General features: G+C 65.0%; 58 protein-coding genes and 1 pseudogene (1 of these 59 running past the window's edge). 31 read left to right on the forward strand and 28 right to left on the reverse strand.

All coding sequences use genetic code 11. From position 1 onward, the window contains the following. Window positions 1-261: pseudogene (locus BMX17_RS15235) on the reverse strand (IS6 family transposase); the annotation flags it as partial. Between the two features lie 88 nt (window positions 262-349). Continuing rightward, window positions 350-946, reverse strand: a complete 597-nt coding sequence (locus BMX17_RS15240; RefSeq protein WP_092661606.1) for an AsnC family transcriptional regulator — start codon at window positions 944-946, stop codon at window positions 350-352. Window positions 947-1085: 139 nt separating this feature from the next. Between BMX17_RS15240 and BMX17_RS15245 the strand changes: the two genes are divergently transcribed. Next, a complete protein-coding gene (locus tag BMX17_RS15245) occupies window positions 1086-1481 on the forward strand; it encodes a DUF7522 family protein (protein ID WP_092661608.1) in 396 nt (131 codons plus the stop codon). Between the two features lie 22 nt (window positions 1482-1503). Here the strand turns inward: BMX17_RS15245 and BMX17_RS15250 are convergent, their stop codons facing one another. Together BMX17_RS15250 and BMX17_RS26190 are read right to left on the reverse strand one after the other, a co-directional pair. Further along, entirely contained in the window at window positions 1504-2076 is a 573-nt protein-coding gene (locus BMX17_RS15250) for a peroxidase-related enzyme (RefSeq protein WP_244515021.1), read from the reverse strand. 43 nt (window positions 2077-2119) lie between these two features. Next, window positions 2120-2281, reverse strand: coding sequence for a hypothetical protein (locus tag BMX17_RS26190; protein ID WP_170845428.1), 162 nt, complete (start codon window positions 2279-2281; stop codon window positions 2120-2122). A gap of 53 nt (window positions 2282-2334) precedes the next feature. Between BMX17_RS26190 and BMX17_RS15255 the strand changes: the two genes are divergently transcribed. After that, window positions 2335-2850, forward strand: coding sequence for a metal-dependent hydrolase (locus BMX17_RS15255; protein ID WP_092661610.1), 516 nt, complete (start codon window positions 2335-2337; stop codon window positions 2848-2850). 24 nt (window positions 2851-2874) lie between these two features. Here BMX17_RS15255 and BMX17_RS15260 read toward each other — a convergent pair whose 3' ends face one another. Further along, window positions 2875-3126, reverse strand: coding sequence for an MTH865 family protein (locus tag BMX17_RS15260; RefSeq protein ID WP_092661612.1), 252 nt, complete (start codon window positions 3124-3126; stop codon window positions 2875-2877). Window positions 3127-3356: 230 nt separating this feature from the next. Between BMX17_RS15260 and BMX17_RS15265 the strand changes: the two genes are divergently transcribed. Then, window positions 3357-5057, forward strand: coding sequence for an acyl-CoA carboxylase subunit beta (locus BMX17_RS15265; RefSeq protein WP_092661614.1), 1701 nt, complete (start codon window positions 3357-3359; stop codon window positions 5055-5057). Here the strand turns inward: BMX17_RS15265 and BMX17_RS15270 are convergent. Both BMX17_RS15270 and BMX17_RS15275 read right to left on the reverse strand, forming a co-directional pair. Then, window positions 5054-5815 (reverse strand): universal stress protein, encoded by a 762-nt coding sequence (locus tag BMX17_RS15270; protein ID WP_092661616.1) that lies wholly within the window; start codon window positions 5813-5815, stop codon window positions 5054-5056. The two genes, BMX17_RS15265 and BMX17_RS15270, sit on opposite strands and share 4 nt — an antisense overlap. Continuing rightward, window positions 5815-7236, reverse strand: a complete 1422-nt coding sequence (locus tag BMX17_RS15275; protein ID WP_092661618.1) for an APC family permease — start codon at window positions 7234-7236, stop codon at window positions 5815-5817. Before BMX17_RS15275 ends, BMX17_RS15270 begins: the two co-directional genes overlap by 1 nt. A 131-nt stretch (window positions 7237-7367) precedes the next feature. Between BMX17_RS15275 and BMX17_RS15280 the strand changes: the two genes are divergently transcribed. After that, window positions 7368-7601, forward strand: a complete 234-nt coding sequence (locus BMX17_RS15280; protein ID WP_092661620.1) for a hypothetical protein — start codon at window positions 7368-7370, stop codon at window positions 7599-7601. Between the two features lie 32 nt (window positions 7602-7633). On the opposite strand, the gene BMX17_RS15285 is transcribed toward BMX17_RS15280, so the two are convergent. From BMX17_RS15285 to BMX17_RS15305, 5 genes are all read right to left on the reverse strand, one after another. Further along, window positions 7634-8377, reverse strand: a complete 744-nt coding sequence (locus tag BMX17_RS15285) for a universal stress protein (RefSeq protein ID WP_092661622.1) — start codon at window positions 8375-8377, stop codon at window positions 7634-7636. 160 nt (window positions 8378-8537) lie between these two features. Next, the gene (locus tag BMX17_RS15290) at window positions 8538-8735 is read right to left on the reverse strand and encodes a hypothetical protein (protein WP_092661624.1); all 198 of its coding nucleotides are present in this window, start codon (window positions 8733-8735) and stop codon (window positions 8538-8540) included. Further along, on the reverse strand, window positions 8732-10447 hold the full coding sequence (locus tag BMX17_RS15295; protein ID WP_092661787.1) for a b(o/a)3-type cytochrome-c oxidase subunit 1: 1716 nt from the start codon (window positions 10445-10447) through the stop codon (window positions 8732-8734). Before BMX17_RS15295 ends, BMX17_RS15290 begins: the two co-directional genes overlap by 4 nt. 47 nt (window positions 10448-10494) lie before the next feature. Beyond that, a complete protein-coding gene (locus BMX17_RS15300) occupies window positions 10495-11064 on the reverse strand; it encodes a cytochrome c oxidase subunit II (RefSeq protein ID WP_092661626.1) in 570 nt (189 codons plus the stop codon). Window positions 11065-11070: 6 nt separating this feature from the next. Then, a complete protein-coding gene (locus tag BMX17_RS15305; protein WP_244515022.1) occupies window positions 11071-11304 on the reverse strand; it encodes a hypothetical protein in 234 nt (77 codons plus the stop codon). A 99-nt stretch (window positions 11305-11403) separates the two neighbouring features. Here BMX17_RS15305 and BMX17_RS15310 point away from each other — a divergent pair, with 99 nt between their 5' ends. The 4 genes from BMX17_RS15310 (at window position 11404) to BMX17_RS15325 (ending at window position 15038) form a co-directional block, all read left to right on the forward strand. After that, window positions 11404-11616 (forward strand): DUF8131 family protein, encoded by a 213-nt coding sequence (locus BMX17_RS15310; RefSeq protein ID WP_170845429.1) that lies wholly within the window; start codon window positions 11404-11406, stop codon window positions 11614-11616. A gap of 23 nt (window positions 11617-11639) precedes the next feature. Further along, window positions 11640-12452: a sulfite exporter TauE/SafE family protein gene (locus BMX17_RS15315; protein WP_092661630.1), complete on the forward strand. Its 813-nt coding sequence runs from the start codon at window positions 11640-11642 to the stop codon at window positions 12450-12452. Then, a complete protein-coding gene (locus BMX17_RS15320; protein ID WP_092661632.1) occupies window positions 12449-14773 on the forward strand; it encodes a heavy metal translocating P-type ATPase in 2325 nt (774 codons plus the stop codon). The genes BMX17_RS15315 and BMX17_RS15320 overlap by 4 nt, the downstream gene beginning before the upstream one ends. A 73-nt stretch (window positions 14774-14846) precedes the next feature. Then, on the forward strand, window positions 14847-15038 hold the full coding sequence (locus tag BMX17_RS15325) for a DUF7501 family protein (protein WP_092661634.1): 192 nt from the start codon (window positions 14847-14849) through the stop codon (window positions 15036-15038). Between the two features lie 72 nt (window positions 15039-15110). On the opposite strand, the gene BMX17_RS15330 is transcribed toward BMX17_RS15325, so the two are convergent. Continuing rightward, a complete protein-coding gene (locus BMX17_RS15330) occupies window positions 15111-15995 on the reverse strand; it encodes a beta-keto acid cleavage family enzyme (RefSeq protein ID WP_092661636.1) in 885 nt (294 codons plus the stop codon). Further along, window positions 15992-16798: an enoyl-CoA hydratase/isomerase family protein gene (locus BMX17_RS15335; protein WP_092661638.1), complete on the reverse strand. Its 807-nt coding sequence runs from the start codon at window positions 16796-16798 to the stop codon at window positions 15992-15994. The genes BMX17_RS15330 and BMX17_RS15335 overlap by 4 nt, the downstream gene beginning before the upstream one ends. A 160-nt stretch (window positions 16799-16958) precedes the next feature. Between BMX17_RS15335 and BMX17_RS15340 the strand changes: the two genes are divergently transcribed. After that, window positions 16959-18782, forward strand: coding sequence for an acyl-CoA dehydrogenase family protein (locus BMX17_RS15340; RefSeq protein WP_092661640.1), 1824 nt, complete (start codon window positions 16959-16961; stop codon window positions 18780-18782). Window positions 18783-18835: 53 nt separating this feature from the next. On the opposite strand, the gene gyrA is transcribed toward BMX17_RS15340, so the two are convergent. Beyond that, window positions 18836-21319 (reverse strand): DNA gyrase subunit A, encoded by a 2484-nt coding sequence (gyrA, locus tag BMX17_RS15345; RefSeq protein WP_092661643.1) that lies wholly within the window; start codon window positions 21317-21319, stop codon window positions 18836-18838. Window position 21320: 1 nt separating this feature from the next. Next, window positions 21321-23246 carry a DNA topoisomerase (ATP-hydrolyzing) subunit B gene (gene gyrB, locus BMX17_RS15350; protein ID WP_092661645.1) on the reverse strand — a complete coding sequence of 642 codons (1926 nt, stop codon included), beginning with the start codon at window positions 23244-23246 and terminating at the stop codon, window positions 21321-21323. Window positions 23247-23504: 258 nt separating this feature from the next. Here gyrB and BMX17_RS15355 point away from each other — a divergent pair, with 258 nt between their 5' ends. The 3 genes from BMX17_RS15355 (at window position 23505) to BMX17_RS15365 (ending at window position 27684) form a co-directional block, all read left to right on the forward strand. Beyond that, window positions 23505-25892, forward strand: coding sequence for a DNA topoisomerase VI subunit B (locus BMX17_RS15355; protein WP_092661648.1), 2388 nt, complete (start codon window positions 23505-23507; stop codon window positions 25890-25892). A 1-nt stretch (window position 25893) separates the two neighbouring features. Continuing rightward, entirely contained in the window at window positions 25894-26997 is a 1104-nt protein-coding gene (locus tag BMX17_RS15360; RefSeq protein ID WP_092661650.1) for a DNA topoisomerase IV subunit A, read from the forward strand. 87 nt (window positions 26998-27084) lie between these two features. Beyond that, on the forward strand, window positions 27085-27684 hold the full coding sequence (locus BMX17_RS15365; RefSeq protein ID WP_092661652.1) for a DUF5789 family protein: 600 nt from the start codon (window positions 27085-27087) through the stop codon (window positions 27682-27684). Window positions 27685-27690: 6 nt separating this feature from the next. Here BMX17_RS15365 and BMX17_RS15370 read toward each other — a convergent pair whose 3' ends face one another. From BMX17_RS15370 to BMX17_RS26195, 3 genes are all read right to left on the reverse strand, one after another. Further along, the gene (locus tag BMX17_RS15370; RefSeq protein WP_092661654.1) at window positions 27691-28443 is read right to left on the reverse strand and encodes an MBL fold metallo-hydrolase; all 753 of its coding nucleotides are present in this window, start codon (window positions 28441-28443) and stop codon (window positions 27691-27693) included. 39 nt (window positions 28444-28482) lie between these two features. After that, window positions 28483-30138: an ATP-dependent DNA ligase LigA gene (gene ligA, locus BMX17_RS15375; protein ID WP_092661656.1), complete on the reverse strand. Its 1656-nt coding sequence runs from the start codon at window positions 30136-30138 to the stop codon at window positions 28483-28485. 122 nt (window positions 30139-30260) lie between these two features. Continuing rightward, window positions 30261-30437 (reverse strand): hypothetical protein, encoded by a 177-nt coding sequence (locus tag BMX17_RS26195; protein ID WP_170845430.1) that lies wholly within the window; start codon window positions 30435-30437, stop codon window positions 30261-30263. Between the two features lie 285 nt (window positions 30438-30722). Between BMX17_RS26195 and BMX17_RS15380 the strand changes: the two genes are divergently transcribed. Further along, window positions 30723-31091, forward strand: coding sequence for a DUF555 domain-containing protein (locus BMX17_RS15380; protein ID WP_092661658.1), 369 nt, complete (start codon window positions 30723-30725; stop codon window positions 31089-31091). A 43-nt stretch (window positions 31092-31134) separates the two neighbouring features. Beyond that, window positions 31135-31677, forward strand: coding sequence for a CBS domain-containing protein (locus tag BMX17_RS15385; protein ID WP_092661660.1), 543 nt, complete (start codon window positions 31135-31137; stop codon window positions 31675-31677). A gap of 22 nt (window positions 31678-31699) precedes the next feature. On the opposite strand, the gene BMX17_RS15390 is transcribed toward BMX17_RS15385, so the two are convergent. The 4 genes from BMX17_RS15390 to BMX17_RS15405 all read right to left on the reverse strand — a co-directional run bounded on the left by BMX17_RS15390 (window position 31700) and on the right by BMX17_RS15405 (window position 35255). Continuing rightward, window positions 31700-31960 carry a hypothetical protein gene (locus BMX17_RS15390; protein WP_092661662.1) on the reverse strand — a complete coding sequence of 87 codons (261 nt, stop codon included), beginning with the start codon at window positions 31958-31960 and terminating at the stop codon, window positions 31700-31702. A gap of 134 nt (window positions 31961-32094) precedes the next feature. Beyond that, window positions 32095-33072 (reverse strand): phosphoribosylformylglycinamidine cyclo-ligase, encoded by a 978-nt coding sequence (purM, locus tag BMX17_RS15395; RefSeq protein ID WP_092661664.1) that lies wholly within the window; start codon window positions 33070-33072, stop codon window positions 32095-32097. 51 nt (window positions 33073-33123) lie between these two features. Continuing rightward, complete coding sequence (locus tag BMX17_RS15400) at window positions 33124-33720, reverse strand: zinc metalloprotease (protein ID WP_170845435.1); 597 nt, start codon at window positions 33718-33720, stop codon at window positions 33124-33126. 2 nt (window positions 33721-33722) lie between these two features. Next, window positions 33723-35255 carry a TraB/GumN family protein gene (locus BMX17_RS15405; RefSeq protein WP_092661668.1) on the reverse strand — a complete coding sequence of 511 codons (1533 nt, stop codon included), beginning with the start codon at window positions 35253-35255 and terminating at the stop codon, window positions 33723-33725. Window positions 35256-35363: 108 nt separating this feature from the next. On the opposite strand from BMX17_RS15405, the gene BMX17_RS15410 reads away from it, so the two are divergent. The 5 genes from BMX17_RS15410 (at window position 35364) to cutA (ending at window position 37168) form a co-directional block, all read left to right on the forward strand. After that, window positions 35364-35819, forward strand: a complete 456-nt coding sequence (locus BMX17_RS15410; RefSeq protein WP_092661670.1) for an acyl-CoA thioesterase — start codon at window positions 35364-35366, stop codon at window positions 35817-35819. Window positions 35820-35882: 63 nt separating this feature from the next. Beyond that, on the forward strand, window positions 35883-36338 hold the full coding sequence (locus BMX17_RS15415) for a DUF7992 family protein (protein WP_092661672.1): 456 nt from the start codon (window positions 35883-35885) through the stop codon (window positions 36336-36338). A 51-nt stretch (window positions 36339-36389) separates the two neighbouring features. Next, window positions 36390-36569 carry an HEWD family protein gene (locus BMX17_RS15420; RefSeq protein WP_092661675.1) on the forward strand — a complete coding sequence of 60 codons (180 nt, stop codon included), beginning with the start codon at window positions 36390-36392 and terminating at the stop codon, window positions 36567-36569. A gap of 84 nt (window positions 36570-36653) precedes the next feature. After that, window positions 36654-36815, forward strand: a complete 162-nt coding sequence (locus BMX17_RS26200) for a hypothetical protein (protein ID WP_170845431.1) — start codon at window positions 36654-36656, stop codon at window positions 36813-36815. 41 nt (window positions 36816-36856) lie between these two features. Continuing rightward, the gene (gene cutA, locus BMX17_RS15425; protein WP_092661677.1) at window positions 36857-37168 is read left to right on the forward strand and encodes a divalent-cation tolerance protein CutA; all 312 of its coding nucleotides are present in this window, start codon (window positions 36857-36859) and stop codon (window positions 37166-37168) included. Between the two features lie 6 nt (window positions 37169-37174). Here the strand turns inward: cutA and BMX17_RS15430 are convergent, their stop codons facing one another. Beyond that, window positions 37175-37699 (reverse strand): gamma carbonic anhydrase family protein, encoded by a 525-nt coding sequence (locus BMX17_RS15430; RefSeq protein ID WP_092661679.1) that lies wholly within the window; start codon window positions 37697-37699, stop codon window positions 37175-37177. A gap of 163 nt (window positions 37700-37862) precedes the next feature. Here BMX17_RS15430 and BMX17_RS15435 point away from each other — a divergent pair, with 163 nt between their 5' ends. Further along, window positions 37863-38102, forward strand: a complete 240-nt coding sequence (locus BMX17_RS15435) for a hypothetical protein (protein WP_092661682.1) — start codon at window positions 37863-37865, stop codon at window positions 38100-38102. A 36-nt stretch (window positions 38103-38138) separates the two neighbouring features. Here the strand turns inward: BMX17_RS15435 and BMX17_RS15440 are convergent, their stop codons facing one another. Further along, window positions 38139-41210 carry an oligosaccharyl transferase, archaeosortase A system-associated gene (locus BMX17_RS15440; RefSeq protein WP_092661684.1) on the reverse strand — a complete coding sequence of 1024 codons (3072 nt, stop codon included), beginning with the start codon at window positions 41208-41210 and terminating at the stop codon, window positions 38139-38141. Window positions 41211-41433: 223 nt separating this feature from the next. Between BMX17_RS15440 and BMX17_RS15445 the strand changes: the two genes are divergently transcribed. The 9 genes from BMX17_RS15445 to BMX17_RS15485 all read left to right on the forward strand — a co-directional run bounded on the left by BMX17_RS15445 (window position 41434) and on the right by BMX17_RS15485 (window position 51152). Continuing rightward, the gene (locus tag BMX17_RS15445) at window positions 41434-41901 is read left to right on the forward strand and encodes a hypothetical protein (protein WP_092661687.1); all 468 of its coding nucleotides are present in this window, start codon (window positions 41434-41436) and stop codon (window positions 41899-41901) included. 35 nt (window positions 41902-41936) lie between these two features. Further along, entirely contained in the window at window positions 41937-42857 is a 921-nt protein-coding gene (gene aglG, locus BMX17_RS15450; protein ID WP_092661689.1) for a glucosyl-dolichyl phosphate glucuronosyltransferase, read from the forward strand. A 72-nt stretch (window positions 42858-42929) separates the two neighbouring features. Then, entirely contained in the window at window positions 42930-44117 is a 1188-nt protein-coding gene (locus BMX17_RS15455; RefSeq protein WP_092661691.1) for a glycosyltransferase, read from the forward strand. Between the two features lie 53 nt (window positions 44118-44170). Further along, complete coding sequence (locus BMX17_RS15460; protein ID WP_092661693.1) at window positions 44171-44713, forward strand: glycosyltransferase family 2 protein; 543 nt, start codon at window positions 44171-44173, stop codon at window positions 44711-44713. Beyond that, entirely contained in the window at window positions 44713-46149 is a 1437-nt protein-coding gene (locus tag BMX17_RS15465; RefSeq protein WP_092661695.1) for a sulfatase, read from the forward strand. The genes BMX17_RS15460 and BMX17_RS15465 overlap by 1 nt, the downstream gene beginning before the upstream one ends. A gap of 46 nt (window positions 46150-46195) precedes the next feature. Then, window positions 46196-47239, forward strand: a complete 1044-nt coding sequence (locus tag BMX17_RS15470; RefSeq protein ID WP_092661697.1) for a glycosyltransferase family 4 protein — start codon at window positions 46196-46198, stop codon at window positions 47237-47239. 102 nt (window positions 47240-47341) lie between these two features. Then, window positions 47342-48241: an alkaline phosphatase family protein gene (locus BMX17_RS15475; RefSeq protein WP_092661699.1), complete on the forward strand. Its 900-nt coding sequence runs from the start codon at window positions 47342-47344 to the stop codon at window positions 48239-48241. Window positions 48242-48263: 22 nt separating this feature from the next. Further along, window positions 48264-49715: a lipopolysaccharide biosynthesis protein gene (locus BMX17_RS15480; RefSeq protein WP_092661701.1), complete on the forward strand. Its 1452-nt coding sequence runs from the start codon at window positions 48264-48266 to the stop codon at window positions 49713-49715. Window positions 49716-49781: 66 nt separating this feature from the next. Continuing rightward, window positions 49782-51152, forward strand: coding sequence for a sulfatase family protein (locus BMX17_RS15485; protein WP_092661703.1), 1371 nt, complete (start codon window positions 49782-49784; stop codon window positions 51150-51152). On the opposite strand, the gene BMX17_RS15490 is transcribed toward BMX17_RS15485, so the two are convergent. Next, window positions 51143-52003, reverse strand: coding sequence for a TrmB family transcriptional regulator (locus tag BMX17_RS15490; protein ID WP_092661705.1), 861 nt, complete (start codon window positions 52001-52003; stop codon window positions 51143-51145). The two genes, BMX17_RS15485 and BMX17_RS15490, sit on opposite strands and share 10 nt — an antisense overlap. Before the next feature lie 278 nt (window positions 52004-52281). On the opposite strand from BMX17_RS15490, the gene aglJ reads away from it, so the two are divergent. Further along, entirely contained in the window at window positions 52282-53325 is a 1044-nt protein-coding gene (gene aglJ, locus BMX17_RS15495) for an S-layer glycoprotein N-glycosyltransferase AglJ (protein WP_092661707.1), read from the forward strand. Here aglJ and BMX17_RS15500 read toward each other — a convergent pair. Next, window positions 53322-53648, reverse strand: a complete 327-nt coding sequence (locus tag BMX17_RS15500) for a DUF5789 family protein (protein WP_092661709.1) — start codon at window positions 53646-53648, stop codon at window positions 53322-53324. The genes aglJ and BMX17_RS15500 overlap by 4 nt on opposite strands. Before the next feature lie 122 nt (window positions 53649-53770). Here BMX17_RS15500 and BMX17_RS15505 point away from each other — a divergent pair, with 122 nt between their 5' ends. Then, the gene (locus tag BMX17_RS15505) at window positions 53771-53980 is read left to right on the forward strand and encodes a ribbon-helix-helix domain-containing protein (RefSeq protein ID WP_092661711.1); all 210 of its coding nucleotides are present in this window, start codon (window positions 53771-53773) and stop codon (window positions 53978-53980) included. Here BMX17_RS15505 and BMX17_RS15510 read toward each other — a convergent pair. Beyond that, window positions 53977-54377 carry the 3' portion of a JAB/MPN domain protein-containing protein gene (locus BMX17_RS15510; RefSeq protein WP_092661713.1) on the reverse strand. Its footprint extends 10 nt past the window's final position, so only the last 401 of its 411 coding nucleotides appear in the window; its start codon lies beyond the right edge, outside the window; it ends in the stop codon at window positions 53977-53979. The genes BMX17_RS15505 and BMX17_RS15510 overlap by 4 nt on opposite strands.

Here is a 54377-nt window from a genome sequence, read left to right on the forward strand (position 1 = left end):
CACGGTCTCGTCAACCGCAACGTGATCCGGACTGCATCCAGCTTCGGGCTGTAGATCTGCCTTGTGAACCCAATTATGCACGGTGGATCGCGCTCGCTCGACACCGAATATATCAAGAACCGAAACGGTATTCGAAAGAGAGAGTCCAGCAAGATGCAACTGAATACCGAGCTTCATCAGCAGTCGCGGTGTCGCCTCGCGTTCAACAAACTCTAAGTCGATCTGGTCGATACTTCCGCCGAGGCGTGTGTTTTCGGGCATAGGCACTCAGAAAACACATCGCCTCACTCTTCATCCTTATCTGAACACCGCCAGCCGAACGGGGCGAATATTTACGATCTCTGGACAGTCAGGAGGGCGTCCCCGCTCGAAGCTCCTCGTACTGCTCGACGAACTGTGACTCACAGGAGGAACAGCAGAAGTGATACACTGTGCCGTCGAGTTCCGTCGTCTCTCCCTCGGTATCGACCGTGTTGCCACACTCGGCACACTCGGGGGCGAACTCCGCGTCGGCCGTCGAGGGTGACCAGGCGGTGTCGGCGAGCAGATCCACGTCGTACCCGTCGATCGTCTCCATCTCGATTGCCTCGGCGAGCAGTCCGCGTACGTCGCCGTCGGGGACCGTCGCGGTGACCACGACGCGCTCGTCGGCGGTGGTGAAGACGTGTTCGACCGGGTCCGACTCCGACAGCGCGCCGGCGACCGTTTCGGCGTGCTCCGGCCGCACGCGCAGGTCGACCAGTACCGGAACACCCTCACGGAGGACAGATCGGTCGAGATCGACCGTGAACCGGCGGACGACGCCTATCTCCTGAAGCCGTTCGATCCGGTCGGATACCGCAGGCGGGGAGAGATCGACCGCCTCGGCGATGTCGCTGTACGGCCGGCGACCGTCCGAGAGGAGGATATCGAGGATTTCTCGGTCCGTGTCGTCGAGTCCGCGCATGGAGGCATTGCGACCGGCCCCGGCAAGTCAGTTTCGCCGCTGCATACCCACTCCGTGCTCGTCGGTATCGCAAACGTCACGCTCCGTTTACAGGACCAAGCGAAGGACTGAAACCCGAGAAACCGAACTAACACGGAATATGGAACGTGATCTCGTCGACGTGGTCTGGGACGCCCTCCACGAGCGGGTCGGTGACGACCTCCGCACCGTCGTCCAGTACGACGCCAGTTCCTCGGCGGTCAAGTTTCGGCCCGACGTGCGAGAGCGGTACGATCTGGACGAGCGACAGCAGATCCTCGACGATGCCATCGTCCAGCAACTGAGTTTCTCCGATCAGGGATCGGTGTTCAAGACCGGCGACCTGAAATCGTTCGTCCGGGTGTTCGACGAGGCCTGGGTGCTCACGTGGCGCGAACCGTCGAACGTGAAAGCGGGCTTTCTCGTCTCGATCCAGCGTGACGGCGAGATCGCCACGATGGAAGACGTGGAGTACTGTATCCAGTACCTCGACGAGGAAATCGAACCGCGACTCTGAGCGCGGTCGCCTGTCGCCCGCGTCACCGACCGAGCGTATAGAACTCCTCGTTGGGTCGCATATCCGCGAGGTGGGCCATCCGGTTCGAGAGGTTGTAGAAGGACACGACGTTGCCGATGTCCCAGATCGCTTCCTGGCTGAACCCGTACTCGCGGAGTCGCTGGAGGTCGTCGTCCTCGATTCGTGCTGGTTCCTCGGTGAGCTTGACCGCGAAATCGAGCATCGCCCGGTGGGTCTCGCTGATGTCCGCGGTGCGGTGGTTCGCCGTCAGTTGTTCCGCCAGCATGGGCGCGTCGGCGTAGATCCGACAGAGCGCCCCGTGGGCCACGATACAGTACAGGCAGTCGTTGACGCCCGAGACCGTGACGATCAGCATCTCGATCTCTTCGCGTTCCAGGGCCGTCTCCTCCAGCAAGGCGTCGTGGTACTGGATGAACGCCCGCGCCTGCTTCGGGCGATACCCCAGTGCCAGAAAGACGTTCGGCGTGAAGCCAGCCTGTTCTGTCTCCTCCTCGATGCGCTCCTGCAGGTCTTCGGGCAGGTCTTCCACGTCCGGCACTTCGAACCGCGTCATCGCTTCCTGTTCGGTTCCCATGCCACCCCTCTCGGCTGGCGGGGGCTTCAGTGTTGGCCGCGACTCACTCCTCGGGAGTGGCGTCGTCGCCGGTCACTGCGCCATCCCGCCAGCGGTAGAACAGCCACAGCAGGGCGTAGACCGTCACGCCACCAGCGAACAGGACGACCGGGATGACGAACGGCCCGACTCGACCCAATACGTCTCCGGCGACCGACGCGAGCATACCCCGACTCCGGGCGGAAGCCGGTTAAGCCTCGCCATCGCGGCCGAAGGTTCATGTCCGATCACGAGCAACCCGCGAGCGTGTACCGGGCAGGCCACCTCGGCGTCTCGCTGCTGGTCGTGCTCCCCGTCACCGTCGCGCTGGTGCTGGTGGGACGCACCGATCTGGCCGTCCTCGGGGAGCTGTGTGTGCTGTCGGTCGCCTCCCTGCCCGACGTGGACCACGAGTTGCCGCTGGTCGCTCACCGCGGCGTGACCCACACGGCCTGGTTCGCACTGCTGGTCGGCATCGGGTTCGGCGCGGTCGGGTGGGTCCTCGGCGGTCGCCCGGCCACACCGGCCGCGCCCGAACTCGCCGCCGCAGGTGTCGTGTTCGGGGCGCTGGGAATCTGTGCGCACCTGCTTGGGGACGTGCTCACCCCCATGGGTATCACGCCGCTGTGGCCGCTCTCGGGTCGGACCGTGACGTTCGATCTCGTTCGTGCGAAGAACCCGATCGCGAACTACGGACTGCTCGGTCTCGGCGTGTTCGCCACAGTTTCGGCATTGCTGGTCGTCACACCTGTATGAGACGCCACGGCAGAGGTGCCCCGCTCAGATCAGGTCCTGCTTCTCCAGTTCGTTCACGATGTCGTCGACGAAGGCCTCGGCGCTGTCGTATGGGAAGTCTCCCCCGGAGAGCTTCGTGTTCAGTTCCATAGCCGTCATCGAGAAGTTCCCGGACTCGAACGTCGTCGACGGCCCGTTTGGCAGGGCTGGCACGAGATCCATCGGACTCGAGATCGGATAATCGGCCCCCCCGAACGCGTCGATCATCTGCTGGCGCAAATCCTCTTTGTCTGCCATGATCCACTCGAACGGTTCTCGAAGCGACTGTAAAAAAGATTGTGTCCAACGATACAGTCCGCTCAGCGTCGCTTCCGCCACGATTCGTGACTGCCCCGTCGACGACACGGCTGTGCGTGAGAGACCCATACATATTTTACCGTCCGGCGAGAGTTTGCTGTCACTATGCGTGTCAATTGTAAACACTGCGTGAGTTTTCGACCCGGCGCGACGACGGGTGATGTCTGAGTATGGAGATCACAGTCGACGGCGAGACCGACGAGGACACCGCTCGCGTGATAGCCACCGCGGTCGCCGAACACCTCGGCCAGCCCGTCGAAATCGTCGATCCCGGCGGCGACCGGGTCGCGGCCGACGAGGAGGAGTGGACGGGCGGCGGCGACATCGTCACCGAGCGCGAACAGAAGCTCCGCGAGCAGATCGAGGACATCGTGTCCGGCGGGCCCGAACGGGGCCACGAGAAACTCGAAGACCTCGGGAAGGCGTTCGTCCGCGACCGGCTCGACCTGCTGTTCGACGAGATTACCTACGAGGACGGCACCTTCGCCCGCTTCACCGACGACGACGAACTCCCGGCCGACGGCCTGCTGACCGGCGTCGGCGAGATCGAGGGCCGCGAAGTATTCTTCACTGCCAACGATTACAGTGTGAAGGCCGGTTCGCTCGGCCAGATGGGCGTCGAGAAGGAGATCCGGCTCTCGGAACGGGCCGCCGAAGCCGGCGCACCGATCGTCCGGCTGATCGACTCGACGGGCGCGCGGCTCAACGCCGAGGAACGCGAGAAAGGCGACACGCACATGGATCGCTACCGCGGCGGGAAGATGTTCTACAACCAGTGTCTCCACTCCGGACAGGTCCCCCAGATCGGCGTCCTCTACGGGCCGAACATCGCCGGGTCGGCCTACACGCCCGTCTTCTGTGACTTCCTGATCATGGTCGAGGACATCTCCGGCATGGCCATCGCCTCGCCCCGGATCGTCGAGGCGATGACCGGCGAGTCAGTCGACATGGCGGATCTTGGGGGCCCGCAGGTCCACGCCACCCAGTCCGGCAGCGCCGATCTCGTGGTCCCCGACGAGGAGGCCGCCGCCGAGGCCGTCAAGGCCCTGCTCTCGTATCTCCCCCAGCAGTACGACGCACCGAACCCGACGCGAGAGCCGAAACCACCGGTCAAGAATCCGAAAGGGTTGGACGCGGTGATCCCCGACGAACCCAACGCGGCCTACGACGTACACGAGGTGATCGACCGCGTGGTCGACCGGGACTCCTGGTTCGAGACCAAACCCCAGTTCGCCCCGGAGATAGTCACCGGCTTCGCCCGCATGGGTGGGCGACCGGTCGGCATCGTCGCCAACCAGCCCAACCACGTCAGCGGAGCCATCTTCCCCGATTCGGCGGAGAAGGCGGCCGAATTCGTCTGGATCTGTGACGCCTACGAGATCCCGCTCGTGTACCTGTGTGACACGCCCGGGTTCATGGTCGGGTCGAAGGTCGAACGCGAGGGGATCCTCCAGCGCGGCCGGAAGTTCATCTACGCTACGTCGAACGCCCAGGTGCCCAAGTTCTGTGTCATCACGCGAAAAGCCTACGGCGCGGGCATCTACGCCATGTGTGGCCCCGCGTTCGGTGCCGACGCGACGCTCGCGCTCCCGAGCGCCGAAATCTCCGTGATGGGACCGGATGCCGCCGTCCACGCCCTCTTTGGCGGCCAACTGGAGGAGATGGAGGGCGAGACCCGCGAGGCGTTCATCGACAGCGCCAAAGAGCAGTTCGACGACTTCGTCGATCTGCGCGCTCAGGCCGCGAAGATGCAGGTCGACGAACTCCTGCCGGCGGGCGACCTCCGCGAGCAGTTGCTGGCTCGTCTGTCGGCCTTCAGGAACAAGCGCCGGGACGACCCCGACCGCCACCACGGGACGATCCTGTTCTAACCGTCCGTCTCGCCGTCTTCGCTCCTGTCGCGCCGAACGACCAGCACCGGCGCGACGGCACCCTCAGCGATCCGTTCGCTCGTGTCACCCAGCACCGTCGTCAGGAGTGTCTGTTTCCCTTCGCCCATGACGACGATGTCGAACTCGTCGGTCCGGTCCACGATGGCCCGCGTGGGAAACTCCACGTCGTCGGATTCGGTACGGATCTGTTCGTCGGTTAGACCGCGGTCGCGCAAGGTCCGCTCGGACTGATCGAGGAGCGCGGTGGACTCGTCGACCGTGAGATCCCAGAGCGTGACCCGTTTGTCGTCGCCGTCGACGAGCGTCGCCACGAGGTCCGCCAGCCGGCCCACGTCGACGATGCCCCGAAGTGGGACCAGAATCTCCGAAATATCGCCCGCCGGGTTCGGCAGGAGGACGGCGGTCGCGTCGACTTCGTCGGCGACGCGGTCGATCGTCCGGTCCTCGTCGTGTGTGAACGCCACGCGCGTCTCGACGTCGGTGTGGGCATCACCGACCGCCGCCGCGATGTCGTCGACGGCCGCGCGCGCTCGCTCCTCGAACTGCATACTCGCCTGCTCGGTCGGCGTCTGCTCGGGGATGACGTGGTACCCCAGCAACACCAGTTCGGCCGGGGCGAGAAACTCCACGAGCGTCTGCGGAATCGTCTGTCCTTCCAGTACTTCGACGGGCACGAGAACACGTGGTGGGTCACGGATCGCGAGGTCACCCGACGTGTCCGGTCGGTCGTCGCTCATCAGAGGGCCCCCTTGAGAGATACGTCACTGGCGTAGTACTTGTACCACACGCCGGACGCGATCATTATCGCGGCACCGACGCGACGCGAAATCGGCTGCATGAACGCGATCATCACGAAACTCGCGAGCGCGCCGACGACCGCCACGAACGTCGCCGCCGGGACGCGGAACTCCGGATCGTACCACCCCGGCTCGTCGCGACGGATCGCGAGCAACGCGACACAGATCAGGCCGTACATCACCAGGTGGAGAAAGGAGGCCACCTCCGCGAGTATCGCGACCTCGCCGGATGCGGTCAAGACGAGGATGGGACCGCCGGCCATCGCCAGCGCGACGTGTGGCGTCCCGTATTTCAGGTTCATCCGGCTCGCGAACTTCGGGATGATGGCGTCTTTACTGACCGCGAAGACCGCCCGCGAGGTCGAGAGAATCGACGCGTTCGCGCTCGATATCGTCGCGAGCAGACCGGCGAGGAGGATCAGCACTGCACCGGGGACGCCGAAAAAGGAGCGTGCCACCTCGACCATCGCGGTCTCTCCGAAGGTTGCCAACTGCGCGCTCCCGAAGGCGCTGGTCGCGACGAAGATCGTCACGATGTACAGCAAGCCGACGGTGAGGACCGACCCGACCATCGCCAGCGGGAGGTTCCGCCCGGGATCTTTGATGTCACCGGCGATGGTCGCCACCTGGGCGAATCCGAGATAGGACGTGAACACGAGCGCGGCCGTCGTGAACATCGGCAGCGGACCGAACGGCAGGAACGACTCGGGCGTACTCGGCTGGCCGACGACGCCGAGCGCGTCGAGCCCGCCGTAGGTCAGAAAGAGCACGAGAATCGTCAACAGCAGGCCGACGACGTAGTTCTGGAGCGTCGCGGCGTTTTCCGTCCCGAACAGGTTGAGGCCGGTCAGCAACACGCCGAAGACCAGTGCCAGCGGGACGACGACGCTCGCGCCACCCAGTCCGACACCGGCCTCCAGCAGGACCGCCGCTGCGTAGTTACCGAACCCGACCAGGTAGAACGCGGTCGCGAACACCAGTCCGAGCCAGACGCTGAGGCCGACGACGGCACCCGGAAGCGCACCGAGGGCACGTGAGACGAAGTAGTACCCACCGCCGGACTTGGGCATCGCGGTCGCCAGTTCCGAGGCGGGCAGCGCGACCAGCAGGGCGACCACTGCACCGATGGCGAACGAGCCAGCCGCGGCGGGCCCCGCTTCCCCCGCCGCGATACCGGGGAACACGAAGATACCCGCACCGATCATCGTCCCGATACCGACCGAGAGGCCGCCGACCAGCCCGATCGACCGCTCCAGTTCCGAGCCTTCCTCGGTCGTCGTCGTCTCGTCGTCCGTGTTCGTCGGCGTGGCGACCGTCTCCGGTGACTCGCCGGCCCTGTTCGTGTGGTTGCTCCCGCTCATAGTTCCCTGGTCATATCTCGAACTAGTGAGTGACAAGAACGTCCGCTGTAATCAGTTCAGGGGTCGCGTTCCCACGACGTGGGAACGCGCTGAACGAACTTGGTGACTGGCTCGCGTACTTCACAGTAGCTATGACACGACAGACGATTGCGGACCGCGCGGCGGTGTGGATCGGCCGTGTCGTCGGCTTCCTGGCAGTGGCGTACACGGCGCTCGGCGTGTGGGTCCTGCTCGGACGGCCGACCACACTTGGGACGAACGGCTACCTCGTGGGATCGCTCGTCTCGATCCTGCTCTTGCTCACAGGCGGGTACGTGCTGAGTAAACAAGACCCGCGGCTGGGCGACGGCAGACGCTCGGCCTGATTCCGCCGGCCGAATCACCGCTTCTCGTTTTCTCACTCGCTGTCAGTTTCCTCAGTGTCGTCCGGGTCCCCGTGTTGGATCACGAGCACCGGACCCAGGAACTCGTTGGCGACCTGGTCTGCAGTCATCCCGAACAGGAACGTCGACACCGACGGATCGGATTCCCCCATGACGATCGTGTCGTAGTTGTCGGACGCATCGACGATCGATTCCTGCGGAGAGCCGTCCCGCGAGACCTGCATATCGATCGTGTCGGGCGGGACACCCTCCTCGGAGAGTCGAGTCGCAACCCCCTCGAGTAGGGTCTCTACGTCCGCATCGATCTCGTCCGCTCCGGCGACGTGGTACAGCGTCACGTCGACGTCGACCGTCGCGAACAGCCCCGAAACCAGGCGGACGAATCGATCGATGCCGACGATCCCACGGATCGCGACGAGGACATTCTCCAGCGGTCTCGTCGCGTTCGGAATCAGTACCGCCAGACAATCGTGCTCCTCGGTCATCCGGTCGATCGTCGTCTGCCCATCGTGTGTGAACACGAGCTGGGACTCGACCGACGCCCCCGCGTGTTCCAATATCGCGGTAAAGTCCTCGAGACGGCGGGTGGCCTGGTCTTCGAACTGGTCACGCGCCTGATCGGTCGCGGTCTGGTCCGGCACGACGTGGTAGCCGAGCAGGACGACGTGTGCGTTCGTGAGGAGTTCGGGTACACCTTCTGGAATCGATTCCCCTTCGAGGACACGTACCGGGACCAGGATGCTAGGTCTGTCGGACATTGTGTGAATTTCCCGTCGGGTCTGACGGGTCGATATACAGATTTTGGGGTGCACTGACAATAAAGCCAGTGTACCACCGCGTGATACAGCTATCCAGACGAGCACGAAGCCGACAATTCGCGGGCGATCCGACCGAGGGCAGACGAACGATACCGGCGTGTCAGGCGTCGGCTGCGTCCGGGCTCTGGCTGACTTCCGACCAGACCAGCACGAGCACGAACGTGACAACGCCCATGCCGAGCGAGACCGGCATCGGCAGGTCGACGCCGACGAAGGACAGCACGACCGGTAGCTCGATGAACAGTGGCACCATGAACGCGCCGACGACCAGCAGGGCGGCCGGTGAGAGGCGACTCATGCGATCACCTCCAGCAGCGGCGCGATGACGGCCGGCGACGCTTCCTGACCGGCCGGGTAGAGGCCGGCACCCTGCACGATGCTGTACAGCGGGAGCGAGTAGGCGAGAATCACCAGCACGACGGCGATCAGCGCCCAGAGCTTGAGGTTGTCCAGGACCGTCGGCGACTGATCCGGCCCGGACAGCGCCGGCGGCAGTGCCGAGTCGAGATTGCGGGCGGGTTTGTTGTTCATCGCGGTGAGGCCGACGTTCATCAGGAACAACAGCGCAGAGACGAACAGCAGGACGCCGCCGAACGCCAGTTGCAGGCGGAGACTGCTGACCGAGCCGGCGACGGTCTCGAAGGTGACCTGCGGGTACTGGGGTTCGGCGGTCCGGCGCGGGATGCCCGCGAGGCCGCCACGGTGCATCGCCGCGGACATGAACACCATGCCGATGAACCAGAGGACGACCTGGAACAGCCCGATGGGGCGACTGTAGAGTTTCCGACCGGTGATCCGGGGCACGAGCCAGTAGGAGGCGGCCATGAAGGTGAGCGCGACGGCCGTCCCGACGGTGAGGTGGAAGTGGCCCGGCACCCAGATGGTGTTGTGGACGAGGTAGTTGATGTTCATCCCAGCGTTGATCATACCGCTGAACCCGCCGGCGGCGAACATCAGACCGGCCAGCGCCATGCCGGTGAAGGCCGGATCACGCCACGGGAGCGCCTTGAGCCACCCGAAGTAGCCGGTGCCACCGCGCTGGCGCGCGCCGTGTTCGATGCTGGCCACGACGGTGAACGCGGTCAGCAGGCTCGGCAACAGCAGGAACATCGTGTTCGTCATCGCGATGAACTTGAACCCTTCCGCGATGCCGGGATCGACGTACTGGTGGTGGATCCCGACTGGCGTCGAGAGGAGCAAGAAGAGCACGAACACGACCCGTGCGAGCGGATCGCTGAACAGGCGTCCACCGGCGATCTTCGGCAAGACCGTGTACCACAGCAGGTACGCGGGCATCAACCAGAAGTAGACGACGGGGTGGCCGAAGAACCAGAACAGCGTCCGCGTCAGCAGCGGGTTCGGCGCGGGCATGATCCCGAGCGACCACGGGATCAGGAAGACGACGACCTCGACGGCGACGCCCATGGTGGCGATAAACCACATGAGCATCGTCGTCAGGACCATGAACGACTGGAGCGGGATGCGTTCGCCGGCGTTTTCACGCCGCCAGGCGAGGTACTGCCGGAACCAGTCGATGCCGGCGAGCCAGGTCCCGATGATGAACACCGCGAGCCCGATGTAGAAGATCGGGTGTGCCTGCAGGGGCGCGTAGAACGTGAAGAGGACGTCCGCGCTGATGTCGGTACTCGGGATCAGTCCGGCCAGGATCGCGATTCCGGCCATCGCGGTCCCGACGGACATCGTCGCGACCCAGAACCAGGTGAATCGCTTGCTCACCGGCGGTCTGTCGAGACTCCGCGTGTTCGCCCAGGCGAACACGCCGGCGAGGAAGAAGATGGTGAACACGATCACCAGCAAGACGCCGTGGAGCGTCAACAGCGTGTAGTAGTCGGCTGAGTCGACGAGCCGGGCGACGCCCGTCCGGTGGAGCGCCTGCAGGACGCCCATGAACGCGCCGATCCCGAAGGCGACGAACGCCGTCAGGAACAGGGAGCGCACGACCCGCGAGACGTGTGGGTACTGGATCAAAAAGGAGTTGTCCGGGAGCATCTCCCGGGCCGAATCCACGGTCTCGCCGGCCGTCTCACCGGGCGTGCTCACGCGGATTCACCTCCGCTCGGCGTCGCCGTGGCGTTCGTCGTCTCGTTGCCACCGGTCTGTGTCTGCGTGTCGTCTTGCATCGTGAAGTTGGACGGTTCCGTGACGGTCAACTCCGCGGCCATGCTGTGATGGCCGGCACCGCAGTACTCGTGACAGACGATTCCGTACTCGCCCGGTTCGTCGAATTCGACGGTGATCTTCGACACTTCGCCAGGGATGACCATCGTGTTGGCGTTCGTGCCGACGATCTCGAACCCGTGAACCACGTCCCGGGAGGTCACGTAGAACGTGACTGTGCTATTCGCGGGCACCTCCATCGTCGAAGGCTGGAAGGCGAACTGGATGCCGACGACGTGGACCTCGTACTCGTTGGGTCCGACCTTCGTGACGCCGGGGTCGTCGAAGCCGCTCGTGTTCCCGAGTTCTTGCGGATTGACTTGCCCGCCCTCGTCGTTTACCATGGTGATCCCGGCACCCGCCGCCCCGTAGACGATCGTCGAGATGAACCCGACGATCAACAGGAGCGACGCCCCGAGCCACAGTTTTTCGTAGTTGTGAACGTGCATCGCTAATCACCCAATCACCGTCGCCCCGTTGCCGAGGAACTCGACGAAGTACATATACGTCCACATCAGGGCGAGGATGAGAAAGTACACCAGCAACAGCGCCAGCGTGCCCTTCGGATCGTACTCGTCCTGTGAGAGCGACTCTTCGATATCCGGATCCCTGACCAGCGTCCCGTCGGCGTAGGTCTCCTCGCCGACGACCGCGGAATCCGTCTCCGCCTCAGCCTCTGTCGCGGTCATGGAAGGGTGTACGGACATGTTCGTTAAATTCGATTCGGTGGTTTCCCACGGAGTGAGAACACCGCCCAGCATTATACTGCGCGTCCTCCAATGGTCGGTATGATCCAGGCATTCGACTCGTTGTCGCCACGAATCGTCATCGCGATCGCATTACTGGCGCTGGTGCCGGTGGTAACGTTTGGCCTCACGCTGTCGTTCTACGTGGCACTCGCCGTGACGGCCACGAACGTCGTGTTGATCACCACGAGTCTCTACCTGCTGTTCTCCCCGACCGAGGCCGAAGAACACGGGACCGACGCGGCACACAGTTGAGTCGTGTGTCCCACCCCCGATAGATGAGTGCGACGCTCCTCCAGCTGGCCGGTGTCTCCGCCGTCGAGGGCAACGTCGACCTGCTGGTGTTCGCCGTGATCGGCCTGCTGGCCGGCGCGCACTGTCTCGGAATGTGTGGCCCGCTGGTCACGCTGTACGCCGACCGGATGGACGCACGGACCGGCACCGACCGGAGCCGCCGGCTCACCACGTTCGCCGTCCGCCAGCACCTGCTGTTCAACCTCGGGCGAACGATCAGCTACGCCGCCATCGGCGCGCTCGCGGCCGCGGCCGGCGGACTGGTGTTCGCGTCGGTCGACGGACTGCCGGCCATCGCCAACCCCGTCCGGATCGTCGCCGGGTTGACCGTCGGCGCGGTCATCGTCGCGACGGGCATCAGATACCTGCTCGGCGGGACTGGCCATCTCGACCGGTTCACGCCCGCCGTCGTCACCCGGGGGTTCCAGCGGATCACCGGCTGGCTCACCGCACGCGTCGACCGGCTTGTCGGCGGCCCCAAGATCGTCGGCCTGGGTGCCGTCCACGGGATCCTCCCCTGTCCGATCCTCTATCCCGCCTACGTCTACGCGTTCGCGCTCGGCGATCCCGTCCGGGCCGCGCTGAGTCTCGGCGTCCTCGGGCTGGGGACGGTCCCGACGCTCTTTGCCTACGGGACGGTGCTGGGCACGCTCGGTGACGGCCACCGCCGGACCCTCCACCGACTGCTGGGCGGAGCCTTCATCCTCCTCGGGTACATTCCCCTCTCACACGGCCTGATGTTGCTCGGCGTCGGCGTGCCGATGTTGCCCGTGCCGTTCTACCAGCCCCTCGCATGACCGACTGTACACTCTGTGACCGACCGACGCCGGACCCGCCGATCACCGACGGCGACGGCGGGGCGTACTGCTGTCAGGGCTGTCTCTCGGTCGCGAACGCCCTCGACGACGTGGAGACGACCGAGGCGGACCTCGACGAGCGCCGGGGCCGCGAGGACGTCTCGGTCCCCGACGACGCCGAGACGGGCTATCTCGCCGTCGACGGGATGCACTGTGGCACCTGCGAGGCCTTCGTCGAGTCCCGCGCGGTCGACCAGTCGGGCGTCCACGACGCCGCCGCCAGCTACGCCACCGACACGATGCGGCTGGTCTACGACCCCGAGGAGACCCGGCCCGACGAACTCGCCGATGCTGTCTCGGGCTACGGGTACGCGGCCCGGGACCGCGAGGTCGAGGCCGACAGCGAGGCCGACGAATCGGCCTGGGCGCTGGCGATCGGCGGTTTCTTCGGCATGATGGTGATGGGCTGGTACGCCCTGTTTCTCTACCCCACGTACTTCGGCTACGACGCGCCCTTTATCGACCTGAACAGCCTCGTCGGACTCTACCTGTTCGGGAACGTCTGGCTGATGACGTCTCTCGTCCTCTTCTACACGGGGTGGCCGATCCTGCGGGGCGCGTACGTCAGTCTCCGGGCGGGCCACCCGAACATGGACCTGCTGGTCGCGCTCGCGGCCACGGCTTCGTACAGCTACAGCACCGTCGCGATGGTGTTGGGCCGCACGCACCTCTACTTCGACGTGACGGTGGCCATCGTCCTCGTGGTCTCGCTTGGCAACTACTACGAGGGTCGGGTCAAGGACCGCGCGGTCGGCCTGCTCTCGGAGCTGACCGAGTCCAGGGTGACCGAGGCGCGCCGCCTGACCGCCAACGGGACGGAGACGGTGCCTGTCGAGGACCTGTCGGCTGGCGACCGCCTGCTGGTCAAGGCGGGCGAGCGCGTCCCCACCGACGGCGAGGTCCTCGAGGGCTCGGCCGCGGTCGACGAGTCGCTGCTCAGCGGCGAACCGATGCCGGTCGACAAGCGCGTGGGCGACGAGGTGATCGGCGGGAGCGTCGTCACCGATTCGCCGCTGACGGTCGAGGTCGCGGCCGACGCCGAGAGCACCCTCGACCACATCGTCGAGTTGCTCTGGTCGATCCAGAGCGCCCGGCCGGGGATGCAGCGGCTGGCCGACCGACTGGCGACGGTGTTCGTGCCGACGGTGATCGCGCTCGGCACGCTGGCGGCCGCGGCCGTCCTCCTGACCGGCGGGAGCGGCGTCTCGGCCCTGCTGATCGGGCTCACGGTGCTCATCGTCTCCTGTCCCTGTGCGCTGGGGCTGGCGACGCCGCTCGCGGTCGCCGCGGGCGTCCGCGAGGCCGCAGACGCCGGGATCGTCGTCGTCTCCGAAGCGGTGTTCGAGGCCGTCCCCGAGGTCGACGTGGTGGTCTTCGACAAGACGGGGACGCTGACGACCGGCGAGATGCGTGTCGCCGAGGTCGTCGGCGACGATCCCGAGACCCTGCGCCGTCGCGCGGCCGCGGTCGAGTCCCGGGCGAACCACCCCGTCGCCACCGCGATTACCGATGCCGTCGAGAACCCGCCCGGCGCTGCCGACTTCGAGGGGCACGCCACCGGCGTCAGCGCCGTCGTGGACGGCGACCGCGTGACCGTCGGTCGGGCGGACCTGCTCCGATCCGAGGGCCTTGGAGTCCCGGACGAACTGGACCGGCGAGCCACCGAGGCGGCCGACGCCGGCCAGCGGCCGGTGTTCGTCGGCTGGGACGGACGGGCGCAGGGTCTGCTCCTGCTGGGCGAGCGCGAGCGGCCGGAGGCCGCCGAGGTCGTCGCAGACCTCTCGGCCGATCACGAGGTGGTGGTGTTGACCGGCGACGAGAGCGGTGCGGTCGAACGGATCGAGGACCGCATCGACGCCGACGAAGTGTTCGCCGGCGTCCCGCCGGAGGCCAAAGCCGAGACCGTCGAGCGCCTGCGCGGGCGTGGCACCGTCGCCATGGTCGGCGACGGGAGCAACGACGGCCCCGCGTTGGCGGCCGCGGATCTCGGCATCGCGCTGGGGAGCGGGACCGACCTCGCCGCGGACGCCGCGGACGCCGTCTTGCTGGACGACGACCTGCGAAACGTGACCGCGCTGTTCGAGATCGCCAACGGGACACACGGACGCATCCGCCAGAACCTCGGCTGGGCGTTCCTCTACAACGCCGTCGCCATCCCCATCGCCGTCGCCGGCCTGTTGAACCCCCTGTTCGCCGCCGTCGCGATGACTGCCTCCAGTCTGCTGGTCGTCACGAACTCGTCGCGGTCGCTCCGCTCGTGACATATTAGGACGTTTAATCCAACCTCGGGTGTGGGCGTAAACAATTATATGCAACCCTGCCATTCGTGGTCGTATGGGGGATACAGGTACACCAGTGCCGACCACGTGGAACAACCCGAACGTCTGTCCGTTCTGTGAGATGCAACTCGACTCGCCGGGTGCGGGTTTCATGGATCACCTGAAGTCCAATCCTGCCTGCGAGTCCGGCTTCGATCAGTGGCGCGGCAACGTCGACAACGACATCCGCGGCGGCTGGTCCGGCTAACTCGGTCACTTCTCGACGGTCACCCCTGTTCGGCCAGCCGTAGGCTCGGGCCGTACTGAGAAAACCGCCCGGTCAGTCGATACTCATGATCTCGCGCGCCTCGTCGGGCGTGGCGGGTTCACGACCCACGTCGCGGGCCATCCGCGCCGCCTTCTCGACGAGGTCGGCGTTGCTCTCGGCCATCTCGCCCTCGCTGACGTAGAAGTTGTCTTCGAGGCCGACCCGGACGTTCCCGCCCATCGACAGCGCCGCGCCGACGAGCCGCCACTGGTCCTCGCTGATTCCGATGACCTGCCAGGTGGCGTCGTCGGGAAGCTGGCGGACCTGGTGGGCCAGATTCTCTGCGGTCGCCGGAATACCACCGAGGACGCCCATGATGAGACTGAAGTGGAGTGGGTGTTCGAGTTTGCCCTCGGTCAGGAGGGGGCGAGTGTTGCCGATGTGGCCCGTGTCGAAACACTCCAGTTCGGGTGTGACGCCGGCCTCGTTCATCGTCGTCAGCATCTCGCGAATCTCCGAGAAGGAGTTCTCGAACACCATGTCGAACACGTAGTCTTCCCGAGATTCGGAGTACTTCGCGTAGTTCATCGAACCCATGTTCAGAGCGGCCACCTCGGGCTGGGTCTCGCGGACGTACTCCGCGCGGCTCTCGACGGGTTCGTGGATCGCGCCCGTCGAGAAGTTGATCACGATGTCGGTGCGAGCCTGGACTTCGTCTTTGATCTCCTGGTAGCGCTCGGTCGAGTACGTCGGCGAGCCGTTGTCGGTGCGGGCGTGGATGTGCGCGACGGCCGCGCCCGCCTCGCGTGCCGCGGCGGCCTCCTCGGCGATCTCCTCGGCGGTGTACGGGATCGCCTCGCACTGGTCGCGCGTCGTGAGCGCGCCCGTCAGCGCCGCCGAGATAACGACCTTCTCGGGGTCGTTGCCTTTCACGGAGTCGCGGTTGGCGTCGGTCATCCGCGCACCTCCCACTCGGGATCCTCGTCCATCAAGAAGGAGTTGATCCCCTCTTCGGTTGCGTCGCTCATCGCGACCACCGTGATGATCTCCTTGAGATAGGAGAGGGCCTCCTGGAAGCCCATGTCACGCTGTGCGTAGTAGGCCTCCTTGCCGACCTCGATGAGGACTGGGCTGTTGTTCACGAGTTGGTCGACGAGGTCGTCCAGCGCCGCCTCGAACTCGCCTTCGGGGGCCAGTTCGGTCACGAGCCCCATCTCGGCGGCCTCCTCTGCGGTGACGTGCTCCCCTGTAAAGAGGAGCTTCAGCCCGGCCTTCTGGTCGACCGAGCGCATGATCGGAGCCATCGCCTGGGCCGGGAACAGGCCCACGTTCACCTCGGGTGTGCCGAACTCGGCGTCGTCCCGCGCGACGACGAACTCACACGCCGACGCGAGGCCGAGTCCGCCCGCGAGACAGTAGCCCTCGACCGCCGCGACGGTGAGGACGCTGGCGTCGACCATCTCCTGGACGATGGCAGACAGCGAGGAGAACTGTTCGCGGTACGCCTCCGATCCCTGGCCGATGACGCCGGACATCTCCGAGAGGTCGCCACCCGAGCAGAACGTGCCGCCCGCACCCCGGAGGACGAACACCCGTGCCTCGCTCTCGTCGGCGAACTGGATCGCATCCAGCAGTCCCAGGATCACCGGTTCGTTCAGCGAGTTGCGCTCCTCGGGTCGGTCGATGGTCGCCCGGACGACGAACCCGTCGTCGCTCACCGTTACGTCGAGGGCCTCGTTCGAGAGTTCCTGATCTTCCATGAGGTTTTGTATCGTGGCACACGCCGCCGCAATAGTATTTCGGACAGGGAGAAACCTACAAAGAGTTCATCGTTTCTAAAATATCCGGTCCGCCGTGATCGTAATAAACGGACAACGTGTGGGCTGTGTCTTTATGTGGGTCGTCCGCAAATGGCGTGGTATGGTGGACACCCCCATCGACTACAGCCAGTACGAGGAGGGGAGACACGTCAACTACTGGGCACTCGACCCCGCGTTGCGGGCGGAAGTCGAGCGGACCTACGCCGACGCGGAGTTCGAGTGGGCCGAGCCCGAACTGTCGGATCTCGGTGAGGTGACAGGCCACACCATCACGGACAACGCGGAGATTATCGACCGCGAGGGCCACGAGTTGCGGACCTACGACAAGCACGGCGAGATCCAGAATCACGTCCAGTATCACCCGCTCCAGCACGAGAACGACCAACTCGTCTACGACCGCGGCGTGACACACGACATCTTCCACGCGCCGCCGGGCCGGGACGATCCGCTGGGCTTCCAGCACGTCCTGACCCAGCAGACGATTCTCTCCTTCGCCGACGGGGGCTTCGTCTGCCCGGTCTCGATGACGACTGGCGCGGCCATCGTCCTGGAGAAGTACGTCGACGACGACCACCCCAACGCCGACCTGCTGGACGAGTACTTCCAGGGCCTCACCAGCAGGGACTACGACGACCACATCGAGGGCGCGATGTTCCTCACCGAGAAGCAGGGCGGCTCGGACGTGGGTGCCAACGAGACGACCGCCGAACCCACCGACGAAGAGGGCGTCTACGAACTCCACGGCGAGAAGTGGTTCTGCTCGAACATCGACGCCGAAGGGACCCTCGCGCTGGCCCGCCGGCCCGACGCCCCCGACGGGACCGCCGGACTCTCGCTGTTTCTGGTGCCCCACACGAAGCGGGACGGCCAACTCAACGATCAACTCTACCGCCGGCTGAAGGACAAACTCGGCACCATCGCGGTCCCGACGGGTGAGGTCGAATTCCGCGGTGCGGAGGCCTACCTCGTCGGCGAACCGGAAAACGGGTTCAAGCTGATGGCCGAGATGATGAACTTCGAGCGGCTGACCAACGCCACGGGCTCGGTCGGCGGGATGGGTCGGTGCCTCCTCGAATCGAAGGTCCAGGCCGCGACGCGGGACGCCTTCGGCGAGACCATTCAGGAGTACCCGCTGATGCGTCGGGACCTCGTGAATATGCAGACCGACTACGAGGCCGCGCTCGCCTTCACGTTCGAGGCCACGCGGCACTACGCCGACTACATGGCCAACGAGCAACGCCTCGACGAAGCACCCGAGGACCGCGACGACGACGCGGCGCGGGCGTTCAAGCTGATGCGCCTGCTCGTCCCCATCGCGAAGTACAAGACCGCCCGGATGGCCGTCGATACCGCCTCCTACGCCTGTGAGGTGCTGGGCGGGAACGGCTACGTCAACGGCTTCGCGACCGAGCGAATGCTCCGGGACTCACAGGTCCTCCCGATCTGGGAGGGGACCTCCAACGTCCTCTCGCTGGACGTGTTGCGCGTGCTCAACCGCGAGGCCGCCCACGAGGAACTGTTCCCGCTGGTCGAGGACTGTCTCGACGCCGCCGAGCACCCACACCTCGACGACCTCGCGGGGACCGTCGCCGACGAGTTCGAGTCGATGCAGGCGGCGATGCTCTCGCTGGCCACCGAGGACCAGGACTACGCCCAGCACGAGGCCAAACAGCTCGCCGACTACATCTTCGACGTGGTGACCGCCGCCCTGTTGATCGAGCGCGCCCAGGACGCCATCGACGAGCGCGACGACGCCCGGAAGGCGCTGGTCGCCGAGTGGTTCGTCGAGACCCGCTTCGAGAAGGGGGACGCCCGGGGCATCACCGACGGCGAGAAACTCCCGGACGATCACTTCGCGGAGATCGTCCAGCACGGATCACTCTCCCCGGATCAGTTGGCCGACACCGCGCCCGCGGACGACTGACGACCGGTCGGGACAGCGATCGAAAAGAAGCGTCGGACGGCGTGAAGGCGGATCTACTCGCCGTCGGGGTTGGGAACCACGGTCACGCTGGCGACGTGGTCGTTACCGTCGAGTTCCATGATCGTGACGCCTTTCGTGTTGCGTCCGACCGTCGAGATGTCGGCCGCGTGGATGCGCATGATCTGACCGCTCTCGCTCATGATGATCAGGTGGTCTGCCTCCTCGACCGCTTTCACGTCCGTCACCAGTCCGTTGCGGCCATCCGTCTTGATGTCGATCAGCCCCTTCCCGTAGCGTGACTGCTGGCGGTACTCGTCTAGCAGGGTCCGCTTCCCGTAGCCGTTCTCGGTGACGGTCAACAGCGCACGGTCGTCCTCGCCACTCGTAGCGACCAGTCCGACCACGTGATCGTCGTCCTGGAGTTTGATCGCACCGACGCCGCGAGCGTTGCGGCCCATCTGCCGGGCTTCCGTCTCCGCGAACCGGATCGTCATGCCCTGTTCGGTCGCGAGCACGAGATCCTGCTCGCCGTCGGTCACCTCCACGTCGACGAGTTCGTCGCCCTCCTCCAGCGAGGCGGCGATGATCCCCGTCGACCGGATGTTCTGGAAGTCGGTCGTACAGGTCCGCTTGACGTACCCGTTCCGGGTGACCATCGTGAGACACTTGTCGTCGGTGAACGCGTCGGTGTCCACGACGGCCGTAATCTCCTCGCCGTCGTCGATCCCCCCGATGACGTTCCGGATGTGGTTGCCACGGGCCGTCCGGCTCATCTCGGGTACCTGGTAGGTCTTCAGCCGGTAGACCTTGCCCTGGTTCGTAAAGCAGAGCAGGTAGTCGTGGCTGTTGGCGCGGAACACCTCGTTGACGCGGTCGCCCTCCTTGGGGTCCGCGCCGATGATGCCTTTCCCGCCCCGGCCCTGTGGCTCGAACTTCTCGACGGGCATCCGCTTGATGTAGTCGTCCTCGGTGATGACGACCACGCAGTCCTGTTCGGGGATGAGGTCCTCGTGGGTGACCTCGCCGTCGTCCTCGACGATCTTGGTCCGGCGCTCGTCGCCGTACTCCTCGCGGATCTCCCGAAGTTCGTCTTTGATCACGTCCAGCAGTTCCTGCTGGTCGCCGAGGATCTCCTCCAGCCGCTCGATCCGCTGTTGAACCTCCTCGTACTCGGTTTCGATCTCGCCGACCTCCTCGGAGGTCAGGCTCCCGATCTGGATGCGGACGATGTGGTCGGCCTGATCCTCGGAGAAGTCGTACTCCTCTCGGAGGGCATCCTTGGCGTCGTCGCGGGTGTCGGCGTCCCGGACGATTTCGATCACGTCGTCGGCGTTTTTGACCGCTGTGAGGCGACCCTCGAGGATGTGGGCACGGTCCTCGGCCTCGTCGAGTTCGAACTGGCTCCGGCGGCGGACGACCTCTTTCCGGTGGTCGACGTACTCGGCGAGGGTCTCCTTGAGCGTCAGCACGCGGGGCTGGCCGTCGACCAGCGCGAGGTTGATGACGCCGAAGGTCGATTCGAGGTGGTGTTCGAGTAGCTGATTCTCTACCACGTCCGCGTTGGCGCCGCGCTTGAGGTCGACCACGACCCGGACGCCGTCGCGGTCGGACTCGTCGCGCAGGTCGCTGATCCCCTCGATCTTCCCCTCGTTGACGTTCTCCGCGATCCGCTCGACGACGCGGGCCTTGTTCTCCTGATAGGGCAACTCGGAGATGACGATCCTGCCTTCCTCGTGGTCGACCTCGTACTCGGCGCGGACGGTGAGTCGACCACGACCGCTCTTGTACGCCTTGTGGATGTCGTTGCGGCCCACGATGTTCGCGCCCGTCGGGAAGTCCGGCCCCTTGATCGGCCCCGGACTCTCTTCTAAGTGGATCAGGTCCTCGATGTCGCAGTCGGGGTTGTCGATCAGGTGGATCGTCGCGTCGATCACTTCCTCGAGGTTGTGGGGCGGAATCTTCGTCGACATCCCGACCGCGATTCCGGTCGACCCGTTGACCAGGAGGTTCGGGAACGCCGCCGGAAGGACCTCGGGTTCTTCGAGCCGGTCGTCGTAGTTGGACTGGAAGTCGACGGTGTCTTTCTCGATATCTTCCAGCAACTCCTCTGCGATGGGGCTCATCCGGGCCTCGGTGTACCGCATGGCCGCGGCGGGGTCACCGTCCATCGAGCCGAAGTTCCCCTGCCCGTCGATCAGCGGTTCGCGCATGGAGAACGTCTGGGCCATGTTGACGAGCGTGTCGTAGATGGCCTGGTCGCCGTGCGGGTGGTAGTCCCCCATGGTCTCCCCGACCACCGAGGAGGACTTGCGGTGACTGGAGCCGCTGGTGACGCCCATGGAGTGCATCGCGTAGAGGATGCGTCGATGGACGGGCTTGAGGCCGTCCCGCACGTCCGGCAGGGCGCGGCCGGCGATGACGCTCATCGCGTAGTCGATGTAACTCTGCTCCATCTCGTCTTCGACCCGGACGCGCTCGACGTTGGCCGCGGGAGCCGCCGTCGCGTCGTCGGGCCCATCTGGCAGTTCCGAACTCATGTTAGATATCGACCCACTCGGCTTCCGGAGCGTGTTCCTTGATGAACTGTTTGCGCGGTTCCACTGCGTCACCCATCAGCACGTTGAACATCTTGTCCGCCTTCGCGGCGTCCTCGATGGTGATCTGTTTGAGGTGACGGTTCTCGGGATCCATCGTCGTGTCCCATAGCTGTTCCGGGTTCATCTCCCCGAGCCCCTTGAACCGCTGGACCTGTGTGGGGTTGCCGTCGCATTTCTCGGCGACGATCCGGTCCCGTTCCTGTTCGGTCATCGCGTCGTAGGTCTCGCCGCGATACCGGATCCGGTAGAGTGGCGGCTGGGCGGCGTAGACGTAGCCCGCCTCGACCAGCGGCCGCATATGGCGATAGAACAGCGTCAGCAGGAGTGTACGGATGTGTGCGCCGTCCACGTCCGCGTCACACATGAAGATGATCCGCTGGTAGCGGGCGTCCTCGATGTCGAACTCGTCGCCGATCCCGGTTCCGAGCGCCGTGATCATGTTCCGAATCTCGTCGTTCTCCAGAATGCGATCCAGCCGGTGTTTCTCGACGTTCAGAATTTTGCCGCCCAGTGGGAGGATCGCCTGGAACTCGGGGTTGCGGCCCTGTTTGGCCGAGCCGCCCGCGGAGTCGCCCTCGACGATGAACAGTTCGGACTCGGTTGGATCTTTGGTCTGGCAGTCCGCGAGTTTTCCGGGCAGGGCCGTCGAATCCAGCGCGTTCTTCCGTCGCGTGAGTTGCTCGGCCTTCTTCGCCGCTTTGCGGGCCTTCGCGGCCTCGACGGCCTTCCGGATGATCGACTTGGCCGTGTCGGGATGTTCCTCGAAGAAGGTCGTCAGTTGCTCGTGGACCGCGCTCTCGACGATTCCCCGGACTTCGGAGTTGCCGAGTTTCGTCTTGGTCTGGCCCTCGAACTGCGGATCGGGGTGTTTGACCGAGATGACTGCGGTCAGCCCCTCCCGGATGTCCTCGCCTTTCAGGTTCTCGTCGAGGTCGCCGATCAGGCCGTGGTCGCTCGCGTAGTCGTTGATGACCCGTGTGAGCGAGGTCTTGAAGCCAGTGAGGTGAGTCCCGCCCTCGCGTGTGTTGATGTTGTTCGCGAAGGCGTGGATCGACCCCTGCAGTTCGTCGGTCGCCTGCATCGCGACCTCGAGGTGGACGGTCCCCTCGTCGATCCCCTCCTCGCCCTCGAAGTAGATTACCTCGTCGTGGAGCGGTTCCTTGGTCTCGTTGAGGTACTCGACGAACTCCTTGATGCCGCCCTCGTAGCAGAAGCTAGATTCGGTGCCGTCACGCTCGTCCTGGAGTGTGATCTCGACGCCGGAGTTGAGGAAGGCGAGTTCACGCAGACGCGCTTCCAGCGTCGAGAACTCGAAGTCGGTCGTCTCGAAGATGTCGTCGTCCGGCCAGAACCGGATCGAGGTTCCCGTCTCCTCGTCGGGTTCGAGATCGCGGACCTCCTCCAGTTCGTACTCGGGTTCGCCGTGGTCGAACCGCTGTTTCCAGATTGCGCCGTCCCGCCGGACCTCTGCTTCGAGCCACTTCGAGAGCCCGTTGACGACCGAGACCCCTACCCCGTGGAGTCCGCCGGAGACCTGGTAGGACTTGTTGTCGAACTTCCCGCCCGCGTGGAGGACCGTCATGATGACCTCCAGTGCGGGGCGGTCGTGTTCGTCGTGGGTGTCGACCGGAATCCCCCGCCCGTCGTCGCTGACGCTGACGGAGTCGTCCTCGTGGATCGTGACCTCGATGGTGTCACAGTACCCCGCCAGGGCCTCGTCGATAGAGTTATCGACCACCTCGTAGACGAGGTGGTGCAGTCCACGGGAGTCCGTCGACCCGATGTACATCGCCGGCCGTTTTCGGACGGCCTCCAACCCTTCCAGGACCTGAATCTGCCTGGCTCCGTACTCAGACTCGTTAGACATGAAATCTACTACGGCGTAGGATATGGGCACTGATAAAACCCCCGCACGCGCACGCTCGCGTGCGAACTCACCCTGTAGCGGCACGTTCTACCGTCTCTGACCAGTCGGTCGTCTGCCGACACCGGCGGAGTGAGACTCGCCTCCGAACTCGACCGAACGGTGCCGCTCACCCATGCCAACTGCTGCCGAACGGCCGTTCCACTTTCACCGAGCTGCCGTGCAACATTTAACCCCTCCGGGGGTAGAAGGAGCCAGAGAATGACCTCGTATCAGTCGACACTCGCCGAGGGGGAGGGGATCGCAGAGGAGCTGGCGGAGGCCCAGCGGTCCATCTCCATCGCCGAGTTCTTCGAGAAGAACCGTCAGATGCTCGGGTTCGACTCGGGTGCGCGGGCGCTGGTGACGGCCGTCAAGGAGGCCGTCGACAACGCCCTCGACGCGACCGAGGAATCCGGAATCCTCCCGGACATCTACGTCGAGATCCAGGAGAACGACGACTACTACCGTCTCATCGTCGAGGACAACGGTCCCGGGATCACCAAAGAGCAGATCCCCAAGATCTTCGGCAAACTACTCTATGGCTCCCGGTTTCACGCCCGCGAGCAGAACCGCGGCCAGCAGGGGATCGGGATCTCCGCCGCCGTGCTCTACTCCCAACTCACGAGCGGCAAACCCGCCAAGATCACCAGCCGCACCAAAGGCAGTGCCGACGCAAAATACTTCGAGTTGACCATCGACACGGACTCGAACGAACCCGAGATCGAGGGCGAGGACACGACCTCGTGGGACCGGCCACACGGCACCCGCATCGAACTGGAGATGGAGGCGAACATGCGCGCCCGCAACCAGCTCCACGACTACATCAAACACACCGCGGTCGTCAACCCCCACGCCCGCCTCGAACTCCGGGAACCACAGGAACACTTCAAGTTCGAGCGTGCGACCGACCAACTTCCGGAGGAGACCGAGGAGATCCGTCCCCACCCACACGGCGTCGAACTGGGGACCCTCCAGAAGATGCTCGACGCTACCGACTCCTATTCGGTGTCTGGCTTCCTGCAGGAGGAGTTCACCCGCGTCGGCGGCAAAACCTCGGACAAGGTGATCGACAACTTCCGGGACCGGCACTTCGGCCGCGAGATGGCCTGGAGCGCACCCGCCACGCACGAGGATGCGGACATCGAAGCCGCCGTCTCCGAAGCCGTCGCGAACAAGGGGGCGGACGCCACTGCCGAGTTCGCCGAATCGGTCGCCGCCGAGATCGACGACGCCGGATCGGTCACCCACTCCCGAGTGCAGGGCATCGTCGAGACAGTCGCCGAGGGCGTCGAGGACGAGTACGGGACGACCTTCGGCTCGACGGTCCGTGAGAACGCCGTCGCGGCCGCCTGGGACGCCGTCACAGACGAGCGGACCGGCGACATCTACGCCCTGGTCGACGAGGCGACCACGGACCGGAAAGACGACGCCCACGTCCAGGGGCTGGCCGAGCGGATCGCCGCCAAGTTCGAGGACGAGGAGAACCCACACGACCGACTCACCCGCGATCGGGTCGAAGACTACGTGGATCGGGCCGCCGACGCGACCGAGGAGTACGACGATGCCACCTTCGGCGAGACGGCCCGCGAGAAGGTCGTCGACGCGATCTGGGGGCGGATGGCCACGGTCCCCGACGACCCGCCGAACATCACGGCCATCGACGACGACCGTGACACAGCCAGCGAACTCCACGAGGCGATGCGCGAGACGGACATCATCGCGCCGCCGACGGACTGTCTCTCGCCGATCTCGGACGAGCTGGTACTGGAAGGGCTCGAAAAGGAGTTCGACGCGGACTTCTACGCCGCATCGACGCGGGACGCCTCCGTCCACGGCGGCGATCCGTTCATCGTCGAGGCGGGCATCGCGTACGGCGGTGACCTCGAAGAGAGTTCCAGCGCCGACGTGATGCGCTTTGCCAACCGCGTGCCGCTGGTCTACCAGCGCGGGGCCTGTTCGATCACCGACGTGGTCAAGACGATCAACTGGCGCAACTACAAACTCGACCAGCCCGGCGGGAGCGGCATCCCGAACGGCCCGGCGGTCATCATGGTCCACGTCGCCTCCACGAACGTGCCCTTCACCAGCGAGTCCAAGGACGCGGTGGCGAACGTCCCCGAGATCGAAGACGAGGTCGAGCGGGCCATCCGCGAGGCCGCCCGCGACCTGAAGTCCTACCTCAAGAAGCGCCGGTCGATGGAGAAACGCCGGCGCAAGCAGGACAAACTCGCGACGATCCTCCCCGAGATGGCCGAGAAACTCGAGGAGGTGACGGGCAACGGCGAGTTGAACATCGACGACTCGCTGGCCCGGATCATGAACAACGTCCTCGTCGACAGGGAACGCGATGGCGAGACGGTGCGACTGATCGTCGAGAACAACGACGACACCAACGCCACCCTGGAGATCACGGACATCGTGAGCGAGGACCCCGGGGAGGTCGAGGACGCGAACGTCGTCGAGATGGACGGCGAGTACTTCGTCAAGTGGACCCCGGAGGTCACGGCCGGGACCGAGGCGAGCATCGAGTACAGCGTCGACGGCGACGCGACCTTCGACGTGCAGGTCGAGGGTATCGAAGACGAGAAACTGACTATCAACGCCTGATATGAGCACAGACAGCGAGACCCAGAGCGAAAGTGACGCACGCGAGCAGTTGATCGACCTGGCGGCCGAGTTCTACGACCAGTTCGCCGACGGCGAGGTCCCGACCATGTCGATCCCGACCCGGACGAAGTCCAACATCGAGTACGACGAGGACATGGACGTGTGGGTGTACGGCGACCGGAAGAGTACCCGCAGCGCCAAGACCGTCAGCGGCGCACAGAAGTTGCTGAAAGCCACCTACGTCATCGACTTCCTGGCCCAGCAACTCGAAGAAGACCGCTCGTCCACTCTGCGTGAACTGTACTACCTCAGTGAGTCCTTCGACCACGAGGAAGCCCAGTTCAACAGTCAGGACGAGTCCAACCAGTTGATCGAGGATCTCGAAATCGTCTCGGACGTGCGCCGCGAGGAGTTCCATATGCGGCCCGAGGAGTCCGGGGCGACGGTGATGGGGCCGCTCCTGATCCGCGAGCAGACCCGACGCGGCGAACGCGAGATTCACTGCCAGGAGGACGTGGGCGAGGGCGGCTACCAGATCCCGAACGACCCCGACACCATCGAGTTCCTGGACAACGACGCCGACTTCGCGCTGTGCGTGGAGACCGGCGGGATGCGTGACCGGCTCGTCGAGAACGGGTTCGACGAGGAGCACAACTGCATCGTCGTCCACCTGAAGGGCCAGCCTGCACGGGCGACCCGGCGACTGACCAAGCGGCTCCGGGACGAACTCGGTCTCCCGGTGACTGTCTTTACCGACGGTGACCCCTGGTCGTACCGCATCTACGGCTCGGTCGCGTACGGGTCGATCAAGTCCGCGCACCTCTCGGAGTACCTGGCGACGCCCGACGCGCAGTTCATCGGCATTCAACCTGCGGACATCGTGGAGTACGACCTCCCGACCGACCCCCTCTCGGACTCGGACGTGAACGCGCTGGAATCGGAACTGGAGGACCCCCGTTTCCAGACCGACTACTGGCGCGAACAGATCGAACTGCAACTCGATATCGACAAGAAGGCAGAACAGCAGAGCCTGGCCTCGCGTGGGCTGGACTTCGTGACGGACACGTATCTGCCCGAGCGGCTGGACGCGATGGACGTCATCTGACCGGTCCGACCGCCGACTTTCTGTTTTCTGTCCGAGTCCTTGCCCGCCCACCACAACGTTAACCGCGCCGATGGCGTACTCCTGTGGATGGCAGACAACAAAAGCGGCCGGGAGGACCAGGCCCAGAACGCCGACCGACGACAGCGTGAGCGCGCCATCGCCGAGGAACTGGAGCGACGGGACGAACCGGAACCGCCCGTCGACCCATCCCAGCTCGCCTACTTCGAGACCGAACTGGATGCCGTCGAGTTCCCGGCGTCGGCCGACGATGTGGTTGCGACGCTGGGTGACCGCGAAATCGAGGCGAGCGACGGAACGTACGCGGTCGAAGAACTGCTGCCGGCGACCGACGTGGAGACCTTCGACTCTCCCGCGGAAGTACGCGAGCGGATCGAGCGGCCGACCGTGGCCGCGACCATGAAGCACATCGTCGAGGCGAGCGAGACGCTCCCTCGGGAAACACTCGACAGCTCGCAGTGGGACGCCTACCAGAAGACGCTCCGAGAACTCGCCGCGATCGACGCTGACGACGACGACGAGGGCGTCCGCGTCATCGGCGACTGGATCGTCGACCAGATCGACGAGAAGGGGAAACTCCCCGGCTCACGCGCCGTCCGTCGTGAAGCCGCGAAGTTCTGCCGCTCGGAGGGCTACGAGATTCGAAACGACGAGTGGCTCGGGGTGTAGCGCAGGTCACTTCTCCGCCAGCGAAACCGGCACGCCCCGCTGTTCCAGGTCGTCTGCGAACGCCTCGGCGTCGGCCTCGATCGCCTCGAACGTATCGTAGTGGATCGGAACGACCAGTCCCGGATCCATCGCTTCGGCGAGGTCGGCCGCCGACTCCCGATCCATGGTGTAGGTCCCGCCGATGGGTACGAGCAACAGGTCCACGTCGAGTTCGGCGTGCCCGTCGAGCACGTCGGTATCGCCGGTCCAGAAAACCGTGGTGCCATCGAAATCCAGCAGGAAGCCACAGCCGGTCCCCTCGGGGTGGATCGGCGTTCCGTCCGGGCGTGTGTGAGGACCGTCTGGATGGTTGTAGGCGGCCGTCGTCCGGACGATCACGTCGTCGATCAGGTCGTCGAGTTCGTCGTCGACCCGGCGGGTGTCGTAGGGCAGGTCCCGGACCGGCGTCACGTCGCGGTCGGTCTCGCTGTGGTGGACCGCCTCGTGAACGAGGACGGTTGCGTCCTCGCGGGCGACTCGCTCGATACCATCGCTGTCGTAGTGGTGGACGTGGCTGACACAGACCAGATCACCGTCGGACCACTGGTCCGACGAGCCCCCGCTCGCCTCTCTCGCGGGGATCCCACCCCGGGCGTCGTAGTCGTCCAGCACGCCGTACCGGCCGGGATCGAGGTAGACGACGGTCCCGTCGGGGGCTTCGATGCGGACGGTGGCGTAGCCGAGCCAGTCGACACGGAGGTCGTCGTAGTGGACGGTCATGTCAGGGGGTTCGGGCGGTGGCCGAAAACCCGTATCGGTTCACTCGCCGCCGACCAGTCGCCTGACCCGCTCTAGCGTATCCGCGCTCTCGGGGTCTTTATCGTCGCGGACGCCGAGGTAGCGGGGGAAGCGAAGCGCGTAGCCCGAGGAGTACGTCGGCGAGGTCTGGATCTCCTCGTAGCCGACCTCGAAGACCACTGACGGCTCGATGTCGACGTCTTTCCCGTCCTCGGTCCGGATTTCCGGTTCCAGCAGGTCGGTCAACTCGGCCAGTTCCTCGTCGGTGATGCCCGTCGCCACCTTGCCGATGGTCTCCAGATCGTCGGGCCCGGCACGCACGGAGAGTTCGAAAGTTCCCAGGAACTCCGCGCGGCGACCCTCTCCCCACTCCGCGCCGGTGACGACGCAATCGAGCGTCTCCACGTCGGGTTTTCGCTTGAGCCACTCTTTGCCCCGCCGGCCCGGGGAGTACGTCGAATCGGGATCTTTCAGCATGATCCCCTCGTGGCCCGCGCCAAGCGCGTCGGCCTCGATGTCGGCGATGCGTTCGGGTTCGTCTGTGACGGTGAGCGCCGACACGCCCGAACCGAGAATTTCGGAGAGGCGGTCGTGCCGGTCGACGAGGGGTGTGCCGAGCAGGTCCTCGCCGTCAGCGTGGAGGCAGTCGAACGCCCACAGGCGGACTTCGACTTCCTCCCTGGCTTTCGCCACGTCGTGTTTCCGACGGAAGCGACGCAACACTTCCTGAAAGGGGAGCGGGTCACCCGCGTCGTCGACCGCCACGACCTCGCCGTCCAGAATCGCCGGGACGGCGAGATTCTCCTCGACGAACCCGACGACCTCCGGCAAGGGGTCGGTCACGTCCTCCATGTTCCGGGAGAACAGTGACACTTCGTCCCCGTCGTAGTGGACCTGAACGCGAGCGCCGTCGTACTTGGTCTCGACGGCGACGGACGCCCAGGCCTCGACCGCGTCGGTGACCGTCCCGGCCTGTGCGAGCATCGCCTGAACCGGCCGCCCGACTTCCAGATGCAGGTCGTCCAGTCCCGACTCGCCGTCGTCGCGAGCGACGGTGGCGACCAGGCCGTAATCGTTGGTCACCTGGAGCGCGCGCTCGACGGCCACGGTGGGGACGTCGAAGGCATCGGTGATGGCGTCCCTGACGGTTCCCTCGCCGACGCCGATGCGCATCTCCGAGAGGACGATCCGCGCGAGATAGCGCGCCTCTGCGGGCGCACAGCGATTGAACAGGCCAAAGAGGAGGTCGAGCTTTCGGTCCTGACTGCCCGGCCCGGCCGCCGCTGCGAGGTCGCGCAACTCGGATTCGACCTCGCCGACGGTCAGGCCTGCCTGGCCACCGCCGTCGCCGAACGCGCCGAGTCCCTGCTGGCCGCCGAAGTCGTACTCGGCGGCCACGTCGCCCACATCGCCGACGGCCGCGACCCGGGACTCCACGTCGTCGGCCGAGACGTTGTGTCCCGCCGCGCGGGCGATGGCCTCGTAGCACAGATTCGGGCCGATATCGAGCGTCGTCGACCCGTGGGCGGGGAACACACGTCCCTGGACGAACCGGGCCACGGTGTCGAGATCGTCGGCGGCGTCCGCCAACAGATCCCGGACGAGCGTGACGGTCTCGAGATCGGCCGAGGTCGCCTCGATTTCGTCGGCGCGCTCGGCGAACACGGCGAAGTCCATCGACACGCAGTAGCCGCGACCGGGTGTTAAAGCTCGCGGAGTCGCGGGATTCCGTGCGTCGAAAAGCAGCCGTTCTCGGTACTGCGGGCGGTCGGAGGGCGTCACCGGGCGGCTGTGGTGACTTACTCTCCGTCGCTGGACTGGTCGTAGGCCGCGCCGAGTCGATCGACCATCCGGTGGACGGGCAGGGTGACGCCCAGGCGACTCGTCACGAACGCAACGGGCATGAGCGCGATGCCGACCATCAGGCTCAACTGGTACAGCACGAACAGCAGACCACTGTGCAGGCGGGTTTCCATTGTCCTCGATTGTGTCTGGGCCCATAGGAGTATATAAATATTCTTTATACCTATCTTTCATAATGGTCTTTCATAACGGACAGTAGCGCTCCCGTCTTGCGGTTCGATTCTAGTTGGAAAATAGACAACCCGGAGCGGACCCTGCGGGCCGTCGGCGGTAAGGCGGAGATAATCGACGCCAGTCGGAGCCATAAGTTATGACCATTATCGAAGTCACGTGCGCAGTCGGTGCTCCGGCGCGAGCGAATCACAAGACACGTGGGGGTGGGGGACCCACGGGTAGGTATGAACTATCTCGTAGCGATGGAAGCCGCCTGGTTGGTTCGAGACGTCGAGGACATCGACGACGCGATCGGCGTCGCGGTCAGCGAAGCGGGCAAGCGCCTCAACGATCAGGATATGGACTACGTCGAAGTCGACGTGGGTGCCACGGGCTGTCCCGCCTGTGGTGAACCGTTCGACTCCGCTTTCATCGCCGCCGACACCGCTCTCGTGGGCCTGGTGCTGGAGATGAAGGTCTTCAACGCCGAGAACACCGAACACGCCCAGCGGATCGCAAAGAGCGAGGTCGGCGGTGCCCTCCGTGACGTACCCCTCTCGGTCGTCGAGACCATCGAATTCGAGGAAGAGGAGGAAGTCGACGCCTCCGCTTAACGACTGGGCAACCTTTTTGTATTACCTCTGGTAATCGAGCCGTATGGAACTACCGACCCCTGAGGATCTCCGGGAGCGTCGGAACGAACTGGATCTAACCCAGAGCGAGCTCGCGGAACGCGCGGACGTGTCCCAGCCGTTGATCGCTCGGATCGAGGGTGGGGATGTGGACCCGCGGCTCTCGACGCTGCGGCGGATCGTCAACGCCCTCGAAGAGGCCGAGGGCGGTATTCTGCGAGCGGGCGATCTGATGCACAGCCCGGTCTACGGCGTCGAACCCGACGACAGCGTGATGACCGCGATCGAAGTGATGAACCAGGAGGGGTACTCCCAGTTGCCCGTCGTCCGGGACGACTACCCCGTCGGCATCGTCGCCCACAGCGACATCCGACACTCCGACGAGGACGACCCCGGCGAACTGCCGGTGGCCGACGTGATGCGTGAGTCGATCACCACCGTCACGAGAGACGCCACCGTCGACGAGGTCGATACCCACCTCGACCACCACGAGGCCGTCATCGTCATCGAAAACGCCGAGATGGTTGGCATCATCACCGACGCGGACGTGGCCGCTCACATCAGCTAACCCGTCTCGTGAGTCATCCCGCTCATCGGTCCGGTGCCAGGGCGTCGGTCACGATCTGCCGTCTGTACCTCGCGACCTGATATCTGGTGAGTACGACCGACAACGCCATCGCCAGCAGCGCCAGGAACGTCCCGAACACGAGGGGCCCGTCGTTGAACAGCCCACTGGACACCTGCAGGAGTGCGAAGGCCGGTAAGCCGAACGTAAAGAGACAGGTCCGAAGCGGGAACGCACGCGCCATCGCGAGGAACGCGGCTCGCTCGTCGGTGAGATCATCAGTCATCTGTGTCGAGCAAGCGGGAAGGGCGCACATAGACACTTCGGATCCGCTGTCCTCGTAACTGACCGCAGGGAACGTACGAGGGCTCGTCGGTGATTCGCTCTGACAGCGATCCGCGCGCCGGCGGCGCGTGGATGCTACAACTCCAGTCCGCGAATCGCGACCGCTTCCTCGCCGTCCTGCACTTCGCCGATGATCTGGCCGTCGGTTTCTGCCGCCAGCGCCTCGGCGTTCTCGGGGGCCAGCGCCGCCACGAAGCCAGTGCCCATGTTGAACGTGCGGTGCATCTCCTCGTCGGCTACGTCTCCCTCTTTCTGAACGAACTCGAAGACGGGCTGGGCCTCGAAGGAGTCGGTGATTTCGTAGCGGAAATCGCCCATCCGGGTGAGGTTCCCCCAGCCACCGCCGGTGACGTGGGCCGCCGCGTTGGTGTCGTGCTCCCGGAGCGGATCGAGCAGATCGGTGTAGATCCGGGTCGGTTCCAGCAGTTCCTCGGCGATGGAGCGATCCGGATTCGGCGGGAACGGATCTGTGTACTCGTGATCTTTCGTCACGGCCTTGCGCGCCAGCGTCAGGCCGTTCGAGTGGATGCCGCTGGAGGGAAAGCCCACGAGTGCGTCCCCGGCCTCTGCTTCGCCGGGGAACAGCGAACCCTTCTCGGCCAGCCCCGCACAGGTCCCGGCGATGTCGAGCCCCTTGACGACTTCGGGCATGACCGCTGTCTCGCCGCCGACGAGTTCGACGCTCGCGCGGTCGGCACCCTCGGCCAGCCCGTCACCGATCTGTTCGCTCGTCTCGTCGTCGGGTTCCGCCACGGCGAGGTAGTCGACGAAGGCGACGGGGCGGACACCCGCGGCCACGAGGTCGTTGACGTTCATCGCGATGCAGTCGATACCGATGGTCGAGTAGTCGTCGATGGCCTCGGCCACGAGGAGTTTCGTGCCGACGCCGTCGGCCGCCAGCGCCAGGTAGCGGTCGCCGATGTCGAGCAGGCCCGCGAAGTCACCCTCGAAGCCCTCGGTCGCGCCGATCAGGGCGGCCGTCGCCGCCTCGCTGGCGTCGATGTCCACCCCGGCCTCGGCGTAGGTCATCCCGTCGTCAGCGTCGTCGGTCATATCCGAGTTCGGGCCCGGCGCGCGCAAAAGCCCGTCGGTCGCCGACAGGCCTCAGAACAGCCCGAAACCGAACAGCGCCCAGAGGCCGAGGGCCAGCGAGGGGACGAATACGGCGACGAACACCGGCAGACTCCACTCTTTGACCGTGTTCCCGTCCAGCGGCCCGAACGGAATCATGTTGAACGCCGCGAGAAAGAGGTTGATCGTGAGCCCGAGACCGCCGATGGACGCGAGAAAGCCGCTCCCGAAGAACGCGAGCGGCGCGAAAATCGCAGCCAGCACGAGGTTCGTCACCGGGCCGGCCAGTGCGATCAGACCGTTCTGCCGAAGCGTCGAGCGTCCCTGGTGGTAGACCGCGCCGGGTGCGGCGAAGAGAAAGCCGATCAGCGCACCCATGATCGCGACGAACAACATCCCGTAGTCCGCCCGGAACTCCGCGATCTTGCCGAACCGCATCGCGACGACCTTGTGAGCCAGTTCGTGCAGGAGGAAGGCCACGCCGACGGTCAGGAAGCTCAGGCCGAACGTCTGGATCGCCTGCGGGACCGAGAAGCCACTGAATCCGGGGAGCAAGAGGAGACTGAACGCAACACTCAACGCGACCCAGGCCGCCCCGAGATCCAGCAGTTCGCGGGTGGAAAAACGGATGTTCACGCGACCAGCCCCCAGATCAGGCGGGCGCTGTTCTCGGCTCCCCGGGCCATCAGCTGGACGACCTCGCCGGTCGAGCCGATCTCGGCGAAGAAGTACGGCAGGAGGACGAAGCCAAAGAGCGCGCTGGCGATCATGCTCCCGATGTTGGTCATCGCGACGATCAGGATGAGTCGGAACAGCGGCACGTCGAGCATCCGGGCGAACAGGTCCCTGACGGGTGCCTGCTCGTCGTCGAGGATCTCGTTGAGCGTGTTGATGTCACCGATGTTGACCGAGGTGTACCGGAGTTCGACGTAGCCGGCGAACCAGCCCGGAGCCAGCAACGGGTTGAGACTGGTCAGCCAGGCGACAGCGCCGCCGACGGTCGCGCTCTGCCAGTGTGCGCCCGCGAGTTTCGCCAGCCCGAACGCGATGAGCCCGTTGATCAGGAACCACGAGCCGAAGATCTGGATCAACAGCCCGGTCGAGATACCCTCGACGCCGGTCGCGACGGCCATCACCAGCAGGGCGAAGATGACCAGGAAGCCGAGCGTGAACAGGTACCCGAACAGTTTGAACAGCGAGAACCGGCGGCCGGACTCGACGCCGATCAGCGACTCCATCGCCGGGAGTGTCTCGGGATGGTCGAGGTACTCCTCGATCCCTGCCCGGTGGCCCGCGCCGACGACCGCGACGACGGAGTAGCCCGCGTCGCGCAACTCGACCAGGTTGTGCGCGATGTAGGCGTCGCGTTCGTCGATCAGCGCCTCCGCGCCGCCGGGCGAGAACCGGCGGAACTCCTCCATCATCGCCGAGACGACGTCCGTGTTCGTCATCTCGGACATATCCAGTTCCTCCAGGTCTTCCTCCTCGCTCGACCCCGTGAGCAGGAGCGCCAGCGGCATCCCGACGGCGAGAGTGATGGTGACCGCGATCGCCAGGCCGTCGAGGACGCCCACCAGTATGCCCGGGACGAACCCGACGCCACCCAGCAGGAGTGGGCCGACGAGCAGTTCCAGCGGGATCGCCAGGAAAACACCCAGCATGAAACCGAAGGTCATCCCGGCCACGATTGGGTCGGCGACGCCGGCCACCAGCCCGCCCAGTAACTTGATCTTCTCCAGCCCGGTGAGGCGGGCCCAGAACCGCTGGATGGTGGTCTGGATGTCCCGATCGACCAGCGCGACCCCGAGCCCGAACTCTTCGGCGGTGTCGACGGCGGCCATCATGTCCGCCCCGGGGTCGACGTCGAACTGGTCGCCGAGTCGGGCCTGGACGTAGGATAGCATCCAGTAGGCCAGGAACTGAAAGACCGTGTTCCCGCCGAGCAGGTCGCTCGGATCGAGGTCGTCGGGTGTTTCGCCCTTGAGTTGGCGATATCGCCCGTCGTCGAGTTCGACCGCGACCACATCTGGCTGTTCCTCCTCGATGGTCTCCTCGACCTCGCGGACGCTGTCTTCCGAGACGTGGGCGGTCCCCAGCACCGTCACGTGCCCCTCCCCCGACGGGGTCGACGGGTCCGACGGCGTCGGTGCCGACCGTTCGCTCATTGCGCCGTCATAGACGACCCCCCGTCTTACGATTGTCGGGACGACAGCGTCCGCCTCGCGAGCGACGGCTCGGAAGACTCTTTTCCCACGGACGGAAACCCCGGGCCAATGCCGGATCTGATGGACACCTACATCGAGAATCGCAAGATGATCCAGCCCAACCACGCGAACAACCTCGACACCACCCACGGCGGGAACGTCCTGAAGTGGATGGACGAGGTGGGTGCGATGTCCGCGATTCGGTTCGCCGGCAGCGACGTACTGACCGCACGGATGGAACAGACCAACTTCCGTGGCCCCATCCCCGTCGGCGAGAACGCCCTCATCGAGAGCTACGTCTACGAGACTGGGACGACGAGTATGCGCGTCCGGGTCCGGACCTTCCGCGAGGACCTCCGGACCGCCGAGACCGAACTGACCACCGAGTCCCACCTCGTGTACGTCGCCATCGACGAGGAGTTCGAACCCCGGAGCGTCCCGGAGTTGACCGTCGAAAGTGAGCGCGGCGAGAAACTGCTTGCGGCCGCCAGAGAGAGCGACGAGAACCACGACCACGACGAGTGAGTGTTCCGGGCCCCGCGACTGCCGAGGGCCGTCCTTTTGCGTCCCGGCGTCCTATCCCGGGTCATGGGACTGGATGTGGACACCCCCGAGCCGCCGGAACTGGAAGCGTTCGACCCCAACGAGTACGAGGACGCCGAAGTCGTCGGCGACACGGACTTCCGCCGCGACGAGATCGAGGACTTCCTCCACGATGGGGCCTGGGACTGTGCGTTCGGTGAGTGGACCGACCACACCGATCTGGACACCGACGACTACGACATCGTGACCGACATCGGGCTGATCGAGCGGTTCGACTTCTTCTGGGACTCCCACGCCGACCGCGTCGGGTACCACGCCCCGGGCCTCCCCGAGGACTGGAAACAACACGACCTCCACCCCGATCTGGACTCGTGGGGCACCGTCTCCTCGATCAACGCCGAACTCACCGAACTCGGCCAGATCGTCTGTGACGTACTCAAAGACGACTACATCGACTGGGAGACCGACTACGAACCGCCCGAAGACCTCCCCGACTTCTAGGGTCGGTGGCAGTCGGGACCTTCTTAATGGGTGACCCCCCTCCATTTAGACATGGCAGAGGTCATCCCGCCGACGGAACGGGTTTGCGAGCGCTGTGGCCGTCACGACCGCTGGGACGACGACCGCGACACCTGGGTCATCGTCACCGAGGGCGAAGGGAAAGCAGTCGGCAACCCCCACTGTCTCCACGAGTGGGATATCAACGGCGATTACAACCCCTTCGAGGGGTGACTACGTCCCGCGAAGCGGCCATATTCTCGTCAGTTACACACGCCGACCGGCAGGTTTTCACAGCGGGTCGTGGTACCTGGTACCATGGCCATCGGTTGTAAACTCTGCAAGCGGCAACTTCCCGATACCAGTCACGACGCCACCTGTACCTGCGGGTGGTGGCTCGACGGGAACTGCAGCGAGAACCACCGGGAGTGGTGCCCCCATCACGGCGAAGACGGCTGGCTCGGGGCCGTCGAGATCTGACCGTCGGAAGGCGTTTTTGCCTGCCGCCCGTTCCCCGAGCCATGCCCACACTGTTCGTGACCGCGCCCCCCGAGGACGCGGCATCGATCGCCGAACGACTCGTCGAAGAACGGCGTGCCGCCTGTGTGAATCGGTTCCCCTGCCGGTCGACCTACCGGTGGGATGGCGAGGTCCACGACGAGGACGAGGAGATCCTGCTGGTCAAGACCACCGAGAGCGGGTACGAGGACGCCAAAGAACGCATCGCCGAGTTACACCCCTACGATCTCCCTGCGATCGAGCGGTTCGACGACTCCGGCGTCTCCGCGGAGTTCGCCGATTGGCTCGACGACTGCGTCGCCCCGACGGAGTAACTCGACTCAGTCCTCGTCGGGCACGTGCGCCTCGGCGATCGGTTCGTCGGTTTCCGCGTGTTCCCGAGCGATCTCGACGTACTGGTCGCCCGCGTACTGCCAGACCGAGTCCTCGACCTCCTTGACGACTTCCGCGGGCTGACCGGCGACCAGCACCGACTCGGGCACGTCGGTGTCTTCGGTGACGACGCTGTTGGCTCCGACCAGACTCTCGGCACCGATGGTCGATCGGTCGAGGACGATGGCCCCCATCCCGACCATCGCCCGCTCTCCGACCGTCGACGCGTGGACGATTGCGTTGTGTCCCACCGTCGCGTAGGGGCCGATCTCGACGCCCTCGTGGAGCGTCGCGTTGTCCTGCACGTTCGCCCCTTCCCGGAGGACGATCTCGCCGTGATCGCCACGGAGAACGGTCCCCGGCCAGACGCTGGCCTCAGCTTCCAGCGTCACGTCTCCGATGACTGTCGCCGCCGGGTCGACGTACGCCGAGTCGGCGATCGTCGGTTCGACACCGTCGAATGCTCTGATCATCGTGCGTGCCGTCCGACTCCAGTGACAAAAACGACCCGGCTCGCACCCCGGTTCGACGCCCCTGGTCGACTCCGATGAGCCAGAGTTCGCTTCTGACGGGGTGGTTTTCAGATCTCGTAACTGGCGCGGAGGACTTATTCGGGACGTTCGACGAGTAGTGTCTATGCCAGCGAACGGACGCGACATCGCGGTCTTCGTCGTCGGGCTCGCGGTGGCCGGTATGGCCCCGATTCTTGCGTTCCCGACGCTCGAATTCGCCCCGATGCTCGCGCAAGTCTCCACCCTCGCGGGTGGCGTCCCGATCCACCACATCGGGGTCGTCGTCCTCGTCGCGCTCGTGGCGGCCGCCTGGGTCGACACTGGGCTCGGTGAACGGACGAACGACCGCGAACACTGGGATTGACGACCGCCGACGAAGAGAAAAAAGTCGCCGGGGTTCTCAGGGCGTGACGATGCCAGCGCCGCCCGCGGGCTCGGCGATCATCGTTTGACTCTCAGAGTCGTTGGTCGACGTGTCGGTCGACCCGTCACTGGCGGTATCGTCGCCGGTCGTGTCGTCGCCGCTGGTTTCGTTGGTACCACTGTCACCGCTCGTTTCGTCGGTCGTCGACTCGTTACCGTCGGGCTGTGATTGGCCGAACTCTGTCCGCTCGAGGTCGACCTGCACGGGCGAGTCGTCTTCGCCGATGACTTTCCCCTCACTCACGTGGGTCGTGGCGTTGTACATGTAGCTGGAGCCACTGCTCAGGTTCTGGTACACGTTGGTTCTGATGGTGTACGGTCCCGCGGCTTCGACGGCCACGTCCGTGTAGCCCTGTTCGGTCCCCCAGTTCTCGTAGCCGGTCGTCGAGTACGGCACCGTCATCTCGAACTCGCCGTCCGGCCCCGTCTCGACACGCTGGGTGTACCGGAACGTCGCGTTGGCGGAGTTCAGCTCCATCGGGACGGAGGCGATCACCGTCCGGTTTTCGGGCCCAGTTCCCTCGATCGTCGCGCCGGGGACGCGCTCGAAGACCTTCGTCCACGGTGGCGAGGGGCTCTGCGGTCCCAGCAGGATACTCTGGATGCCTCGGAGTTCGGTCCGTGTGGAGTTCCGGAACTCGTTGACGCCACCGGACAGCGAGGTCACCTCCCGCCGGAACCCACGCTGGTACGGACTCCCGGGCTGGAACGCGGACGTGTTCGAGTTGTAGACCAGCCGATAGTGGTCCAGCGCCTCGACGGCTTCCGGCGGGTTCGGTCCGACTCCGCCGATCTGGGCCGTGCTGTCGTTCTCGGCGAACTCACGCGCCTCTCGCATCGAGTCGTATACCCGGTAGGGGTTCTGGTCTCCACGGGGCAGCACCTTGGCTTCCTGGCCCTGTCCCTGCTGGATCGTATCGTAGTTGAGGACCACCGGTCGCGGCTGGCGGGCGCTCCCGTGGAAGTGCCACAGGCGGTTGACCATGCTCTCGTAGTAGCGCTGGGTCTTGAGATTGTAGCCGACCCGGGGCTGCCCGGTACTGACGTCGATTACGGGGCTGTAGTAGTCCGACGTCTCCGTGCTCTCGTTGAAGATGGTCGGCGCGAAGAACTTCCCGCGGGAGAGCCGCGAGTAGGTGTTGACCATCTTCCAGTCGATCATGACGTATCGCGTCTCGGCGTCGGCGTCGTCCTCGCTGACGTTCGCCAGCACGTCACCCGCCTGCTTCTCGGTGGGTGCGAGCAGGAAGTTCGCCGCTTCGGTCGCGCCCTGCTGGAACGGGTTGGCGGTCGGGATGCGCCCGCCGCGCTGTGTGATCCAGTGTCCGTAGTCCCACCAGGACATCACGCCGTATGCCCCGTCCGGGTAGTCGTAGTCGTCCTGTCTCGGGACCGTCTCCGTGAAGTCCATCGAATTGTTCGCGCCGCCGTAGGTCCCCGGAGTGGGCGTGTTGCTTTCCATCCAGTCGAGGCTATCCGTCCAGCCGACCACGCCGGGACTCGGGCCCGCTCCGCTCCCGCGCTCGATGACCGTACTCGAACCGGCCGTCATCGGCACGATCATCGGAGCGATCACCAGAATCAGCACCGCCATGATCGTCAGTACCTGGAACGTCTCGATCTCTTCGAGCGATCCGGTCGGGGACACGTACTTTGCGACCAGCGCGATGATGTAGGCGTTCAGCACGGCGATCGGGAGCGTGAGGTAATACCCGAACCGGACCTGGGTCATCGTCGCCAGCAACATAATCACCGTCCAGATCATCACGAAGACCGTCTCAGCCCGCTTTTCCGTGCCGCGAACGTGGCCGGCCAGCAGCGCGACCAGTCCCGCGAAGGCACCGAACCACGCCAGACCGTAGCTCCCGAACAGGCGCGGAAGCAGATCACCCAGCGGGACCGGCTGTGCCTCCCCGATAGTCTGTGCCTGCGCGCCGCCACCCAGGCCGATGAATCGATCGGTGTTCTTGACGATGTAGCCGAACACATCGGGTACGATCACGGCCGCCAGCACCGCGGCCGCGGCGATAGCACCGAACACGATAGCCGGGTACGCCCGCCGGTCTATGTCGGCGTCGTCGACCGCCCGGGCCAGCCACGCCATGAACACGGCTCCGGCGGCCACAGCGAACGCGAGGAGCGGCTGCATGAACGAGAAGTCGACCCCGGTCACCTCGAACGTACTGAGCGGGATGAACGAGAGCAATCCGGTGACGACGAGCGCAATCACGCCAACGAAGGCAACGTGTTCCGGACTGCGACCGCGAAGATAGTCGAGATTCAGCTGGATCACGAGGAAGACGCCGAAGATACCGACCAACAGGAGTGCAGGTGGCCACACCCAGATGTACAGCGCCATGGCGACGCCGGCCAGTGTCGCCCAGCCGGCGGACGGCCGGAGCGCGTCCCACTCCCGGTTGACCACGAGTTCCCAGACCGGCATCTCGTCCTCGGCGACCGAGACGGCGATCATGATCGCGACAACGGCGACCATCTGGAACAGCGCCTCGGCGACCTGGTGGTCGGAAAACCCGACGATACTCCGGTTGAGGAAACTCCCCGAGGAAAGCGCCAGGATCAGGACGCTGACGAGGCCACCGAACCGGCCGCCCAACCGTTTGCCTGCGAAATACACCGGGACCGCGACGAGCGTGCCCATAACCGCCGGCGCGACCAGCAGTGTCATCGCGACCGTCTGGTCGCTCGGATTGCCGAGCCCGACGATCAGCGCCGCCGTCGCGACCAGTTGGTCGAACAGTGTCCCGAACTGGCCCGAGGCTGTCCCGTACGGGAAGTACGTCCACGGGTCGAACGGCATCGTCCCCGGCCAGTTGTCCACGACGTACTGGGTCTGTCTGTAGTGGTACCACGCGTCGTTTCCGGAGAAAAACACGTCTCCGTCCCTGACGAAGTTGCTCCAACTCCGCAGTCGGACCCACAGCATGAATCCGAGCAACACGACTAGCGTCGGAATATGATACCAGTCTTGGACGTCTTCGAGGACGTTGCCGACATCGTAGTCCTCGAAGTACCCCCGGCGTTGACTCATTGCCCGGGGTAAAAACGAACTGGGGGATAAGCTTTGTCAAATCGTCTTCTTCTCGCCCGCTGTACCGCGGTTCGGATACCGTTCCGAGAGCGGTTCTGTGCCCGTTATTCCGGACATTGGCCTTTCGAATCGAACCCCGACACCGACACAACACTCACGTGGGGCCACCTCGAAGGATTCGGAACCGCCGACGTGTCCCCACCGACACGTCGGACCGACGACGATGACCCGCCAGAACTCACTACGGACGGCCCGAGGCGACGAACGAGCCACCACGGTCTCCGATAGCATGGCCGCCGGTTCGCTGGTCGTCCTGGCTGTGGTCCTCGCGGCCGGGCTCGGACTGGGCGTGCTCTACGCTCCCTCGGAGGGTGGAGGGAACACGACGCGCGCGAACTTCAGCTACCAGCACTTTTCGGATGATTCGGCCCTGATCGTGACGTTCACCAGGGGCGATTCGATCCAGGCCGGCGAGCTCGCCCTCGTCAGCGGGGAGGCAAACAGCACCTGGGCCGAAATCGCCAACATGACTGCGTCCAAGACACTCTCCGAGGGATCGACGATCCAGCTGTCCGCCAGTGGACGGTTCGGCAAAGCGATCACGTCGAGTACGCAGGTCAGGGTCCTCTACACCGGCGGGAACGAGACCCGCGTGCTGTCTCGCTGGCCGCCGAACGGTACTGCCGGATAGAAATACCTTTGTCGGGCGGGTGACGAGCCGTCTCTATGCGGGTCTCGGTCGTTCTCTGTACCCACACGCTCGACCGCTACGACGCCTTCACCGAGGCCGCCCACAGCGTCCTCGAACAGACACACGGCGATACGGAACTGGTACTGGTCAGCGACGGCTCCGAACCCGTCTACGAACAGTTCCAGTCCGACTTCGGCGACCGCGAGGACGTGATCACACACTGTAACGACGAGAACGTCGGCCTGCTGGAGAGTCGCAACAACGGGGCCGAGATCGCCACCGGCGACGTGGTCGCGTTCGTCGACGACGACGCCGTCGCCGAGGAAGACTGGGTCGCCCAGCTCGTCGAGGCCTACGAGTACCGGGACGCCCTCGCGGCCGGCGGGAAGATGACCCCCGAGTGGGTCGCCGGCCGCCCCACGTTCCTCCCGGAGGAGTTTTACTTCCTCGTCGGGGTCACCCAGCGCGGGTTCGCCGACGGCCCCGGCGAGGTCCGCAACACCTTCGGCTCGAACATCTCCTTTCGCCGCGACGTGTTCCTCGAACTGGACGGGTTCGACACCGACATCGGGGGTCGCAAAGGCGACGAGAACCTCCAGGGCGGCGAGACCGAACTCTGTGCCCGCCTGCGCGAAGAGTACGACGCTGGGGTCTACTACAATCCCGACGCGCGCGTCGCGCACAAGGTCTTCGAGTACCGCACTGATCCGAAATGGTTGCTCGACCGCGCGTTCTGGCAGGGGTACTCCAAACGCGGGATGGAGGTGCTGGTTCCCGAGTCCACGGGCGAAGAGTACGACTTCCTCGGCCAGTTGCTCGGGGAGTTCGTCCCCGACCGCGCGACGGATCTCGTCACCGCCCCGTCCCGCGAGAAGGCAGTCCAGTTCGTGATGCTGTTCGTGTTCACCGCCGCAGTCGGGGTCGGCTATCTGTACGGCGCGACGAAGTGGCGCTGAGAGTCGGCGCCCCGACCCGAGTCCGGCGCGCCGTCGGTACGCTTAAGCGCTCGCCGTCGCTCGGCTCCGACAATGACAGCCGGGGCGACCGACGGCGACGCCGGGGAGAGCGCTGGACCCACGACTCGCCTCGCGGACCTCGACGTGGCAGTCGCACACTGGGGGATCAACGCCTGGGGCGGTGCCGAGTACCTCGTCACCCACCTCGCCGAAGCCCTCGACTGTGACCGGGTGTACACGCTCGGCGAACCGGACCCGGACGACCCCAACCCCTACGGCGACGTGCGGTTCGTCGACGTGACCCGGGACCTCTCCCCGGCCCCGCTCCGTCGCCTCCAGGCCGAGGCCGGCCGCGTCTTCGAGTACGCCCTCTGGGAAGACGTGGACTGGCGCGAGCACGGCGACCCGGACGTGCTGGTGACCTCCGGTGCAACCACGCGTGCGGTCATCACACCGGACGACACGCTCCACCTGAACTACTGTCACTCACCGCCACGGTGGTTCTACGATCTCTATCACGACCGGAAAGACTCGCTCGTGGGCCAGCTCGCACGCCCACTGGTGCGGTATCTGCGGATGCGCGACGCCACCGTCGACCCCCGCGTCGACGGCTACTTCGCCAACAGTCCGATCGTCGCCCGCCGCATCCGGAAGTTCTACGACCGTGACTCGGAGGTGCTGTATCCGCCCGTGGACCTCGCGGCCTACGAGAACCGCGGCGACGAGGGCTTCTACCTCCACCTCGGCCGACTCGACGAGGAGAAAGGCGTCCCCGCGGTCGTCGACGCCTTCGCGGGGAGCGATCACCGACTGGTGCTTGCCGGCGGCCGCGGTGACGTAGACGATCGGGTGATGGACCGGATTCGCCGCGCCGACACCATCGACTACCGCGGGTTCGTCGACGAATCCGAGAAGTACGACCTGCTCGCGACCTGTCGCGCACTGGTGTTCAACGGCCGCGGCGAGGACTTCGGGATCGTCCCCATCGAGGCCAACGCCAGCGGGAAGGCAGTGTTGACCCGCGACGAGGGGTTCCCCGCGCTCTTCGTCGACGACGGGGAGAACGGCTTCCAGCACGATGGGTCGGCAGAGGGGATCCTGGACGCCATCGAGCGGTTCGAACGGGACGGGATCACGGGGCACCCACGGGAACGCGCCGACCGGTTCGACGTGTCGGCCTTCCGCGACAGACTGCGGGCGGGGATCGAGCGCCGCTACGACGAGTTCGGCCGCGTCGGCGCGGTCGGCAGTCGGGGTTAATACAGGTGTGGTTCAGTCACATTTATAACCCGTCCCGGCCGAACCTCGGGTGAATGACCGACGTCTCGGTAGTCATCCCGAGCATCAAGGAGGACGTTCTCACGCTGGAGAGCGTGCCCGAGGGGGTGGACACGCAGGTCGTTCGGGAGGGGACGCTCAACGAGGCGCGCAACCTCGGCGTCGAACGTGCCGAACACGACCGGGTCCTCATTCTTGACGACGACATCTCGTTCGCCGAGTCGTTCTTCTGGAACCTGGCCGACCGGATCGAGCGCGGACTGCTGGTCGGACACCCGGACTGGGACTACGGCCTGGTCGCCGGACGAGTGATGGCGTTTCACCGCGCCGACTGGGAGAGGTTCGGTGGGTTCGACGAGTTCCTGAAATCGCACATGGGGGACACGGAGTTCGCCCTGAAGTTTGTCCACCGCGGGGACGGCGTCGCACACATCGACCCGGACAAGGTCGAACACGCCCCGCACGAGCGGTCGGTCACCACGTGGGATCGCGTCTGGCGGACCGCCTACATCGCCGCGAAGTACCCGCGGTCCGCGCCGAAGATCCTAACACGAACGATTACCGGAGTTAGTGAGTAATGGCTGACACGAATGTACTTCTGGTAGTGATGGACAGTGTCCGTGCGCGAAACTGTAGTCTTCTGGGCCACCACAACGAGACGACGCCGAACCTGGACACCCTCGCCGACGAGGCGACGGTCTACACGCAAGCACGGTCCCCGGGTACCTGGAGTCTGCCCAGCCACACCTCGATGTTCACCGGCCTCCACGTCGAGGAGCACGGCATCCGCCGGGCCCACCACCGATTCACGGGACAGACGTTCTGGGACGAGATCCCCCACCGGACTGGCGTCTTCTCCGAGAATATGTGGATCACGGACATGGGCGTCGGGTTGGAGGACCCGTTCGACGCCATCCACGGCCAGCAGAACGTCCTCTTTCAGGAGGGACTGGACCCCGGCAACTTCGCGCTCTCGGAGGGTCAGGGCCAGTACGTGAAGTACCTCAAGCGCTGTCTCTCCCACGATTACCCGCTCAAGTCCGCACTGAACGGCCTGTACATCAAAGCGGCGTGGGATTTCCCCCAGCTATTGCCCGACGGCCACACGACGGGGACGCCCGCCGAGGTGTACACCGACCTGTTCACCGAGTGGATCGACGAACGCACCGACGGCTGGGGCGCCTGCATCAACTACATGGACGCCCACCTGCCCTACGAGCCCGAGGCCGAGTTCGACGAGTGGGACGACGGCACCGCCCGCAAACTCCAAGACGACTGCGGCGACCAGGTCTGGTCGTTCAACGGCGGCGAGAAGCCCGTCTGGCAGATGCGTGGCTTTGAGTCGCTGTACGACGGTGCCATCGCCCAGATTGACCACGAGGTCGGTCGACTCGTGGACGCGCTCAAAGCCCGAGGCGAGTGGGACGACACACTCCTGATCGTCACCGCCGACCACGGGGAAGGGTTCGGCGAACCCTCCGAGGTCCGGCCCGACGCCATCATCACCGGCCACGGGGCCGGCATCCACGAACTCCAGTTGCACGTCCCACTGCTCGTGAAGTTCCCCGGTCAGGAGACGGGCGCGACCCACGACGAACCGGTGTCGCTGACGGACACGCCCCACGTCGTGCGGGCCGCCCTCAACGGGGACTGGGAGACCGACGAGTACGTCACCGAGGGCCCGGTGCTGGCCTCCTCCCACGGCCTCGAAGAGCCCATGGAGGAACGCGCGAGCAAGTTGGTCGACGACCTCTGGCTGTACAACGGTGATTACCGGGCACTCTACACCGACCGGGGTGACCACGTCGAGAAGCAGATCACGTGGCGTGACGACTACGAGTCCGTCGTCGACGTGTTCGACGCCCAAGTGAGCCGTGTATTCAGGGGCGAGTCGGCTCCGAACGTCCGCGAAGCCTTCACCGAGCTCGCCGACGCCGGCATCCGGGAATCCGCCGGCGACGTGGACGTATCGGGCGCGACCGAACAGCGCCTTGAAGACCTCGGGTATATGTAGCGGTCGGCCCTATGGTTTTTAATCTTGTCCGAGGAATGCCAATCGCATGGAGGTAGCACTCGTCGGGACTCTCCCGGATGCCGACGCGACGGACCACCGTGGTCCCGAGCGGACTACAATTGGGCTGGGTGAAGCACTCTCATCTGTCGGGGTCGATGTGACGGTGGTTGCTGATGAAGGAGATCCAGCGAAGATCGGCGTTCCTGCTTACGTCCTCTGTGACGAGCAGTCTCCAGGGATCGGCCGAATGATGCGATTCAACCACGAAATTCACAGCCGTAGCCTGCTTGATTCCGCGGATATCGTCCACACGTGGCGACCTCTGTACGAGGCCGACGTGATGTCCTGGCACGGCATAGGGATGGAAGACGAGGTGGAAGCGGCGTTCCCAGGCACTTTCGATTGGAAGTGGCGACTCGGTGCGAAAATTCACCGTTGGGCGAAGACACTGACTGCCCATCGGGCCGACTACTCGGTCGTGACAGCACCGGGGAATTGCGGATTCGCCGAAAAATACCGGGTGCCGGTCGACGATGTGATACCTGTCGGTGTCGAAAATAGATTCCGTCAAGCGGACAGTTATGACGACTCTGTGGATGTGCTCACGGTCTCCCGGATCGAACGGCGGAAACAGCCTCACTTCGTCGATCAACACACACCTGATAGCTACGAAACGGCTGTTGTGGGAGGCGCTTCGGACCAGTCTTACGCAGGATCACTATCGGAACGGTGGGTTGGCAGAGTCAACGATACGGAATTGCTTTCCTACTATCGTTCCGCTGGCGTGTTTGTCCTGCCGTCGTACTTCGAGCCGTTCGGCCTGACGGCCGCGGAAGCGATGGCTGCCGAAACGCCGTTGGTCGTCGCAGATACGACTGCGATCTCCGAGTGGGTTCGAGAGTACGACCTCGGTGCTGTCTACGAGTTCGACAACCCAGCGAGTTACCGCCAAGCGATCCAAACCGTCTTCGAAGACAGGGACCGCTACATTGAGAACGCTACAGCGTTCGTCGAAAACCGCCTCACATGGCGAACTATCGCCGAGGAGTACGTGGATCTGTACCAGCAAATCGACGCAGACGTCACGTAACCTAAGACAGAATCAGAGACGTGGCTGAAGTAGTCTTTGTCATTGGATGATAGACAAGTTGATCATGACGGTTTTATAAGTTCGACTGTCTACGATCAGGATATGGTAATCGTCGTGTTGGCGCTGGACGCCGCCGACGTCCGTCACGCGGAGGACTTCGGCTGTGAGAACTTACTGTTAGACGAGCACACGAAGATGCAGTCGGTCGCTCACAGGCTCGAACATCCGCACACGGGCGAGGCCTGGCCCTCCATCGCCACCGGTCTCCACCCGACGGAACACGGCATGACGGGCCACGGGGAGTGGGACAGTCAGGCCCTGACGCTGCTCTCGCGGGTCGCACACACGCTGAACGTCAGCGGGAACATCCGGAGCCGGATTGGGGACGCCATCAAGCAGAACACGGGACAGGACTGGAGTTTGCAGATCGTCGACGAGCCGACCTTCCTCGACGGGGAGTACCGGGCCATCCACAACTGGCCCGGCGCCTACCGCAACGAGGCGCTGCACTACATCTGGGGGCTGTTCGAGGAAGTCAAGGAGGATCGGATGTCCGAGGAGACGCTCATCCGGGAGACCTACACCGAGGCCGCCAGCAAGTTCGGCTGGGTCCACGAGGCGATCACCCACGACATCGAGATCGCCGCGACGCACATCCACGTCATCGACGTACTCGGCCACATCTACTCGGACGACCGCGAGTCCTACCGACAGGTGTACGAGGACGTCGACGAGCGGGTCGGCGAGGTCCGGGACGCACTGGGCGAGGACGACGAACTCCTGATCCTGAGCGACCACGGCATGGAGACGACGTGGCTGGACGACGACGACCCCGGCACCCACTCCTGGCGGGCCATCGCCTCGACGACGGTCGGCTCCCCGCCCGAACACGCCCTCGACGTCAAGGCGTGGGTCGAGGAGCACGTCCAAGAGATCGACCCTGAGCGGACACGGGCCGACATCCCGGAAGACCAGCTCCGCGAACTCGGCTACATCGACTGAATGTTCCCCACCCTGTACGACGATGAGTGACCGCTCGGACTTCGGCGAGCAGGTCGGATTCGGGTTCGTTGGCCGGCTCCTGACCGCGGCCCTGGGCCTGGCCGGGACCGTCGTGGTCGCCCGGATGACCATCCCGGAAGTGTACGGGCTGTACTTTTTCATCTACGGCGTCGCCGACACGCTGAATAACCCCTTCGGCGGCTGGGTCGAGGGCTGTCGCAAACGCATCACCGAGAGCGAGGCCGAGGAGGGCGAGATCATGGGCGCGTACGTCCTCGGTCTCGCGCTGTTCACCGTCTTCGGCGTCGCGGTGATCGCCATCGCCGGCGAGTTCGGGGCGCAGTACATCCCCGTGGACGGCCTCGGACAGCACTGGCCGGTGCTTGCCGCGCTGTTCGTTGGTCTGAACCTCACCCAGCAGACGGGGATGATCCTCAGCGTCCGGCCGAACTTCGGGTACCACAGCTGGATCGACCTCCTCAAGACCGTCCTGAAGTACGTCGGCCAGATCGGCCTCGTCGTCCTCGGCTACGAGGCCGGCGGCCTCGTGCTGGGGACGGCGCTGGCGCTCGTCGTGGTCGCGCCGCTCCCATTCCGGCTGATCGGCGTCCGGCCACAACTGCCGACCCGCGCGACGGTCCGCCGGATCTGGACGTTTGCCAAGCCGAAATTCCCACAGAGTATGCTCAACACGATGATGGGGCGGATCGACACCATCCTGATCGGGGTCCTGGCAACCAGCGCGTTCGTCGGGTACTACAACGTCGCCCTCCGCATCTCCGCGCCGGCCATCTTCGTCACGCAACTCATCTCGAACGGGGCCTACGGCGACATCAGCGACCTGCACAGCCGTGGGGAAGCGGTCGCGGAACGTCTGCGCCACTCCGCCTCCTACAGCAGCGTCCTGTCGGTTCCGCTGTTTTTCGGTGCGCTCATCCTCGGGCGGGAGATTCTGGTCACCGCCTACGAGCCCAAGTACGCCGCGGCGGGTACCTTTCTGGTACTGATCGCGCTGTATCGCCTGCTCATCACGCAGGAGCAGGTCTTTGCCTCCGCCATCAACGGCCTCGATATGCCCTACACCAGCTTCCGCATCTCGCTGGTGAAGTTTGTCACGAACGTCGCGGGCAGTGTCGGGCTGTTCTTCGTGATGGGCCCCATCGGCGTCGTCGTGGGGTCGACCATCGCCCAGTTCGTCACGTACGCGCTGTCGGTCTACGCCGTCAAGGTGAAAGTACCGTCGCTCACGATCGTTCCTAAGCCCCTGCTCCACCAGTTCGTCGCTGGCGGCGTCATGGCGGCCGTGACTTGGGGGATTCGACAGGTGGTCCCGGTGCGATCCTGGGTGTACGTGGTCGCGCTGGTCGGGGCCGGTGCGGCGGTCTACGGGGCCGTCCTGCTTGCGGTCAGCGAACACCATCGGGCGACGTTGCGGAACGTCTTGGGCGGGCTCCTCGGGAAGGTCGTTCCCTGAGAAGTCCGCGACCGGTCGCCGCGCTGAAGGGAAGGGACTAAATCGGGAGGTTAGCAACACTGCTCCATGGCCCAGAACGTCGTCCTGGTGACGGTCGACTCGCTCCGGGCGGATCACGTGGGGAGTTACGGGTACGACCGGGACACGACGCCGGAACTCGACGCGTACGCTGAGGATGGGCACCGGTTCAGCGCCGCCTTCACACACGCCTGTGCTACCCGGCCGTCGTTCCCCGCGATCATGACATCCTCGCATCCGCTCATGTACGGGGGCTTCGAGCAACTCTCGGAGAACCGGACGCTCGTCTCGGAAGTCCTCTCCGAACAGGGGTACGCCACTGGGGGGTTCCACTCCAACCTCTACCTGAGCGCCGAATTCGGTTACGAACGCGGCTTCGACACGCTGTACGACTCGCGGGCCGACCCATCGCTGATGACCCGGCTCCGCCAGGCCGTCAAGGACAACCTCGACTCGGACGGGCTGGTCTACCGTGCCCTTGAAAAACTGTATCAGGGCACCGAGCGCGCCGCCGGCGTCGACGTGGGATCGTACTACGTCTCGGCGGAGGATATCACCGACCGGGCACTGGAGTGGGCTGCCGATCAGGGCGACCGTCCGACCTTCCTCTGGGTCCACTACATGGATCCGCATCACCCCTACTCGCCGCCGGAGGCGTACCAGATCTACTCCGACATCAGCCGCCGTGAGGGCGTCAAACTTCGCCCGAAGATGATGGAGAACGACGAGGACATCACCGACGAGGAACTCCAGACGCTGATCGACCTCTACGACGGCGAAATCCGCTACACGGACGCCCAAATCGGCCGGCTGCTCTCCTCGCTTGAGGATCAGTGGGACGACTGGATGGCTATCGTCACCGCTGACCACGGCGAGGAGTTCCGCGATCACGGCGAGTTCTTCCACCAAAACCGCTTCTACGACGAGGTGATGCACGTCCCGCTGATCGTCTACGACGGTCGGTCGTCAGGCACCCACGACGAGATGGTCGGGCTCATGGATGTCGCGCCGACGGTAACCACTTTTGCCGGCGACGAGACACGCCCGGAGAACTGGTGGGGGTACCCGCTGAACCCGCTCCTAGAGGGCCGGCCCGAAGAGTGGGAGCGAGAGGGCGTCTGCGGCAGTTGGTACGACGTGCCGACGGAGACCGAGCGGTTCGCGTACCGGACTGCCGACTGGAAATACATCAGGGATTACGTCCACGACGCCGAAGAACTGTACGATCTGCGAGCCGACCCGGACGAACGGTCAAATCTTCTCGACGGTGACGGCGCGGAACCCGATGTCCTCGACGAGATGCGGGTGGTCGTGGAAGACCTCGAAGCAGACATCGAATCGACCGACACCGACGTAGCATCCGTCGAGATGGACGACGAAATCAAAGAGCGACTCCGGAACCTTGGTTATCAGGAGTAGTCGTCCAGCACTGGCGGCGGTTCGCTCTCGTGTTCCCAGACGAGTTCGAAATACCGCTGGAGCCCGGCGACGAACGACCCGTTGTCGGTCAGGGCGGCCTGTCGCATATGCAGGGGGACGTCTGTCTCCTCGACGAGGATGATGGCGCGCCCGGTCTCGTAGTCCATGCTCGGGTCGGCGACGGTGCCGCGCCAGGGGAGTTTCTCGCTGCTGAACCGCAGGTCGACCGAGGGGTATTCCGAACGTATTTTCTCGACGATTTCTGCCTGAATCGGGCGGTTCTCCGCTTCCAGCAGGTCCGGGTGGAGGAAGAGCGCGTCCACGTCGATGCCGCGGTCGATGGCGTCCTCGAAGGCCGGCCGAACCGCGTCGAAGTACTCGAAGCTCTTGGTGATGATCCGGACTCGTTCGTCGGCCTCGTGGTAGAGCTGGCGGGTCTCGCGTTCGCTCGGCTGGCCCACGTCGACGACGTGGAACAGTTCCTCGGTCGGCGTGATGTCCTCGCTGGCTCGCTCGAAGCGGGGCTGAAACTCCGCGAGAAAGTCCTCGCGCACGTCCTCGAGTTCCTGGACGAACCCCTCGAACTCCTGGCGGCGGTTCTCCTCGGCCCGGTCGAGGATCTCTTCGGGGGATTTGGGCTGGTACTCCTTGGGTCGACCGGGGATGATCTTGATGAAGCCCCGATCCGACAGCGAGTCCAGCACGCCGTAGATGCGGGCCTTCGGGATCCCCGTCGCCTGCGCCAGATTCGGGGCGGTCGTCCGTCCGAGCGTCAACAGCTCCTGCAACGCCGTCGCCTCGTACTCGGTCAGTCCGAGCCGATCCAGCAGGCCGACCGCTTCGTCGGTCATACCTCGGCCTGTCGCCGGCCGGCCTTGTAAAATCGCCGAAAGGTATTTGATGCTCGTCCCCAAAACAGTTACTCACAGACTGAGTAACTATGTCGAACGACCGGCCACAACAGGACGCGGACGAGCATCTAGACGACGTGAGCGATGGATGTGGGTGTACCGAGATGTGGGAACACATGAGCGACCACCGCGACGAGGAGTGAGGGACGTGCCGTCCCGCGTCGGTCCTGCGGTCGGGAACCGTACCTTTTTGCGCCCGCCGTAACGATTGAGCGACGATGCCCGACCGCTCGGAGGTCTGTGTGCTGGTGCCGACGCTCAACGAGGCCGAGACTATCGGCACCGTCCTCGAATCGTTCTCCGAGCACGGCTTCGAGAACATCCTCGTGGTCGACGGCGACTCCACGGACGGCACGCGCGAGATCGCACGGGACCACGGTGCCAGAGTCATCGTCCAGTCGGGGACTGGAAAGGGACAGGCGGTCCGCGAGGCGCTCCGGCACATCGAGGCCCCCTACGTCCTGATGCTCGACGGTGACGCCACCTACCGCGCCGAGGACGCCGACGCGATGCTCGAACCGCTGCTGTCCGGGCGTGCCGAACACGTCATCGGTGACCGATTCGCCGACATGGAACCGGGCGCGATGTCCCGGCTCAACAGGACGGGAAACCGGATCATCAACCGGGCGTTCCGATGGATCCACGGCCGGGACCTCGAAGATATCCTGAGCGGCTACCGCGCGTTCACCCTCGAATCTGCCGAGCGACTCACACTCACCGAATCGGGCTTCGGGATCGAGACCGAGATGGCCGTCGAGTGTGTCAAACACGGCGTCCGGACCGAGGTCGTTCCGATCCGGTACGAGGCCCGGCCCGACGAATCCGAGACGAACCTCCACCCGTTCAGGGACGGCGCGACGATCATCCTGACGCTGTATCAGATGGCCAAGACGAACAACCCGCTCTTTTACTTCGGGAGCGTCGGCGCGCTCAGTTCGCTCGTCGGGGTCGTTCTGGGCGGCTACGTCGCCTACGACTGGTTCGTCCCACCCCGCACGTCACACGAGGTGATCGCCATCGTCAGCGTCTTCTCGATCCTCGTCGGGATTCAGCTCCTGATCTTCGGCGTCCTCTCTGATATGATCGTGGCACTGAACCGTGAGCAGACCCGCCGACTCGAAGAACTGGCCGAGCAACTCGGCGGTGACCGACCCGCCGCGACACCCGAGGAGTCCGCCGAAGCGGCATCGACGAACGGAGCGGCCGACGCGGACGGCGATCCGGAGGCCGACGAACTCGCGTCCGCCGGCGACCGCGACTAGAAGGGGACGAGCGCTCGCAACTGCATCAGGACACTCGAGGAGGCCGATTCCCGCATCTCCTCGAACACGGGGTGGAGTGCGTTCAGGAGTTCCTGTTCGGTCTCGAAGTACTCCTTGCCCGAGCGGTCGATGGCCTCGGCGATGGTGACCTTGTTCCCCGCCGCGTTGTAGGGGATTTTGCGGTCGCCGAGCGCGGCGACGATGCTGTCTTTGTCCGCCGGGAACGCCACCCCTGCCTCCGAAAGCCGGGCGTCCAGCGCCGCGATGCCGAACTCGATGGCATCCGGTTCGTCGTCGTCCTGTTGTGGTGGCCGAACTCCCATCGGTGTCCACTTTCGCTTCCAGCCCCGAAAACCCTATCCCTCGTCACGCCACGCACAGGACCGTTGACAGGTCGACCGCAGACAACACAACCCATATCCGGGCGGTCGACCTGCAAACCCACATGACAGACTACACTACCGTCTCGATCCCCCAGGACCTTGCCGACCGCGTCGAAGAGACCATCGAGGGCACCAGCTTCTCGAGTACGAGCGACCTCGTGCGATTCCTGCTCCGGAGTATCGTCATCCAGCACGAGAAACGCGGCGAGCTCACCGAATCGGAGTTTCAGGAGATAACCGAACAGCTCCAGGACCTGGGCTATCTGGACTAGGCGACCCGCTCTTCGGGCGGTTCGGCGTCGACGATCTCCACCTCTTTCCGTCGACCGCTCCGGTCGAACGCCGCCAGTGACTCCTCGTCCCACGGCGGCACCGCGACGAAGACGACCTCCGCGAGGTCGTCCCGCTCGGAGATCGAGAGGTCGCCGACGGGATGGGAGACGAACAGTCCCTGGGTCTGTCCCGGGGGCGTCCCGAGGTCCATCCCGAACACTGCGCCGACGGAGCCACCGGCTTCCGGCATATAAAAATGCGTGAACACCGGCGTCTCCGGGGGCAGGTCGGTCCCGTCGAGTTCGCCCGCGGACAGCACCGAGAGCCGGATCGTGACCGACTCCGGATCTCGATCGTCCCCGAGTCTGAGCAGCGTCTCGGCCAACCCCCGCGTGA

It is taken from the genome of Halorientalis persicus (genome assembly GCF_900110215.1).
Lineage (GTDB): Archaea > Halobacteriota > Halobacteria > Halobacteriales > Haloarculaceae > Halorientalis > Halorientalis persica.

Coding starts and splice junctions, on each gene's coding strand:
- BMX17_RS15240 (WP_092661606.1), bottom strand. CDS start 946: ATGCGCGGACTCGACGACACGGACCGAGAAATCCTCGATATCCTCCTC.
- BMX17_RS15245 (WP_092661608.1), top strand. CDS start 1,086: ATGGAACGTGATCTCGTCGACGTGGTCTGGGACGCCCTCCACGAGCGG.
- BMX17_RS15250 (WP_244515021.1), bottom strand. CDS start 2,076: ATGGGAACCGAACAGGAAGCGATGACGCGGTTCGAAGTGCCGGACGTG.
- BMX17_RS26190 (WP_170845428.1), bottom strand. CDS start 2,281: ATGCTCGCGTCGGTCGCCGGAGACGTATTGGGTCGAGTCGGGCCGTTC.
- BMX17_RS15255 (WP_092661610.1), top strand. CDS start 2,335: ATGTCCGATCACGAGCAACCCGCGAGCGTGTACCGGGCAGGCCACCTC.
- BMX17_RS15260 (WP_092661612.1), bottom strand. CDS start 3,126: ATGGCAGACAAAGAGGATTTGCGCCAGCAGATGATCGACGCGTTCGGG.
- BMX17_RS15265 (WP_092661614.1), top strand. CDS start 3,357: ATGGAGATCACAGTCGACGGCGAGACCGACGAGGACACCGCTCGCGTG.
- BMX17_RS15270 (WP_092661616.1), bottom strand. CDS start 5,815: ATGAGCGACGACCGACCGGACACGTCGGGTGACCTCGCGATCCGTGAC.
- BMX17_RS15275 (WP_092661618.1), bottom strand. CDS start 7,236: ATGAGCGGGAGCAACCACACGAACAGGGCCGGCGAGTCACCGGAGACG.
- BMX17_RS15280 (WP_092661620.1), top strand. CDS start 7,368: ATGACACGACAGACGATTGCGGACCGCGCGGCGGTGTGGATCGGCCGT.
- BMX17_RS15285 (WP_092661622.1), bottom strand. CDS start 8,377: ATGTCCGACAGACCTAGCATCCTGGTCCCGGTACGTGTCCTCGAAGGG.
- BMX17_RS15290 (WP_092661624.1), bottom strand. CDS start 8,735: ATGAGTCGCCTCTCACCGGCCGCCCTGCTGGTCGTCGGCGCGTTCATG.
- BMX17_RS15295 (WP_092661787.1), bottom strand. CDS start 10,447: ATGCTCCCGGACAACTCCTTTTTGATCCAGTACCCACACGTCTCGCGG.
- BMX17_RS15300 (WP_092661626.1), bottom strand. CDS start 11,064: ATGCACGTTCACAACTACGAAAAACTGTGGCTCGGGGCGTCGCTCCTG.
- BMX17_RS15305 (WP_244515022.1), bottom strand. CDS start 11,304: ATGACCGCGACAGAGGCTGAGGCGGAGACGGATTCCGCGGTCGTCGGC.
- BMX17_RS15310 (WP_170845429.1), top strand. CDS start 11,404: ATGATCCAGGCATTCGACTCGTTGTCGCCACGAATCGTCATCGCGATC.
- BMX17_RS15315 (WP_092661630.1), top strand. CDS start 11,640: ATGAGTGCGACGCTCCTCCAGCTGGCCGGTGTCTCCGCCGTCGAGGGC.
- BMX17_RS15320 (WP_092661632.1), top strand. CDS start 12,449: ATGACCGACTGTACACTCTGTGACCGACCGACGCCGGACCCGCCGATC.
- BMX17_RS15325 (WP_092661634.1), top strand. CDS start 14,847: ATGGGGGATACAGGTACACCAGTGCCGACCACGTGGAACAACCCGAAC.
- BMX17_RS15330 (WP_092661636.1), bottom strand. CDS start 15,995: ATGACCGACGCCAACCGCGACTCCGTGAAAGGCAACGACCCCGAGAAG.
- BMX17_RS15335 (WP_092661638.1), bottom strand. CDS start 16,798: ATGGAAGATCAGGAACTCTCGAACGAGGCCCTCGACGTAACGGTGAGC.
- BMX17_RS15340 (WP_092661640.1), top strand. CDS start 16,959: ATGGTGGACACCCCCATCGACTACAGCCAGTACGAGGAGGGGAGACAC.
- gyrA (WP_092661643.1), bottom strand. CDS start 21,319: ATGAGTTCGGAACTGCCAGATGGGCCCGACGACGCGACGGCGGCTCCC.
- gyrB (WP_092661645.1), bottom strand. CDS start 23,246: ATGTCTAACGAGTCTGAGTACGGAGCCAGGCAGATTCAGGTCCTGGAA.
- BMX17_RS15355 (WP_092661648.1), top strand. CDS start 23,505: ATGACCTCGTATCAGTCGACACTCGCCGAGGGGGAGGGGATCGCAGAG.
- BMX17_RS15360 (WP_092661650.1), top strand. CDS start 25,894: ATGAGCACAGACAGCGAGACCCAGAGCGAAAGTGACGCACGCGAGCAG.
- BMX17_RS15365 (WP_092661652.1), top strand. CDS start 27,085: ATGGCAGACAACAAAAGCGGCCGGGAGGACCAGGCCCAGAACGCCGAC.
- BMX17_RS15370 (WP_092661654.1), bottom strand. CDS start 28,443: ATGACCGTCCACTACGACGACCTCCGTGTCGACTGGCTCGGCTACGCC.
- ligA (WP_092661656.1), bottom strand. CDS start 30,138: ATGGACTTCGCCGTGTTCGCCGAGCGCGCCGACGAAATCGAGGCGACC.
- BMX17_RS26195 (WP_170845430.1), bottom strand. CDS start 30,437: ATGGAAACCCGCCTGCACAGTGGTCTGCTGTTCGTGCTGTACCAGTTG.
- BMX17_RS15380 (WP_092661658.1), top strand. CDS start 30,723: ATGAACTATCTCGTAGCGATGGAAGCCGCCTGGTTGGTTCGAGACGTC.
- BMX17_RS15385 (WP_092661660.1), top strand. CDS start 31,135: ATGGAACTACCGACCCCTGAGGATCTCCGGGAGCGTCGGAACGAACTG.
- BMX17_RS15390 (WP_092661662.1), bottom strand. CDS start 31,960: ATGACTGATGATCTCACCGACGAGCGAGCCGCGTTCCTCGCGATGGCG.
- purM (WP_092661664.1), bottom strand. CDS start 33,072: ATGACCGACGACGCTGACGACGGGATGACCTACGCCGAGGCCGGGGTG.
- BMX17_RS15405 (WP_092661668.1), bottom strand. CDS start 35,255: ATGAGCGAACGGTCGGCACCGACGCCGTCGGACCCGTCGACCCCGTCG.
- BMX17_RS15410 (WP_092661670.1), top strand. CDS start 35,364: ATGCCGGATCTGATGGACACCTACATCGAGAATCGCAAGATGATCCAG.
- BMX17_RS15415 (WP_092661672.1), top strand. CDS start 35,883: ATGGGACTGGATGTGGACACCCCCGAGCCGCCGGAACTGGAAGCGTTC.
- BMX17_RS15420 (WP_092661675.1), top strand. CDS start 36,390: ATGGCAGAGGTCATCCCGCCGACGGAACGGGTTTGCGAGCGCTGTGGC.
- BMX17_RS26200 (WP_170845431.1), top strand. CDS start 36,654: ATGGCCATCGGTTGTAAACTCTGCAAGCGGCAACTTCCCGATACCAGT.
- cutA (WP_092661677.1), top strand. CDS start 36,857: ATGCCCACACTGTTCGTGACCGCGCCCCCCGAGGACGCGGCATCGATC.
- BMX17_RS15430 (WP_092661679.1), bottom strand. CDS start 37,699: ATGATCAGAGCATTCGACGGTGTCGAACCGACGATCGCCGACTCGGCG.
- BMX17_RS15435 (WP_092661682.1), top strand. CDS start 37,863: ATGCCAGCGAACGGACGCGACATCGCGGTCTTCGTCGTCGGGCTCGCG.
- BMX17_RS15440 (WP_092661684.1), bottom strand. CDS start 41,210: ATGAGTCAACGCCGGGGGTACTTCGAGGACTACGATGTCGGCAACGTC.
- BMX17_RS15445 (WP_092661687.1), top strand. CDS start 41,434: ATGACCCGCCAGAACTCACTACGGACGGCCCGAGGCGACGAACGAGCC.
- aglG (WP_092661689.1), top strand. CDS start 41,937: ATGCGGGTCTCGGTCGTTCTCTGTACCCACACGCTCGACCGCTACGAC.
- BMX17_RS15455 (WP_092661691.1), top strand. CDS start 42,930: ATGACAGCCGGGGCGACCGACGGCGACGCCGGGGAGAGCGCTGGACCC.
- BMX17_RS15460 (WP_092661693.1), top strand. CDS start 44,171: ATGACCGACGTCTCGGTAGTCATCCCGAGCATCAAGGAGGACGTTCTC.
- BMX17_RS15465 (WP_092661695.1), top strand. CDS start 44,713: ATGGCTGACACGAATGTACTTCTGGTAGTGATGGACAGTGTCCGTGCG.
- BMX17_RS15470 (WP_092661697.1), top strand. CDS start 46,196: ATGGAGGTAGCACTCGTCGGGACTCTCCCGGATGCCGACGCGACGGAC.
- BMX17_RS15475 (WP_092661699.1), top strand. CDS start 47,342: ATGGTAATCGTCGTGTTGGCGCTGGACGCCGCCGACGTCCGTCACGCG.
- BMX17_RS15480 (WP_092661701.1), top strand. CDS start 48,264: ATGAGTGACCGCTCGGACTTCGGCGAGCAGGTCGGATTCGGGTTCGTT.
- BMX17_RS15485 (WP_092661703.1), top strand. CDS start 49,782: ATGGCCCAGAACGTCGTCCTGGTGACGGTCGACTCGCTCCGGGCGGAT.
- BMX17_RS15490 (WP_092661705.1), bottom strand. CDS start 52,003: ATGACCGACGAAGCGGTCGGCCTGCTGGATCGGCTCGGACTGACCGAG.
- aglJ (WP_092661707.1), top strand. CDS start 52,282: ATGCCCGACCGCTCGGAGGTCTGTGTGCTGGTGCCGACGCTCAACGAG.
- BMX17_RS15500 (WP_092661709.1), bottom strand. CDS start 53,648: ATGGGAGTTCGGCCACCACAACAGGACGACGACGAACCGGATGCCATC.
- BMX17_RS15505 (WP_092661711.1), top strand. CDS start 53,771: ATGACAGACTACACTACCGTCTCGATCCCCCAGGACCTTGCCGACCGC.